A 57671-nucleotide genomic window follows, 5' to 3' on the forward strand; every position below is an offset into this window, starting at 1 on the left:
CTCGCGTTCCCTGTCGAGCTCATCACCGGCCTGCTCGACCCGGGCCGCGCGCTCACCGAGCTCGCGGTGCAGTGGGCCTTCGCCGCCGCGTCCGCCGCCGCCGCGCTCGTCGCGTGGCGCGCGGGGATCCGGCGGTTCTCGGCGTTCGGCGGGTGAGCGGCGTGCGTTACCTCCGGCTGCTCGCGACGCAGCTGCGCGTGTCGATCGCGCTCGGGATGCAGTACCGGTGGGATTTCCTGCTCGGCGCGGTGATGACCGTCGTGTGGACGGTGGTCGGGCTGGTCCCGCTCCACATCGCGCTCGCGGCCCGGCCGCCGGTGCAGGGCTGGACGTACGAGCGGGCGCTCGTCGTCGTCGGGTGGTTCACGCTGCTCAAGGGCGTCCTCGAGGGGGCCGTGAACCCGTCGCTCATCAGCGTGGTCGACCAGATCCGGAAGGGCACGCTCGACTTCACGCTGCTCAAGCCGGCCGACGCGCAGTTCCTCGTCTCCACGGCCCGGTTCGAGATCCGCAAGGTCGTGGACGCCGCGGCCGCGGTGGCGATCTTCGTCTACGCGTTCGCCCAGATGGGGCGCGCCCCCGCGCCTGCCCACGTCGCGCTCGCGCTCTGCCTGCTCGTGACGGCGACGCTGGTGCTCTACTCCATGTGCATCCTGGTCATCTCCGCCGCGTTCTGGGTCGTGCGCCTCGACAACCTGGCCTACCTCTTCAACTCCATCTTCGATTTCGCGCGCTGGCCGGTCACGATCTTCAGCGGCTTCTGGCGTATCGTCTTCACCGTGATCGTCCCGCTCGGGCTGATGACCACGTACCCGGCGGAGGCGATGCTCGGCACCATCGCACCGCGCACGGCCGCCGCCGCGGCGCTCGGCGCGCTCACATTCGGCGCCGTCGCGCGCGGCGTGTGGAAGCGGGCGATAGGCCGGTATACATCGGCGTCGAGCTGAGCCTCGCGAGGGCTTCCGGCGAGCGGCGCGGTGCGTTAACGTCACACGATTGCCCTCCGGGCGCGAGGAGGGCTAACGGACACCGGGGGGAGAGCGGGATCGGGAAGGAGACGCGGTGAAGGACGGAGGGCTGACGCTCGAGGAGTTGGGTCGGAGCATCGTCGATCTCGCGATGACCGAGGACGTGATACGCCGCCAGGTGATCGCCCTCCTCCCGGTCGGGCGCCGCGCGGAGCGGGAGCTCGATGTCCTCGGCAGGCCGTCGCGGCTCACGGTGGACTTCGAGGTCGGCGAACCGGCGGCGACGCGGAGCATGAGCGGCGCGTTCGACGTCGCGATCCCGCACGCGGTGACTGTGCGGGTCGACGCGGAGGGAGAGGCGAAGGAGCACCGGCTCGACGCGACCCTCGCGCTGCGCATCACGCCGAGGCCCTGCGCGCCGCTCGGGATCTTCCTGGACGTCGCGGAGCTGCCGGCGGAGTCGGTGAGGTTCGCCGAGTCGCGGGCCTCCGCGAAGGACTACCTGCGCGGCCGGATCGAGGAGGAGGTGCGGAAGGAGCTGCTCCGCCTCGTGCGCGCGCGGGTCGCGGAGAGCCGCGCGGAGCGCACGCTCGACCTGGAAGAGCCGCTCCTCCGCGCGCTCGGGGGCGCCTCCTGGGCGGGGCAGGAGGAGGTGGAGGAGCCGGACGGGCGGGACGCGCCGCCGCCGAGCCGGGTGCGCGGGGCCGGCGGCCCCGCGAGCGGGGCCGGGCTGCTGGACGCGCCGCTCAGCGACCTGGACGCGCAGCTCCGGTTCTTCGGGAACGCCATGCCCCTCCAGGTGTGGACCGCGCGCCCGGACGGCCAGCTGAACTTCGTGAACCGGGCGGTCCTCGACTATTTCGACCGCACGGAGGAGCAGATGATCGGCGAGGGCTGGCTCGCGGTGCTGCACCCGGACGACGTCCCGAAGACGGTGGCGGCGTGGACCCGGAGCCTCACGGCGGGCGAGCCGTACAACACGGAGTTCCGCCTGAAGCGGGCGACCGATCAGACGTACCGGGAGCACGTGGTCAGCGCGCTGCCGCAGCGCGACGCCGCGGGGAACATCTTCCGGTGGATCGGCGGCACCACCGACGTGGCCGAGCTGCGCCGCGCCGAGGCCGCCCTCCGGAGGAGCGAGGCGCGCTACCGGCTCTTCGCGGAGGCGTCGAACGAGGGCGTCTGGTTCTGGAACCTCCGCGAGGACACGGTGGAGTGGAGCGATCGCATGCTCCAGATGATCGGCGTCCGCCGCGAGGCGTGGGGCGGGACGTTCGTGAGCTTCTTCGAGCGCGTGCACCCCGACGACCAGGGGGCGGTGCAGGCCGCGCTGAGGGCTCACCTCGAGGAACGGCGGCCGTTCGAGGTGGAGTACCGGCTGCGGCGCGAGGACGGCGAGTACCGCGACGTGTTCGCCCGCGGCATGGCCGAGTGGGACGACAAGGGCGTGCCGTTCCAGATGGCGGGCGGCGCGACGGACATCACCGAGAAGAAGCGCCAGCAGGCCGTGCTGAACGAGCGGCTCGCGATCATCGAGCAGCAGCAGGAGGCGATCCGGGCGCTGTCGACGCCGATCATCGAGGTCTGGAGGGGGGTGCTGACGATGCCGGTGCTCGGCGTCCTCGACGAGGAGCGCGCCCAGCAGATGATGGAGGTGCTGCTCGAGGCCGTGGCGCGGACCCGCTGCCGCCACGCGATCATCGATCTGACCGGGGTGAGCGCCGTGGACGCGGCCACGGCCGATCACGTGCTGAGGCTCATCGACGCCGTGGCGCTGCTCGGGGCGCAGGGCATCGTCGTCGGCATCCGGCCCGAGGTGGCGCAGACGGTGGTGTCGCTGGGGCTCGATCTGTCGAACATCAAGACGCTCTCGAACCTCCGGGAGGCGCTGCTCTTCGCGATGCAGTCGAGCGGGGTGTCGGTCAAGCGGCGGCGCAAGCGCAGGGCGGGGCGCGAGCGCGCGGACGACGCGGAGGGGACGCGCGCCTCGCGCGACGGGTGAGAGGCGCCGGCGTCGCGAGCGCCCTCGACCTCCTCGTAAGGCGCAGGGGTTGAGGTAGAACCTCGCCCATGGCGAAGATCCCCTCCATCAAGTTCGGCCGCTCGAGCGGCGGCGGCGGCGGCGGCGTCGCCGGCGCGGTCCGCGGCGTCGCGCTCGGCCTCGTGCTCCTCGTGGCGATGCTGTTCGTCGCGTGCACCACGGTGACGCGGATCGACGCCGCGCACGTGGGCATCCGGGTCAAGCTCGCCGGCTCGAACCGCGGCGTGAGCGACATCCCGGTCGTGACCGGCTGGGTGTTCTACAACCCGCTCGCGGAGCAGATCGTGCAGTTTCCGACGAGCGTGCAGAACGTGGTCTGGACGGCGTCGGCGCACGAGGGCCGAATGGTCGATGAGTCGATCACGTTCTCGTCCTCCGAGGGCGTCAACGTCGGCGCGGACATCGGGATGTCGTTCCACATCGAGCCGGACAAGGCGCCCCACCTGTACCTGCGCTTCCGCGAGAACGACCTGATGCGGCTCGCCGACCGCTACGTGCGCAACGCGGTGCGCGAGGCGTTCAACTCGGTCGCGTCGAAGATGCCCGTCCAGGAGATCTACGGGTCGGGCAAGACGAAGCTCATCCACGACGTGACGAAGGAGCTCGAGCAGGTGCTCGAGAAGGACGGCATCCGGATCGATCAGCTCACGATCAACGGCGCGCTGAGGCTTCCCGAGAACGTGGCCGCGGCGATCAACCAGGCGATGGAGGCGACGCAGAAGGCGATCCAGGCCGAGAACCGGGTGCGTCAGGTGAGGGCGGAGGCCGACCAGGCGATCGCGACGGCCCGCGGCGCGGCCGAGTCGGCGCGGGAGCGGGCCCGCGGCGAGGCGGACGCGCTGCTCATCCGCGCGCGCTCCGAGGCCAAGGCGAACACGATCATCCGGCTGTCGACGACGCCGGCGGTGCTGCAATACCGGGCGCTCGAGCGGTGGAACGGGCGCCTGCCGGCGATGAACCAGGGCCCGCTGCCGATGCTGACGTTCGACATGAAGAGCGCGCTCGACAAGGACGCCGAGCAGAAGCTGGCCGAGCTGCTCGAGGAGACGGCGCCAGGGGGTGATGCGGCGCCGGCTGCTGGAGCGCCGGCTGGCGGGGCGGCGACGGGCGGGGCGACACCCGGCGCGGGCGGCGGCGAAGGCGACAAGGGCGCGAAGCCCGCGGGGAAGCCGGAAGGGCAGGCGCCGGCCGGCGCGCCCTAAGCAGCTCCGGGCAACCGGGGCGACGACGCCAGCTCCCGGCTTCTATCGCTCGATCTCAGCGCGGCGCTCGCTTCGTGGCCTCCCACCGCTCCAGCGTGACGACGAGCCGCGCCGCCCCGAGGACGCCGGCCGGGAGCACGATGAGCAGCGCGCAAGGCAAGAACGAGAGCAGCGCGAGGCCAAAGCCGAAGCCCATCACCGCGGCGAGGTTCCGGCGCACGAAATCGATCCGCTCTGCCACGGGGACGCCGCGGATCGACAGCGGGCAGTCGCAGAGGTCCCAGGCCCCCGCGAGCGCCGTCACCGCGAGCTGGAGCGGGACGACGACGACGCTCGCCGGCGCGAAGAGGAGACCCACGACGCCGAGGACGATGAGGATCGGGAGCGTGAAGGCGAGCGCCACGAGCGACGACTGCAGCGCGCGCCACATGTCCGCGAGGAAGCCGACCTCCGGCCACGGGGGCGCCCCGAGATCGACCTCGGCCCTGCGCACCATCCGCTCCAGCGCGGTCCCCGAGAGCGGCTTCGCGAGCCCGAACGAGAGGACGAGGGCGGCCACGAGCACCACCGCGAGCGAGAGGATCTGCAGCACGGCCATGAGCACGGTCCAGGGCCACCCCGTCCCCGGCTCCCTCACGATCAGCTCGACGAGCGAAGGCGCGAGCTTCACGCCGACGATGGAGAGCACGACCATGAGCACCAGCGCGATGCCCGTGGGGACGAGCGCGAGCGGCCAGAGGTCCGGCGTGCGAAAGAGGTAACCGTAGCCGCCCAGCACGGCCTTGAGGCCCGCGCCGAAGCCGGGGCGTTCGAGCGGCACGAGCCCCGCGGTCGGGCGCTGCGCGGCCGCTGTGAGAGAGCCGCGGGGAGCATCGGGGGGGATCATTCAACCACGAACGTCCCAGCGGTCGTGCATCCGGTCAACACCTTCCGCGCGCTGGCATCCGCCTCTGGACGAGCTCCCGCCGGCTTTGCAGGGAACGCGACCCCTTCGATGCGTCGATGACCTCCGAGCCTGCCTCGTCAGCCCTCGGAGGGCAGCGGATCGAGCACGCTCCCGCCCGGGGGCGAGGGCCCGAGCGCGCGGCCGAGGTGCTCGCGGATCGCGGCCGCGAGCGACTCGGTGACGCGCCTGCGCAGCTGAGTCCGCGACGTGACGAGCCCGATCTCCCGGAGCGGGATCGGCCGGGCGAGGGGCCGCACGCGGGCGCGGCGCTTCTCGGCGGGCAGCCCTTGCGCCACCAGCGCGGGTAGCACCGTCGCTCCGAGCCCGGTGTCGACAAGGCCGATCAACGTCTCGAAGCTGCCGCTCTCGAGCTGAACGCCGCGCGGGGGCCTCGCCTGACCGCTCCTGCAATACGAGAGCACCTGGCTCCGGAAGCAGTGCCCCTCCGGGAGCACCCACAGCTCGCGATCGCTGAGGTTCGCCTGCGTGACCGTCTTGCGGTCGAGCAGCGGGTCGCCCTCGGGGAGATAGGCGACCATCGCCTCGTGTCCGAGGGGCGTCTCGCTCAGCCCCGGAGCGTGGAGCGGCGTCGCGGCGAGCCCCGCATCGAGGGTGTCGGCGGCGAGCCGCTCGATGATCTCCTCGGTCTTCAGCTCCTCGATGAACAGCTCGACGCGCGGGTGTGCCTTCACGAAGGGATCGAGGAACAGGGGCAGCACGGTGGGAGCGAGGGTCGGGATGATCCCTAGCCGGTAGCGCCCCGCCGGAGCGTCGTCGCCGGCGACGATCTGACCGAGCCGCTCCGTCTCCCGGAGGATCTCGCGCATCTGAGCGATGGCGCGCGCCCCCTCCTCGGTCACCAGGACGGGCTTCTTGCTGCGGTCGAACAGCACGGTGCCCAGGAGCTCCTCGAGCTTCTGGACCTGCATGCTGAGCCCGGACTGCGAGACGTGGCAGCGCTCGGCCGCGGTGCGGAAGCTGCGGGTCTGCTCCACCGCCACGGCGTAGCGGAGCTGCGTGAGCGTCACCTGCTCGAGGTCCATGGCCGGAGGAGTATCACAAAAAGTGAACGATTCATAAAATCGTTCGATTGGCACCGCGAGCGCAGAACGACCACGTTGCCTCTCGCCGGCGCGGAGGCACGAGACGCCCCCGCCCCGAAATGAGGAAGAGAGAATGTCGCTCATCAACACCCGCATCAAACCGTTCAAGGCCACCGCGTTCCACCAGGGGAAGTTCGTGGACGTCTCGCACGAGTCGGTCCTCGGCAAGTGGTCGCTCTTCGTGTTCTACCCGGCGGACTTCACCTTCGTGTGCCCGACCGAGCTCGAGGACCTCGCGGACCTCCACGGCGAGTTCCAGAAGCTGGGCGTCGAGATCTACGGCGTCTCCACGGACACGCACTTCGCGCACAAGGCGTGGCACGACACGTCCGCGGCGATCAAGAAGGTCAAGTACCCGCTCGTCGGCGATCCGACCGCCACCCTCTCGCGCAACTTCGGCGTGCTCATCGAGGAGGAGGGCCTCGCGCTCCGCGGTTCGTTCCTCGTGAACCCCGACGGCGTCATCAAGGTCTACGAGATCCACGACCTCGGCATCGGCCGCAGCGCGGCGGAGATGCTCCGCAAGGTCAAGGCGGCCCAGTACGTCGCCACGCACCCGGGCGAGGTCTGCCCGGCGAAGTGGGACGAGGGCGCGAAGACCCTCAAGCCGTCGCTCGATCTCGTCGGCAAGATCTGAGGTGCTCGGGCGTCGCCGCGCGTGCCGCGGCGACGCCCGTCAGCGCTCGTGACCCGCTCGTACTCGCCGGAAGGAACGCAGCCATGCTCGAAGACTCCATCAAGACCCAGCTCCGCGACGTCCTCGGACGGCTGACCCGTCCCGTCGCGGTCACCGCCTTCGTCGACGACTCGCAGGGGTCGGAGGAGATGCGCGCGCTCCTGCGCGACGTCGCGAGCGCCTCGTCCCTCATCGAGCTCCACGAGCGGCGCGAGGGCGAAGGGCGCACGCCGTCGTTCGGCATCCACTCCCCCGGCGAGGAGCCGCGCGTGATCTTCGCGGGGCTCCCGCTCGGTCACGAGCTCACCTCGCTGATCCTCGCGCTCCTGCACGTCGGCGGCCATCCGCCGCGGGTGAGCGCCGAGGCGCTCGAGCAGATCGCGCGGATCGACGGCGAGCTCCGGTTCGAGACCTACTTCTCTCAATCGTGCCAGAACTGCCCCGACGTCGTGCAGGCGCTGAACCTGATGGCGGCCAAGAACCCGAGGGTTCGCCACGTCGCCGTCGATGGCGCCCTCTTCCAGGGCGAGGTCGAGCAGCGGAAGATCATGGCCGTGCCGACCGTCTTTCTGAACGGCGAGCCCTTCGGCCAGGGTCGGATGGAGATCGAGCAGATCCTCGCCAAGCTCGACGACGGCTCCGCCGTGAAGAATCGCGCCGAGGCGCTCGACCAGCGCAAGCCGTTCGACATGCTCATCGTCGGCGGCGGGCCCGCTGGCGCTTCGGCGGCCATCTACGCGGCGCGCAAGGGCCTCGACACCGGCATCGTCGCCGAGCGCTTCGGCGGGCAGGTGATGGACACCCTCGCCATCGAGAACCTCATCTCGGTCGTGGAGACCGACGGGCCCAAGCTCGCGGCGGCGCTCGAGCAGCACGTGCGCGCGTACCCCGTGGAGCTCCTCAAGCACGAGCGCGTCACGTCGATCACCCCCGGCTCACCGTTCGAGCTGCGCCTGGCGAGCGGCGCCACGCTCCGCGCGAAGAGCGTCGTCCTGGCGACGGGCGCCCGGTGGCGCGACATGAACGTCCCCGGCGAGGCCGAGTACCGGACCAAGGGCGTGACGTACTGCCCGCACTGCGACGGACCGCTGTTCAAGGGCAAGCGGGTGGCCGTCATCGGCGGCGGCAACTCCGGCGTCGAGGCGGCGATCGATCTCGCGGGCGTGGTCGGCCACGTCACCCTGCTCGAGCTCGCCCCCGCCCTCCGCGCCGACGCGGTCCTCGTCCGCAAGCTCAAGAGCATGCCCAACGTCGAGATCGTCACGCGCGCGCGCACGACCGAGGTGGTGGGCGACGGGCAGAAGGTCGTCGGGCTCCGCTGGGAGCACACAGAGACGAAGGAGCAGCACCAGATCGAGATCGCGGGCGTGTTCGTGCAGATCGGCCTGCTCCCCAACACCGGGTTCATCAAGGGGACGGTGGAGCTCAACGGCGTCGGCGAGGTCGTCGTCAACGACCGCGGGCAGACGTCGGTGCCCGGCCTCTTCGCCGCCGGCGACATGACGACAACGCCGTTCAAGCAGATCGTCGTCGCCCTCGGCGACGGCGCGAAGGCCGCCCTCGGGGCCTTCGAGCACCTCATCCGCGCCACCGCGCCGGCGGACTGAGCGCCCGCCGGCCGAGGTTCGACGCGCGAGCCCGCCTGCGATCACGAGCTCAGCCACGCCTCGGACCGGAGCCGTTCGACAAGGAAATCCACGAACGCGCGCACCCTGACCGCCGCCCGCCGGCCCTCCGGGTGGACGACATGGATGGGGACCGGCGGGGGCTCGTGCGCAGCGAGCACGATCGAGAGGCGCCCGGCGCGCAGCTCCGGGTCGATCTGATACGAGAGCACCCGCGCGAGCCCTCGCCCGGCCACGGCCGCTGCAATGGCGACGTCGGCCGTATTGGCGAGGAGCTGCGATGACGGAAAGGCCCTCTCGACCCGCGAGCCCGACCCGAACGACCATTCCACCGGGGAGCCTGTCGAAGAAAAAGCAATGGTGTCGTGACGCGCCAGATCGGCCGGCGCCTTGGGCTCGCCCCGCGCGGCGAGGTACTCCGCCGAAGCGCAGACCACCCACCGCACCGAGCCGACACGGATCGCGCTGAGCGACGAGTCCGGCAGATGGGCAATCCGGACGGCGACGTCGAGCCCCTCGTCGACCATGTCGACAATGCGGTCGACGAGCAGCGTCCACGCCGACACGCGCGGATGGAGAGCCAGGAAATCGAAGAGGGCGGGCGCGACGAACATGCGCCCGAACAGGACCGGCGCCGTGACGCCGATCTGCCCCCGGAGCGCGGCGTGGGACCCGGCCGCCGACGCCTCGGCCTCCTCGATCTCACCGAGGATCCGCTTGCAGTCCGCGAGGTACCGGGCGCCCGCCTCGGTCAGGCGGACGACGCGCGTGGTGCGGTGCAGGAGCCGCGTGCCGATGCGCTCCTCGAGCGCAGAGATGGCCCGGGTCACCGCCGGCGGCGACATGGACAGCCGCCGCGCGGCCGGCGCGAAGCCCTCCTCCTCGGCGACGGCGACGAACACGCGCATGGAGTCGAGGCGGTCCATCGGATTATTCCAGTTTCCGGAATGGTCCCTTGTCAAGGACGAGCATTACCCTTGGCCACGGGAATGAGCATCCTGGATCGGCGAGCGCGGGAGCCCCACGCGGCTGTGCCGCTCCCCGCTGACATCCACAGCCGAAAGGACACCTCGATGACCCTCCCTGCCAGCCCCATCCGCCTCTACCGCCATCCGCTCTCGGGACACGCGCACCGCGTGGAGCTGTTCCTGTCGCTGCTGAGGCTGCCGTTCGAGAGGATCGACGTCGACCTGAAGGGCGGCGCTCAGAAGACGCCCGAGTTCCTGAGCAAGAACGCGTTCGGTCAGGTGCCCGTGATCGAGGACGGCGACGTGACGCTGGCCGACAGCAACGCGATCCTCGTGTACCTGGCCGCGCGGTACGACCCGTCGGGGCGCTGGCTCCCGCGCGATCCGGTGGCGGCTGCGCACGTGCAGCGGTGGCTCTCCGTGGCCGCCGGGCAGCTCGCGGCGGGGCCCGCGGCGGCGCGCATCGCGAGCGTGTTCGGCCGCAAGCTGGATGTCGAGCAGGCCAGGGGGATCGCCGCCCAGCTCTTCGCGGTGATCGACCAGCACCTCGCGGACCAGCGGTTCCTGGCCGGCGACGAGCCGACCCTCGCGGACGTCGCGATCTACACCTACACGGCGCACGCGCCGGAGGGCGGCGTGTCGCTCGATCCGTATGCGAACCTGCGCGCGTGGCTCGCCCGGGTGGAGGCGCTGCCCGGCTTCGTGCCGATGAAGAAGGCGCTGTCGTGACCTCCCTGCCCGGGTGGACCAGGGAGGGCTCGCCCTATCACCCGGGCGAGATGGCCGTGCAGGCGCGGGCCGGGGCGCGCGAGCGCGCCGAGAAGGCCGGGCGCCGGATCATCCGGGACTTCATGCCCGACCAGCACCGCGAGCTGTTCGCGCGGCTGCCGTTCCTGCTCGTCGGGGCCCTCGACGCAGAGCGCCGGCCGTGGGCCTCGATCGTCGTGGGGCCGCCGGGGTTCATCTCGTCCCCGGATCCGCGGACGCTCGCGGTGAACGCTCGCCCGGGGGCCGGCGACGCGCTCGGCCCGCACCTCGTGGCCGGCGCGCCCGTCGGCCTCCTCGGCATCCAGCTGGAGACCCGCCGCCGAAACCGGATGAACGGGACGATCACGGCGGCGGACGAGCGAGGCTTCGTTGTCGAGGTCGGGCAGAGCTTCGGCAACTGCCCGCAGTACATCCAGGCGCGAGAGCCCGAGTTCGTGAGGGCGCCGGAGGCCGCTGCCGCGCCCCCGGCGCAGGCGGAAGGGCCGGCGCTGTCCGCCGGCGCGGCGGCGCTCATCCGCCGCGCGGACACGTTCTTCATCGCGACCGCGGCGCCGGCCGCGCGGGGAGGCGACGCGATCGAGGGCGCCGACGTGTCCCATCGGGGCGGCAAGCCGGGCTTCGTGCGCGTGACCGAGGAGGACGGCCACACCGTCCTGACCTCGCCGGATTTCACGGGTAATTTCGCGTTCAACACGCTCGGCAACCTGGCGCTCTGGCCGCGCGCCGGGGTGCTCTTCGTCGACTTCGCCTCCGGCGGGGTGCTGTCGCTGACCGGCGAGGCCGAGGTGCTCTGGGACGGGCCGGAGCTCTCGGCCTTCGCCGGCGCCCAGCGGCTCCTGCGGTTCCACGTGGCCGAGGGCGCCTGGCGAGAGGACGCGCTGCCGCTGCGCTGGTCGGCGCCGGTGCCCGCGCCGCAGCTCGCGGCGACCGGCTCGTGGGAGGACGTGGCGCGCAGGTGACGCCGCGGCCCGCGGGGGCCCGTCCAGGGGAGTTTTGCCCCATCGGGGCGATCCGGGGCGGGCCCGGGCGGGTCAACGTGCGGACGGGCACCTTGAGAACGCGTACGCGTCCTGCATCCTACCGGCGACCTCATGCGACTCGCCAGCAAGCTCACCCTCGCCCTCGTCCTCGTCATGTGCGCGGCGCTCAGCCTGTACGGCTACCTCTCCGTCCGGCGCGAGCGGGCGCTCTTCGAGGCGGACATGCGGCGCGACGAGCACCTCATCGGCATCGCGCTCCGCGCGGCGGTGGTCGAGACGTGGCGCCGGGACGGGATGGGGGAGGCGCTCGAGCTGCTCGCCGAGATGAGCGAGCGCGAGGACGGCGTGCGGTTCCGCTGGGTGTGGCTCGACGCGCCGGCCGGGGATCGCTTCGCGCCCGCGCTGCCCGCCGCCGAGATCGAGGAGCTCTCGCGGGGCACCGAGGTGTTCCGGATCGAGCGCAAGGGCGACAGGAGCGGGCGCTTCTACACGTACGCGCCCGTCGGGGTGGAGCCCGAGCGCGTCGGCGCCATCGAGATCTCCGAGTCGCTCGAGGAGGAAGAAGCGTACGTCCAGGCGAGCGTGGTCAACACCGTGGCCACCATCATCACCCTCGCGGCGCTGAGCGGGCTCCTGGCGATGACCTTCGGGCAGGTCCTCGTCGGGCGCCCGACGCGGCGGCTCGTCGACAAGGCGCGGCGGATCGGGGAGGGCGACCTCGGCGGGCCGCTGCTCCTGCCGCAGCGCGACGAGCTCGGGCGGATCGCCCACGAGATCAACGCGATGTGCGAGCACCTGGCCGAGGCGCGCGAGCGCGCGGGCCGCGAGACGACCGCGCGCATCGCGGCGCTGGAGCAGCTCCGGCACGCGGATCGGCTCACCACCGTGGGCAAGCTGGCGTCGGGGCTCGCGCACGAGCTCGGCACGCCGCTCAACGTGGTGGGCGGCCGCGCCAAGATGATCGCGCGCGGCCTGCCGCAGGAGGAGGCGGCGGAGAGCGCGCGCATCATCGCCGAGCAGGCGGACCGGATGACGAAGATCATCCGGCAGCTGCTGGACTTCGCGCGCCGCCGGGTGGCGCAGAAGGCGCCGGCCGATCTCGCGCACATCGCGCGCCAGACGCTGGCGCTGCTGGAGCCCCTCGCCCGGAAGCGCGGCGTGACGCTCCACCTCGACGAGGCGGGCGGCGGGGCGGCGCGCGCCGAGGTGGACTCGGGGCAGATGCAGCAGGTGCTCACGAACCTCATCATGAACGGCATGCAGTCGATGAAGCGAGGCGGCGAGCTCACCGTGCGGGTGGAGCGCGCCCGCGCGCGCCCGCCGGCCGACCACGGCGGCGCCGAGGGCGAGCACGTCGCCGTCCGGGTGACCGACGGCGGGGAGGGGGTCGCGCCCGAGAACATCCTCCGCATCTTCGAGCCGTTCTTCACCACGAAGGACGTCGGCGAGGGCACGGGCCTCGGGCTGAGCGTGTCCTACGGGATCGTGCGCGAGCACGGGGGCTGGATCGACGTGGAGAGCGAGCTCGGCAAGGGCTCGACGTTCACGGTGTACCTCCCCCCGAGCGGCCAGAATGACGCAGGATGACGCGAGCCCGGCGGCCGCGGGCCGAGGGCGAAGGCGCGCTCGGCGAGGCGGCCGCCGCGCCGCGGCTGGCCGCGGGCGGGGCGCTGTACTACGCGAGTTATCGAGGAGAGATGGCGGGCGAGCCATCGAGGTGACGATGGGCAGACGAGCGCTGATCATCGACGACGACGAGGCGATGTGCGCGTGGCTCTCGGCGGACCTGCAGTCGCGCGGCGTCGAGGCGACGACGCGGACCTCACCGGCGGAGGCGCTCGCGCTGCTCGAGGCGGACGAGGGCTTCGACGTCATCCTGACCGATCTGAACATGCGGGGGATGGACGGGATCGCGGTCTGCGGACGGGCTGCCGAGATCCGGCCGGACGTGCCGGTCGTGGTGATCACCGCGTTCGGCAGCATCGAGACCGCGGTGCAGGCGATCCGCGCGGGCGCGTACGACTACGTGACCAAGCCGGTCGACATCGAGGCGCTGGCGCTGGCGCTGGAGCGGGCGATCGCGCACCACGCGCTCAAGGCCGAGGTGCGGCGGCTGCGCCGCGCCGTGGCCGGGCCCGGCGGGTTCCCGGACCTCATCGGCCGGAGCGCGGCGATGCGGGGCGTGCAGGACCTGATCGAGCGCATCGCCGACGCGGACGCGACGGTGCTCATCACCGGCGAGAGCGGGACGGGCAAGGAGGTCGTCGCGAAGGCGATGCACGCGCGGAGCCGCCGCAAGGAGGGGCCGTTCGTGGCGATCAACTGCGCGGCGGTGCCGGAGTCGCTGATCGAGAGCGAGCTGTTCGGGCACGTGAAGGGGGCGTTCACCGACGCGCGCGCGGCGCGCTCCGGGCTGTTCGTCGAGGCGAACGGCGGGACGCTGCTGCTCGACGAGATCGGGGAGCTGCCGCTCGCGGTGCAGCCGAAGCTGCTCCGCGCCCTCCAGGAGCGCCGGGTGCGCCCGGTGGGCGGGAACGCGGAGGTGCCGTTCGACGCGCGCATCGTGGCCGCGACGAACCGCGACCTGGACGAGGCCGTCGAGGCGCGCCGCTTCCGGGAGGACCTGTACTACCGGATCAACGTGCTCCACGTGGAGCTGCCGCCCGTGCGGGCGCGGGGCAGCGACGTGCTGCTGCTCGCGCAGCGCTTCATCGAGGACTTCGCGACGCGCTGGGGCAAGGAGGTGATCGGCCTGTCACCGGCGGCCGCCGAGCGGCTTCTCGCGTACACGTGGCCGGGCAACGTGCGGGAGATCCAGAACTGCATGGAGCGGGCGGTGGCGCTCACGGGGTACCCGGAGATCACGGTGGAGGACCTGCCGGCGAAGATCCGGGAGCACCGGCCGTCGCACGTGCTCGTGGCGGGGGACGACCCGTCCGAGCTGGTGCCGCTCGAGGAGGTGGAGCGGCGGTACATCCTGCGGGTGCTCGAGGCGGCGGGCGGGAACAAGACGCTGGCGGCGAGGATCCTGGGGCTGGACCGGAAGACGCTGCACCGGAAGCTGGAGCGGTGGGAGCCGGGCGCCGGAGGGGCGAAGGGGAGCTGAGAGGGTGGGCGGGGTGTGGGGTCGGGCGACCTGGAGCTCGAAGCCCACGCCGAGGCGCGGAGGAATACCCCGGGCGGGGAACGACGCCCCACCCCGGATGGCCACGGGGGGTCGCCGCCAATCCCGCTGCAACCGGCCCGTCCGCCGCAACCTGGGTCGGCGCCTGCGGCCTCAACCTCGGTCGGTTCCGGCCAGCCACCCCAACCCCGGTCGGTTCCGGCCACCCCAACCCCGGTCGGTTCCAGCCACCCCAACCCCGGTCGGTTCCAGCCACCCCAACCCCGGTCGGTTCGGGGCGGCCGCCGGTGGGCGGCACGCGGCCTGCAATACAGGCCTCTCACCAAGGAGAGAGCCCGATGCCCCCCGACTCGATGCGCGGTCTTGCCTCGATCCTGAATACGCCCCCTGAGCCGGTGCCGCGCGTCCACCACGGCCCGATCCCCATCCGCGTGCTGCTCGCCGAAGACGACAGGGAGTTGCGGCTGCTCCTCGCCACCGCCCTCCGCCGCGACGGCTACGAGGTCCTGGAGGCGCATGACGCCAAGCACCTCCTCGAGCTGATGGGCGAAGCGCTCGTCTCCGGGAACGGCGCCCCGATCGATGTCGTGGTGAGCGACATCCGGATGCCAGGCGCGAGCGGGCTCGATCTGCTGGCCGGGCTGCGCCGCGACGACTGGACGACGCCGGTGGTCCTCATCACCGCGTTCGGCGACCCGGAGACGCACGCGGAGGCCTACCGCCTGGGCGCCGACGCGGTGCTCGACAAGCCGCTCGACGTGGACGATCTGCGGCTCGTGGTCCAGACCCTCGTCTCGATGCGCGGCTGACGCACCACGCCGCTGGGGAGCATCTCGCGATCACGGACATCACGAGATGGCGCGTAGGTGGGCCCTTATCGACGAGCAGCTGAGCTACACACGACCCTTGTCGGGAGCGCGCCAGTTGACCGCTGGATAGGCTTTCAACCTCGTCGTGGAGCAGATCCGTGCGATCGTGAGTCGCCCGGCGCCGCCTCACCCCGCCTCGACCGGCAGCCGGCGCGGCTCCCCCGCGCGCTGCGCCTTCAGCCGCGCCCGCCGCATCTTGTGCCACGCGAGGATCCCCGCGTCCGCGCGCACGAAGCGGCACGCGTCGAGATCCGCGTCGCGCGGCTCCGAGGACGCGAGCATCCGCTCGTCGCCCGGCTGGATCAGCCAGAACTCCGCCCGCAACCCGAGCCACGCGAGCAGCCGCCCGATCACCGGGATCGGCATGTAGTACCGCCCCACGATCGCCGTCCGCTCCGCGTCGATCGGCGCGCACCCCGCCACGCCCACCACGCGCTTCCCGAACGAGAGGCGCAGCACGCCCGGGAAGCGCACCTCCATCTCGAACCTCCACCCCCGACGGCCGTCCCAGGGCTCCCCGTCGTCGTGGCGCAGCACCGCCTCGGCGTGGATGACGTCGCCCTCCACGCGGACCTCGCAAGGGTCGAGCATCGCGCCCACGCCGGGGAACCAGGGGCGGTGCGCGAACGGCAGGTGGTGGAAGTCGAGCATGCCCTCCATCGCGCGCGCGAAGGGAACGTCCCAGTCCATCGACGCCGTGTGGGCGTGCCGCTCGTCCGGCGGCAGGCCATCGAACCAGGGCACCGGCGGCAGCTCGGCCGGCCGCTCGCCCCAGAAGAGCCACACGAAGCCCCGGTGCTCCCGCGCCTCGTACCGCGTCAGCGCGAGCGCATCCCCCGCGCCGCGCGCGCTCGCGCCGCGCCCCTCGCACGGGATCGCGATGCAGCGCCCGTCCGAAGCGAACCGGAAGCCGTGGTACGGGCACTCGATCGCCCCGTCCACGACCCGCCCCAGGCCGAGGTCCGCGCCGCGGTGCGGGCAGCGCGCCCGCGCCGCGACCAGGGCGCCGCGCTCGTCCCTGAACAGCACGAGCCGCGTCCCGAAGCGCTCGACGGCGACCGGCCGCTTGCCCACGCAGGCCGCGTCCGCGATGATGTACCAGGCGCCCTCGACGAACGCGCCGCGCCCTTCCTCGATGCCGTGCTTTCGCATGATGCTCCTCCGATCGCCCGGAAGCCTGGGGCCGGACCGGCCGGGGAGCAGTGACAGCGCGCGCCACAAGGGCTGACATGCGGCGCCAGGCCCCGCGGGCGCCCGCCCCGACGATCTGGGCCCGCACCGCCGCGCAGCTCGCGGACCACGCCGCGGAGCGCGGGGCGGATCGGCGGGCGCTGCTCGAGGCCGCGGGGCTCGCCGGCGCGGGGCTCGCCGATCCGGACGCCCGCGTGCCGCTCGCGGCGTTCTATGCGCTCATCGAGGCGGCCGTGGCGGCGACCGCCGATCCGCACCTCGGCCTCGACTTCGCGGCGCGCTTCGAGCCGGAGCACTTCGATGCGCTCGGCTTCCTGGCCATGAGCAGCCCGACGCTCGGCGAGTCGTTCCGCCGGATGCTCCGCTACCAGCAGATCTGGAACGAGGGCGAGCGCTACACGCTGGAGATCCGCGGGCGCCGCGCGCACCTCGGGTTCGTGCCCTTCGGGCCCGACCGGCCGGCCCACGGCCAGCTCGCGGAGATGTTCGCGTTCGACGCGCTCGTGAACGCCGGGCGCATGTGCGGCGCGCCGATCCAGGCGCTCGCGGTGCGATTTCGCCACGCGCCGGAGGGTGATCCGGAGCAGAAGGCGCGGCGGCTCGGCTCGCCGGTGCTGTTCGGGGCGCCGGCGACCGAGCTGGTACTGCCGGTGGAAGAGCTCGCTCGGCCGCTACCGCACGCGAACGAGGCGCTCGCCGCGTTCCTCGATCGCCACATGAGCGCCGCCGCGGCGCGCCTGCCGGGCGCGGCGCCGCCCGCGCTGTCCGACCGCGTGCGTGCGCTCCTCGACGAGCGGCTACGCGAGGGGGCCGACCTGGGCGCGCTCGCGGCGCGCCTGCGGATGAGCCCGCGCACGCTCCAGCGCCGCCTCGGCGACGAGGGGACGTCGGTCCACGCCCTGCTCGACGAGGTCCGGCGCGGCCGCGCTGCGGCGCTCCTGGACGCGGACATGGCGATCGGGGAGGTGGCGTATCTGCTCGGCTATTCCGAGCCGAGCGCGTTCCACCGGGCGTTCCGGCGCTGGACCGGCGTGACGCCGGAGGCGTTCCGCGCCCGGACCAGGGGCGCAGCGCCGCAGTGAGCGGCCTGCGCCACCGGCTGGCCTGACGGGTTCCTTCACGCGCGCCCGGCCGCGGCCTGCGCCGCTGCCGGGCCTGCGCTCACGGGCCCTGCGCTCACGGGCCGGGGGGGGCGATCTCCAGCTTCGCCATCACGCCGGCGCTGCCCGTGAGGCTCGCCTGGATGTTCTCGACCGCCTGCGTGATCGCGTTGGTGGCCGGGATGAGGCACGCCCCCGCCTTCACGCTGCCGGTGGCCGCGCCCTCGAGGTTGCCGCCCGCCTGGACCACCGCCTCGGCGCTGGCGAGGAGCAGCTCGCCGCGCGCGTGCGCGACGACGAGGAGCCTCGGCAGGTTCGCCTTGAGCGTCGCGATCGCCGCCTCGACGTCGGCCCCCCCCTCGATGTTGACCGCGGGCTCCTTGCAGCTGGCCTTCGCGCTCGCGCTCGCCTCGCAGGAGCCGCTGCACTCCGCGGACCCCCGGCACTCGGCGCTCGGCGGCTTGAGCTCGGCCCTGCACTTCGGCGCCTTGAACTGGACGTCGCACGAGCCCGAGCAATCGGCGTTGCACTGCACCTCTGCCTCGGCCGCGAACGAGCACGAGCCACGGCACTCGCCCGTGCAGGTGCCCTGGCACTCGCCGCGGCAGTCGCCGCCGGCGGTCGTCGCGGAGCAATCGCCGTCGCACGTGCCCTCGCACGTCCCCTGGCACGTCCCCTCGCAGTGGACCGCCAGGTTGGCCGAGCCCTCGCACGAGCCTGTGCACTTCCCCTCGCACCGCCCCGAGAGCTGACCGGGATCGCAGCGCGCGACGATCTCCGCCGGGGTCAGCTGGCACTCGACGTTGGCGCTGCACCTCGCCTCGCAGTTCGCCTGTACGCTCGCGTCGACCGTGCAGCTCGGCGGCTGGAAGGTGATCGACAGGTCGGCCGTCGCGTCCCCGAGCGCGTCGACGGCGAGCTCACACCATTGCTCCGCTCGTTCGTTCGGCTTCGTCGCCGTGATCGTCGCCACGTCCGCGCCGAGGTCCAGCGCGATCGCCTGACAGGCGCTCGTCACGTCCGCCACGATGGCGCCCGCGGCGCCCGTGAAGTCCGACACGGACTGCATGAAGGCACCATAATCGAGCTCTGTTTCGCCCTCGAGACCCCATTTCACCGTGGCGAGATCGGCGCCCGGCGTGAAGTCGCGACAGCAGACGTCATTCTGCAGCTCCGAGACCTTGTCACACCCCATCGCCGGGATGACGGAGAGCCCCGCCAGCGCCAGCGGGAATGCCGCGATTCGCCACGTCACACGAATATTCATCAGGAAACTCCTTCGTTCTTTGTCGGGCGTGCCGCTGGTGCGGGACTGCCACGGAGAGCGGTGAAACCCCATGAGGGAGCACGCTCGCCTCCGAGCTCGGCCTGCAGCCGCCTCCGAAGCAGGGCGACAATAGCTCATAGATCGACCCACATGACAAGGCCCATGAGGCGGAATTGTTGCTCGTCTCGACGTCACCCTAGGGCGAAGCCCGTCAGCACGGGAGCCATCCACGACGAGATCTGTTGATGTTCATGTCGACGGCAGACGTTGGAAGAACGCCCGGTCGCGGCCGTCCAGGGAGGGCTGAGGGAAAGGCTGAGGGAAGAGCTGAGGGGACGGCTGAGGGCGCGCCATGACACGGCACGTCGTGGGTTCAACCAGCCTTCATCGAATCGCCGTTGCAGAGCTCGGCCGAGCCGTAGGACAATGGCCCCGTGATGACGCTCGGCCCACGGCTCCCCCGGTTCGTGCAGCTCTCTCTCCTTCTCGCCCTGACGGCCGGTTGCGGCGCCTCGTCCGACGACGAGGGCCCGACGAGCGGCCAGGCCGCCGGCGAGCCGCCCAGGATGACCGGGATGACGGCGGCCCACAATGCCGCGCGCGCGGCCGTCGAGCCGCCCGCCGATCAGCCGGTGCCCCCTCTCGTGTGGTCGCCCGAGATCGCCGCGGTGGCTCAGGCCTATGCCGCCAAGTGCATGTTCGGCCATAGCGCGAGCGATTATGGTGAAAACATCTTCGCATCGACCGGCTCGTCACCCACACCGGAGGATGTTGTCGCCTCGTGGGTCGACGAGGCGGCCAACTACGACCTTGCGAGCAATGCCTGCAGCTCCACCTGCGGCCATTACACTCAGGTGGTATGGGCCGACTCCCTGCGGCTTGGCTGCGGGGTCGCCGATTGCACGACCGGATCGCCGTTCGGCGGTGGCACCTGGCAGATCTGGGTGTGCAACTACGATCCTCCCGGCAATTTCGCCGGAGAGCGCCCCTACTGAGCGCGCGCGCGTGGGCCGACGACGCGCGCGCGCCGTCCTCGTCTCCTCCCCGCCCCTCGCCGGCTCTGGTATCGCAGCGGTGATGGACTTCGGGTGGACCCCTTCCCAGCGCGCCGTCCACGACCGCATGCGCGCCCTCGGCGCCGAGGCCGACGCCGCGGCCCCGGACGATCGCATGCGCGTCCTCGCCCGGGGCGGCGCCCTCGGCCTGCCGATCGCCCGCGATCTCGGCGGCGAGGGCCTCGACCTCGTCACGACGGCGCTCGCCTACGAGGGCCTCGGCGCGACGCTGCGCGACGGCGGCGTCCTGCTCGCCGCGGGGGCGCACCTCTTCGGCGTGGCGCTCCTGCTCGCGCGGGTAGGCACGCCCGCGCAGCAGCGCGCGTGGCTGCCGCGGATGGCGAGCGGCGCGAGCATGGCGACGGTCGCCGCGACCGAGGCCGGCGCGGGCTCGGACGTCGCGTCGGTGCAGGCCAGGGCCGACCGCACGGACGCCGGCTACCGGCTCACCGGCGACAAGCGGTACGTGACCTGGGCCGACCGGGCCGATGTGTACCTCGCGATCGCGCGCGACGGCGGCGGCGGCGCCGGAGGGGCCCCGGCGCGCGGCCTTACCGCGCTGCTCGTCCCCCGCGCCGAGGGCGAGGGCGCGGCGCGCATCCTCCCCGGCGCGCCGCTCGCGACCGCGGGCCTCCGGGGCGCGCGGCTCGCGCCCGTCTCGTTCGCCGGCTGCGAGGTCGGCCACGACGCGCTCCTCGGCCGCGCCGGCGCCGGCCTCGCCGTCTTCCAGATCGCGATGACCTTCGAGCGCGCGCTCATCCTCGCCTTCCGCCTCGGCGCCATGGAGCGCGCCCTCGGCGAGGCCGTCCGCTTCGCCCGCGAGCGCGAGATCGGCGGCCAGGCGATCGCCCGCCACCAGGCCGTCGCGCACCGCCTCGCGCAGATGAAGCTGCGGCTGGAGACGTCGCGGATGCTCATCTACCGTGCCGCGTGGGCGCTGGATCAGGGCGAGCGCGGCCAGGCCGAGGCCGCGCTCGCGAAGTGGCACACGGCGGACTCGGCCGTGGCGTCCGCGCTCGACGACCTCCGGCTCCGCGGCGGCGCTGGCTACCTCGAGGAGAGCGGCCTCCCCTCCGCCATCGATGACGCCCTGGGCGGCAGCATCCATTCGGGGACGTCCGACGTGCTCGCCACGATCGTCGCGCGGTGGCTGGGCGTCTAGCCGCTCGCCGGCGCTTCACCTCGTCTCACCGAGCTCCTCCCTCGCCGTGACGTCAGGCCGCCGGGGAGGGTGCTCGGCCCCCTCCCATCCAGCATGGAAGAACTTGGACGACGAACTACTGGCCAACCCTCGCCGGCGCCTTTACCAAGGTAGGGCTGCGCGGGCCGGCCCAGGGTCGCCGGCCCGCGCCCGTCCGCCGGCCCTTCAAGCCCAACCAGGAACGATATGACCGAAGCGACCGACAATCCCCTGCTCACTCTCGGCTTCGAGATCCCGTTCGATCGCATCCGGAGCGAGCACGTGGAGCCCGCGGTGCGCGCGCTGCTCCAGGACGCCCGCGCCCGGCTCGACGCGCTCGTCGCGGCGCCCGGCCCCCGCACTTACGACAACACCCTCGCCGCGCTCGAGGCCGTCACCGAGCGGCTCGACCGCGCCATGAACGTCGTCTCCCACCTCGAATCGACGTCCACCACCCCCGCGCTGCGCGCCGCGTACAACGCCGTCCAGCCGGAGGTCAGCGAGTTCCTGAGCGGCATCGCCCTTAACGAGGGCGTCTACGGCGCGCTCAAGGCATACGCGGCCACGCCCGAGGCCGCGGCGCTGACGGGCCCGCGGCATCGCTTCCTGAAGAAGACCCTCGACGATTTCCGGAGGAGCGGCGCCGAGCTCGACCCGGCCGGCAAGAAGCGCCTCTCCGAGATCGACGTCGAGCTCGCCACGCTCACCCTGCGCTTCTCGCAGAACGTGCTCGACGCGACGAACGCCTTCGAGTTCGTTGTCGAGGACGCTGCCCGCCTCGCCGGCCTGCCGCCGAGCGCGGTCGAGGCGGCCCGTCAGGGCGCGAAGGACAGGGGCATCGAGGGGTACCGCTTCACGCTGCAGGCGCCGAGCTACATCCCCGTGCTCACGCACCTCGACGACGGCTCTATCCGCGAGCGCTTCTACCGCGCCTTCAACACGCGGGCGACCGAGGGCGACCACGACAACCGGCCGCTCATCCGCCGCATCCTCGAGCTCCGCGGGGAGAAGTCGAGGCTGCTCGGCTACGCGAGCTTCGCCGATCTCGTGCTCGAGGACCGGATGGCGAAGACGGGCGCCGCGGCGCGGCGCTTCGTCGACACGCTGCGGGCGCGCACCGAGCCGGTCTTCGCCCGCGAGAAGGAGGAGCTCGCCGCCTTCCGCCGCGAGATCGAGGGCCCGGACGCGCCGCCGCTCGCGCCGTGGGACGTCGCCTACTACGCCGAGAAGCTCCGCCGCGCCCGCTACGATTTCGACGACGAGGCGCTCCGCCCGTATTTCCCGCTGGATCGCGTCGTCTCCGGCCTGTTCGAGATCGCCCACCGTCTTTACGGCGTGCGCATCGCGCCCTGGCAGTCCGCCCCCACGTGGCACCCGAGCGTCCGCGCCTACCAGCTCGTCGAGCCGGACGGCGCCCAGAGCGCCGCTTTCTATCTCGACTTCGTGCCGCGCGAGCAGAAGCGCGACGGCGCCTGGATGCACGGGCTCGTGACGGGCGCGCCGAGCGAGAATGGGCGCGCGGCCGGCGAGGACGCGCGTCACCTCGAGGTCCTCGCGGGCAGCTTCACCCCGCCGGTCGGCGGCCGCCCCGCGCTGCTCAACCACCGCGAGGTCGAGACGCTGTTCCACGAGTTCGGCCACATGATGCACCACGCCTCGAGCCGGGTGCCGATCCGGAGCCTCGCCGGCACCAACGTCGCCTGGGACTTCGTAGAGCTCCCCTCGCAGATCATGGAGAACTGGTGCTGGGAGCGGGACGCGCTCGACCTCTTCGCGCGCCACCACGAGACGGGCGTGCCGGTCCCGGACGACCTGCTCCAGCGCATGCGCGCGGCCCGCACGTTCCGCGCGGGCGCCGCGACGATGCGCCAGCTCGGCTTCGCCGAGATCGACCTCGCGCTCCACGTGGACTGGACCGGAGAGCAGGGCGATGTCGTCGAGTTCGCGCGCGAGGTCCTCGGGCGTTACTCGCCTGTCCCGCTGCCCGAGGGCTACGCCATGATCGCCGGCTTCTCGCACCTCTTCTCGAGCCCGGTGGGCTACGCAGCGGGCTATTACTCGTACAAATGGGCCGAGGTGCTGGACGCCGACGCGTTCTCCCGCTTCCAGGAAGAGGGCCTGTTCAGCCGGAAGGTGGGCGACGCGTTCCGGAGCCAGATCCTCGCGCTCGGCGACACGCAGGACCCGATGGATCTCTACAGGAGCTTCCGCGGCCGCGAGCCCACCCTCGACGCCCTGCTCCAGCGCAGCGGACTCGCCTGAGCCTCCGGGGCGGCCCGGCGCCTCATCCATCACGGCGACACCCCAGACTCCCTCTCTGGCCATGTGACCGAGCGGCGCTTTCGTGAGGCGTTAAGCAGGCTCGCTCGGTCAGGCTCAGGGCGCGAAGCTTGGTTAGGGCCTACTCCCCATCGACCTCCCTGGGCGCGAGGAGGCCGTGTTCTTCGCGCGGCGCGGGGAGGGCCGATGTCTGAGCCCAAATGACAAAGCTCCTCCGGCTTCGCCGGAGGAGCTTTGTCTCAGGTGAGTCCGGCGGGGTCCCCGCTCCGCGCGAAGAACACGGTCTCCTCGCGCCGGGCCCCGTGGGATCACTGCATCTTGAAGTTGCAGGCCGACAGCGTGGCCGTTCCGATCGTCTGCGTCATCGCCCAGTTCGCGAGCGAAGCGACGCTGGCCTGCTCGGACCTGAACGCGTAGTTGCTCGCGAGCTGCACCTCGGTGCCGTTCTTCGGCCGGATGTACACCGAGTACCGCTTCGCCGCCACGTCGACCACCATCCGGACGGTATAGGTCGTCCCGCCGGTGTACGGGAACACCCGGAGCGCCTGGTACCTCGAGGCGTTCCGGACGCGGACATTGCCTTCCTCGTCGAAGATGACGATCGCGGCGAGCTGGGTCCACTGGCTCGCGGAGCCGCTCGAGAGGCCGACCACAGCGTCGATCTTCGACGCGCTCGGCGTCACGTCCCAGGTCGCCGTGAAGGTGCCCCGCTGGGTCGAAGGCAGCTGCGAATTGGACCATTGGCCAGCGTTGACGACCGAGCACACCGGCGCCGTCGGCGTGGGCGTGGTCGGCGTGGGCGTCGGCGTGGTCGGCGTGGGCGTCGGTGTCGTCGGCGTGGGCGTCGGCGTCGCGGTCGTCGTCCCGAACTCGAACGCGCCGATGTCGACCGCGCCCACGGCCGTCCGCCGCTGCGCGGAGCCGACGGCCGCGAGGGCCGCCTTCGGCGGGTGGTACAGCGGCATCGCGAGCGGCGACGGGAACGTGCGCCCCGAGATCCCCGTCGTCGAGCTGACACCCGCGTTCCGCATCGGGCTCGTCGAGAGCAGCGTCACGTCGCGGTTGCCGATGCTCGTGAAGCCGGGATCACTCACGATCAGCGTCCCCGTGAAGCCGGAAGGCACCGTCGTGCCCGTGGGCACGGCGTTGTTGACGCCCTTGATGAGCGGGCTGCCGGTCGTCCAGCTCGCGTCGTCACGGAAGACCTGAACGCTCCCGCCCCCGACGCGATAGAACATGTTGTTGTGCAGCTCGATGCTCTCGATGCCATCGAACAGGTGAATCGCCGCGCTCGACCCGGCCATCAGCAGGAACGTGTTGTTCACGAACCGATACCGCCCGTTGGTGTCACCCGTGCCGTCGCCGCCGACGCGGATCACGTACTGCGTGTGCGTCTTGCGGAAGACGTTGCCGACCACATCGGAGTCCTCCCGCGCGAGCCCCGGATCCTGCCCGTCGGGGCCGATGAGCTCGAGGTCCTTGTAGAGCCCGCCCTCGATCCAGTTGTAATAGATCTCGTTCCGCTCCGCGCGGGTCTTCACCGCGTTGCCGCCGATTGCATCGTGGACATAGCTGTGCTGCATCCGGAACACGGAGCCCGGGTAGGCGGACTCATCCGTCGCGATGTAGATCGGGTGCTTCTGCGTACCGCTACCGCATTTATAGACCTCCACGTATTCCACCGTCAGCGAACCCGAATCGCTGTCGGCGCCCAGGATCCCGTGCGCTGGGCAATCGTGGATCACGGAGTCACGGATCGTGACATCGTGCCCGTGCTGGAAGATGCACCTCGAGGTGCCGCCCGTCACATCGAACCCCTCGAAGACGATGTGGTTCGCGTTGATCTCGATCGTGTTGGTGCCGCCCTTCAGGACGGGGCGCTTCCCGCCGACGCGCACGCCGCGGATCGTGATCTTCGAGGTGGGCGTGCCCCATTTCGTGAGCCTGATGTCGCCCGAATACGTGGCGTTGCCGTCGACCTCCACCACGTCGCCCGCCTGCAGTCTGCTGGCTACCTCACCGATGGTCTTGTAGGTGCGCGTGGGACCGACTTGATAGGTCGTGCCGGCCGCCTGCTCCTCCGCGTCCAGCTCCTCTGCAGTCACGTCCTCGTCGAGCGGCGCGCAGCCGAAGCCGACGATCGACATCGCCACGAGCGAGGCGATGAACTTACCGGCGGCAAACGACCGCGACCCAAAGCCTTGAGAAATCGAATGCATGGCTTTTTCTCCCCCGGCGTCGTCGAACCCCTGTGGTGAACAGGACCGTAACGGGCGAAAGCATCAGGGGGCAGAAGAGGAGCCTCCCGCTGCGTGCCTTCGCGCCGCGAACCATCGGTGCAGACCATTCAGCACCAGAGGGGCGGATACCGGCGCTCTCGTGAAACAACTTATTCCCGGATTAACACGACGGGTCAAGACGAAATGCTTTCGAAAACGAAACGAACACCCAATTAGGTCGCACACCTCGGCCGCTTTTCACATCACTGTTGCAAATTTTCGATGCAGAACTGCAATGCGCAGTCCGTCCGCTGATGTAAGGAAGGTATAGAGAAGTGGTCGTTCGCTCGCTTGAATGCAGACGAAATCCCCCGAAAATGTGGGTGAACCCCCAATGCGACAGGGTTCTCCATGTCGGCCAACGACCTTCACCTACCTTACCCCCGCATTCGCTATCTCGGCCGCGGCGCCTGTGACCCGAGGGAGGTCGCGCGCTTCCTCGGCGACACCGCTGCACCGCAAGCAAGAAAACAGCTCGCGGCCCTGCTCGATCGCCTGGCGGGGAGGATCCGCTATGCGCGTCGCGGCTGGCCTGCCGCGGTCGACGCGGTCGACGCACGACACGGGCTCGCGGGAGATCGTGGAGAAGGACGACGGGCCGGCGTTCGACGGGGAGATCGGCGGCGTCCGCGCGGCATCGCGCTGCTCGCCGCGCGGGGGAGATCGGCGGGAATCGGCGGGTGCGCGGGCGGGCGAGCGGTCAGCGCCTCCCCTTGAAGCCCATCATCTGCTGCACCACCGCCTCGCTCTCCTCGGCGATCGCGCCCTCCTGCGCCGCGCGGTCGGCGCAGTCCTCACAGACCTTCTTCTTCTTGCTTCCGACCTTGATCGTCTTGAGCTCGTCGACCTCGTTATCGCACTCCCGGCACGTGGGCATCGCCACACCTTCCTTTCGCCGGGCCAGCATATCGCACCGATCCCGCGCGCGCCGAGATCGCGCCCCGGCGCCGCGAGCGGACCGCGCCGAGATCGCGCCCCGGCGCCGCGAGCGGACCGCGCGGCTCGCCCGCCCGATGTTTGGCCCGGACGAGCCCCGCGACCTAGGCTCGCCGCGTCACGAGGACACCAAGGAGGCTCGCATGGATCGGAGGCAGGGCGCGCGCGCGCAGGTCGACTTCCCCGTCTCGGCGCTCGTCGATGGCCACCGGCACCGGTGTCGCGCGATCGATCTCTCCCCCACGGGGATGGTCGTCGAGCGCGCGCCCGCGCTGGCAGGCCGGGCGCTGCCCGCCGTGACCCCGTTCGAGCTCGACCTCGGGGTCGGGCGCCCCATCCGGCTGCGCGCCCGCCCGGTCTGGGACCGCGACAACCTGCTCGCCGTCCGCTTCGTGGTCATGAGCGACGCCGACCGGCTCACCATCGCCGAGCACCTCGACCAGCGCGCCCACCGCCGCGAACCCCTCCATTAGAGCGACGGGCTCCCGCTTCGGATACGGGCCCACCTCGACGTTTTCGGTGCTCAGCGCACCGGAGTGCGCTTGCGCGCCGAAAACGCCGATCTGGGCCCGTCTCCTGTGCGGGAGACCGCCGCTCTGCTGCGGCTGGGCAGAGGGGGGCGGAAACCGGTGGAGATGGGGCAGACGACCGGGGGTGAACGCCTCGAGAGGGACCGGGAGGACGCCCCCGACACGATGCTCGGCTGCAAGGATGAAATCGCAGGATTGCAACGCGGGGAGGATGTGCCCGGGACATCTATGTGAATTTTATATCTATTTCCGTCTTCTCGCGGTGGCATGTGAACTGCTAATTCACGGACGAGCGTTGCTGGTGCGGCCTCTCCCCCCCTAGGCCCCGGCGACGCTTTTTTTTGTCGCTCGCTGGAGCGACGAGCGGTGGGCCACGCGCTACGTGCGGGGCTCTCGTCGCCGGCGCGCAGCGGAGATCGACGCCCGCGGAATGCTGGCGGCAGAGCGGCGAAGCTCGTCGAGCGCGTGCTCGGGTAGGCGCGGCGCGCGCGGCTCGGCGGCGCTTGGCTCGGGAGGGGCGGGCGCGCGGGCGCCCAGGTACGGCCAGAGACTCTCGCGGATGGGCGCCGGCAGGACGTTCTCCAGGTACTCGAGCGCAGTCCCGCGGAGGTGGGCGTCGTCGGCGTGGAGCGCCCTGTAGGCGATCTCGAGCGGCTCGCGCTCCAGGCAGAGCGAGAGGACGCGGAACACGTGCTCCAGGCTGCGGCTCGTCCGCTCGACGAGCAATCGCTCGGCCAGCGGCGCCTCGACCGGAGGCGCGACGTTGGGGGGCTGGGCGTCCCACACCCGGCGACCGATCGCGATCTCCCGCATCGCCGCCTCGATCACGTCGTCGTGCCGCAGGTGGATCGGCGCGCGCTGCTGGAGGAGCCGCGCGAGCGCGACGCCGCACTGAAAACGCACCTCGAAGCGCTCGTCGGCAAGGCCCAGGATCAGGCCGTCGGCGGCGCGCTGGGTGGGACAGGCCTGGAGCACCCGCGGGATGCGGCGCCGGAGGGCGACGCTCACGGACGGATCGAGGAGCGCGTCGGTGAGCTGGCCGGTCGCGCGGGGGGCGACGGCGCGGAGCGCCCGGATCGCCTCGGAGGTGAGCCCCTCGCGCTCGAGGAGCGGGAGGAGGTGCGGCACGAGCGCAGGGTCCGGCTCCCGGACGAGCGCCCGGCGGATCCGCTCGGGATCGCCGGAGCGCAGGTCGGCCGTGACGGCAAGCACCGGATCGGACGCCAGCGCGGCCGACGCGGCGCGCGCGGACAGCGGCCCGTCGGCGCCCCTGCGATCACCCGCCGGAGGCCGCGGCGAGTCCCCAGGGGCAGGGGCGGAGAGCGGTGAACGGCCGGAGAGCGGCGGGCCGGGGTGCGACGTGCGCTCGCCGTCGGCCGAGGCGCGCCCGGCGTGGTGCCGCGCCGCCGCGGCGTTCCGGAGCGCGGCGAGCTCGGCGCGGACCCTGTCGCGGCTGAGCGCGTCGACGGTGCCGCTCAGGGTGCGGCGGGTGGTCGCGTCGACGACGTTCGTCGGGTCGAGCGAGACGGCGCCGGAGCGCAGGCTGCCCTCGAGCGCGGCGACGTAGCCCCGGTGCAGCCGAGGCGTGAAGAGCAACGTGACGCCCGCGGCCGCCGCGCCGAGGCCGAGCAGCAGCGGGAGCGACCCGCCCGGGGCGAGCACGAGCAGGGCCATCGCGAGGCCGCTGCCCGCCGCGGTGCCGATGCGGTCGAAGCCGACGTCGATGAGCGTCTTGATCGACCGCTTCTGGTCCGGAGGCAGGGGCGTATAGAGCAGCTCGTAGCCCGACCGGAACAGCGAGTTCCGGAGCACCGCCTCGGTCGCGCGGACGATGGAGGCGGCCCAGAGCCGCGGCGCGACCACGAGGGAGAGGGTGCTCGCGACGACCGCGGCCGGGAGGATGCCAATGGTGGCGGCAAGCCCGAGCCGGTCGAGCGAGAAGGTGGCGGCGAGCGTCTGCACGAGGAACGAGAGCACGCTCACCGAGAGGTGGAAGAGCGCGAAGAACGAGAGCAGCGCGTTGCGGTCGGTCATCGCGGCGGCCGCCTCGGCGCTGAGAGCCACGTCGAACAGCGCGCCGCTCACGGCGCCGAGCCCGACGAGCAGGCCGAGGTCGCGCAGGTGGCTGTTGTCGCGCAGCGCCGCGAGCCCCGACCCGCCGGCGCCAACCTGGGTGCGTGCCGCCTCAACCTCGGTGCGTGCCGCCTCAACCTCGGTGCGCCCTGCCTCAACCTCGGTGCGCCCCACCTCAACCTCGGTGCGCCCTGCCTCAACCTCGGTGCGCCCCGCCCCGCCGGTGGCGCCGGCCGCGCGCGCGAGGCCGGCGCCCAGGTGGTGGGTGGCCCAGGCGGTGAGCGCGCTCACCGCGGAGAGGGCGAGGAGCATCGTCGGGGCGTCGATGAGGCGGCTGGCGCGCCAGGCGAACAGGCCGCCGATCACGCCGCCGACGGTCCCGCCGCCCGCGATGCGCCCGATGGAGTGGCGGGCGGTGTGGGGGTCGAAGCGCTCGTTGACGAGCGACCAGAAGGCGGAGATGAGCGTCGCGCCGAAGACGGCGATGTGCAGGTAGAAGACGAGGGCGGCGGCGCCGGGTGCGCGCCGGGCGAGGGCCCACTCCAGGGCGAGCAGCACGGAGCTCGCAGCGAACGTGGCCGGGACGACGCGCGCGGGGGAGAGCTGGAGGAGCGCGCGCGAGAGCAGGACGACGGCGGCGAACGACAGGGCCGCGCCGGCGGCCATGACCTTGGGGACGTCGGCCGCGCCGAAGCTGGCGAGGAAGAGGGCGTCCCGGGTCGCCCGGCCGGCGACCTGCTGGGCGATCATCGCGCCCGAGGCGATGGCCGCGAGGAGGACGGGCCTGTCGCTCGCGCTGTCCTCTCCCACCTGCGCCCTGGGCATCCTAGGCGGGTTCGGCGGCGAGCACGCGGGCGTCGGTGACGATGGTCCCGAGCGGGACGTCGCCCGGGGTCGCCGGCACCTCGACGACGAGCTGGAAGTCGAACACGACGCCCACCGCATGCGCCGGGGGGCAGAAGCGCGGCAGGGTGCTGTCGTAGTAGCCGGCGCCATAGCCGATCCGGTGCCCTCGCGGGTCGATCTGCAGGGCCGGCACGACGATGACGTCGAGCGCGGCGGCCTCCTCGTCGGTCGCGTCGGGCTCGCGGAAGCCGAGGCCGCGCTCCTCCATGGCCTCGGGGTCCTCGACGAAGCGGAAGGTCATGGCGCGCGACTCGGGGTCGATGGAGGGGTACGCGACCCGGGCGCCGCGGGCGCGCAGCAGCGGATCGAGCTCCCGGAGGTCGACCTCGTTGCGCCCCTCGATCGGGTAGAAGAGCGCGACCCGCCGGGCCGCGGCGAGGGCCGGCAGCTCCGCGAGCGCGCGCTGGATCCGGCGCGATCGCTCGAGGATGGCGTCGAGGGGGATGGAGCTGCGGACGGCCCGAGCACGCTTCCGCAGCTCGGCTTTGGCGCGGTAGCGCAGGGCGGCCTCGGCGTCGGGGTCCATGGCTCGGTGTTCCTCCGGCGCGCATCCTAGAGAGCCGCCCCGGGCCGGGGAACCGCCATGTGCGAAATCGGTGTGAGGTGGCGCAGTTGGCCCCAGGTGTGGCGCCCTTGCACGGAGGGCGGGCAGCGGCCGCGCTGCGAGCGCGGGAGAGCGGGACGGGCGGGAGGGACCGCGCCGAGGCCGCAGCTGCGAGCGGCTAGCCAGGGTGAGCCCACGGACGAGCCCGGTGGCACCGTTCGTGCTGCTGCCGGCGGCCGCGCGGATGGCGGCGGCGCCGCCGCGCGGTCCGCACAGGCAGCTGGTAGCATCCTGATCGCGGAGAGACGATACCGGAGCGGTGCGATCGCGGGGGCAGGAGCCCCCGGCGCCGGAGGAAGCGATGTTCTGGGAGGATTTCAAGAAGTTCGCGATTCGTGGCAATGTCGTCGACATGGCCGTGGGCGTCGTGATCGGCGCGGCGTTCGGCAACATCGTCAAGACGCTGGTGGATCACCTGATCATGCCGCCGATAGGCCTCCTGACGGGCGGCATCGATTTCAGCCGGCACTACATCGTCCTGAAGTCGCCGAGCGGGCCCGGTCCGTACGCGACCCCCGAGGAGATGGTGAAGGGCGGCGCGGTGCTCCTCCAGTACGGGGTCGTCATCAACAGCCTGGTGAGCTTCGTCATCGTCGCGCTCTGCGTCTTCCTCCTGGTGCGGCTCATGGGGAAGCTTCAGAGGCAGCACGCGGAGGAGGTGACGACGAAGGAGTGCCCCGAGTGCGCGATGAGCATCCCCATCAAGGCGGTGCGCTGCGGGCACTGCACGGCGGCGCTGAAGGGCGCGTAACGCGAAACGGAGAGGTCACCGCGTGGGCGGCGCAGCTGGCGCCGCTCGCCGGCGAGCGGGCGCCCCGTCGAGGCAGCGCGCGTCGACGCCGGGTTCGCTCGGAGGGGCGCGCGGCCGCGGATGGCCGCGCTCTGCCTCAATGGTTCTCGACGGGCACGCCGGCCTCGAGCACGGCCTTCTTCAGCGTCAGAATTTCCTGCTGAGCGTCGGTGAGCTCCATCGAGTGAAAGCCGGACGGGGCGGTCGAGCCCATGTGGATCGGGGCGACCGCGGTCTCCAGGATCGGGATCCCATCGAGCCTGCGCTGGTCGGTGCGTGGCCTCGGCTCGCTGAGCAAGGAGAGCAGGCTCGGAGACGCGGTGACCCGAGGGCTCAGCGCGTTCACGCGATCGGGCGCGAACAGCTCGAGCGCGGTGCGCGCGATGCACGTATGGTCGAGTGTACCGTGGAACGGCACGCCGCGCGGAGCCCACGGCGAGACGACGAGGGCCGGCACGCGAACGCCGAGCGTATCGAACGGCGCCGCCTCGTTCGCGGGCGACGGCGGCGGGCGCACGTGGTCGTAGAACCCGCCATGCTCGTCGTAGGTCACGACCAGCGCCACGTGCGGCCAGGACGGGCTCGCGATCAGGTGGTTGTAGATGCGCGCGATCAGGTTCTGACCGCGCGCCACGTCGGCCGGGGGATGGTCGTCATTCGCCCAGTTCAGCAGCGCGTCCACGTCGACCAGCGTGAAGTTCGGGTCGATCCACGAGACGCTGGGCAGCGTGCCTTCACGGCAGGCCCTGTAGAACGAGGAGATCTTCGCGATCGGCAGCCCGCGGTGGCCCTTGTATTTCTCGACGGTACGCAAGAACGCGATGTCGTGCGAGTAGTAGCGCCACGAGTCGACCGGCAACAAGTCGAAGAACGTCGCGTGGTCGATCCATTGCAGGTTGCCCGTGCGCCCGCCGCTGGTCCCGCAGAGCGCGAAGAACCGGTTCGGCCACGTCGGGCCCGCGAACGAAGCGAACCACCGGTCGCAAACGACGTACTGTCGCGCCAGGCTATCGTACGTCAGCAGATCGCGCTGGTCGTACCAGCCCATGATCTCGGCGACGTGGCTGTTCGTGCTGTAGCCTTTCACGAAGCCGTCCATCGCGCCGCCGTTGATCTGCCCCACGACCTCCTTCCGGTGGTGATGCGGGCGGATCCGGACTCTCGTGCTCTCGAGATGATATCCAGTGATCGGCGTGCCGTTATCGTCCGAGTTCGTCGCGCCGATCACCCCATCGACGTCCATGCCCGTGCCGCCCAGGTAACCCAGCATGTGATCGAAGGAGCGGTTCTCGAGCATCACGATGACCAGATGACGAATGTCTGCCATGTTCCACCGCTCGCTTTCCCATGCGGCTCAGCGCTGTGCCGGCGGACGCGGCCGCGCAGGGCCAGTTTCACTATCGTGAATTCATCTACCGAAATCTGCCAGCGGAGAAGGAGATCCAAGGTCTCCGAAGACGTCAAGCCCCAGCTGCGGGCGCCTGACCCGGGTTGACTGAATATTTTCCATGCGCTCCGACGTCCCCTGAAAAGGGGTGCCAATTCAACAACTTGTCCATGCGCCGGAGGGGCCGCGTTCACGCCGCAGGCCGCGGGAGGCATCTTCGGAGCACGGGTACGTTGCTCCTCTGCTTCCGGTTGGCGCTCCAGGGCGCCTGTGCGACAGGTGCCGCATGACCTTGCGCCCGCTCCGCGCACTCGCGCTCCTGCTCGTCGCCGCGTGCACCGTCAGAGCGCCGCCGCCCGCCGCGCCGGCTCCCCTTCCCTCGCGGATGGAGATCGAGCGGCACCTCGCCACCAACGCCCGCGTGCGGGAGGGACTCGGTGAGCTCTTCCGGAAATACGGCATCAGCGGCCACGAAGAACCGCTGGCCGCGCTGAATCGTCAGCTCGAGGCGTACGACGCGGCGCTGCGCAAGGACGTGCTCCCGAAGGCGCGGACCGACTTCGCGCTGCCGCCGCCGCTCTACGCGTACATGCTCGAGCTGCATGGCGTCGACAGCCCGCCCGCCGAGCTCGCCCAGCTGGCCCACGCCGCCTTCGACGATCTGAAGGCGCAGATGCAGAAGCTCTCGCTGCCCATCGCGAAGGCGCGCAACTTGCCGAGCGCGGACTACCGGGACGTGATCCGCGCCCTGAAGAAAGAGCAGCTCGTGGGCGAGGCGATCTTGCCGCATTACAAGGAGCGCCTCGCCAGATCGAAGAGATCATCCGGAAGGAGCGCCTCGTCACGCTGCCGGAGCGGCCGGCGCGCATCCGGCTCGGCACCGCCGCCGAGAGCGCCGAGATGCCGGCGCCGCGCATGCGGCCGCCGCGGCTGCTCGACAACCAGGGAGAAGCGGGGGAGTTCGTGCTGCCGCTCAGCCTGCCTGGGCCCTCCGACGAGCTGCGGAGGATCGACGATTTCACCTTTGCCGCGGCGTCGTGGACGCTCACCGCCCACGAGGCGCGCCCCGGGCACGAGCTCCAGTTCGCCTCGCTCGTCGAGCGGGGCGTCTCGCTCGCCCGGGCCGTCTTCGCGGAGAACAGCGCCAACATGGAGGGGTGGGCCCTTTACTCGGAGGCCATCCTGCTCCCGTTCATGCCGCCCGAGGGCCAGCTCGTCTCCCTGCAACACCGCCTGGTCCGTGCCGCCCGCGGCTTCCTGGACCCGGAGCTCCAGGCGGGCAAGAGCACGCCGGCCGCCGCGCGGACCTTCCTGGAGAAAGAGGTGGTCCTCTCGCCGCCCCTCGCGCAATCCGAGGTGGAGCGTTACACCTTCCGCGCACCGGGACAGGCGACCTCGTACTTCTACGGGTTCACCCGGCTGATGGAGCTGCGGCGAGAGACGGAGTCCATGATGGGCCCGCGCTTCGACGCGCAGCGATTCCACGACTTCGTGCTCGCCCAGGGCATCCTGCCGCCGAAGCTGCTTCGCAAGGCGGTCATCGAGCGCTTCGTGCCGGCACAGCCGGCGCCCTGAGCGGCGGAGGGCGCGCGGCGCGCTCGTCATACCGCATCTCCCGCGGCCACGGCATCGACTCCGCCACGAGGTGCTCCTCGATGCGTTTCGGCGCGTGCGGCTGCGGGCCCGGGTACCGGTACTCCGACCGGTACGTCTGCTCCCGGATTGCATGATCCTCGCGCCATCCGTCGCCCCCAGCCGGAACCGGCGTGGGGCACGCCTGCGGCACGTACCGGTAGCTCGCCTGGTCCTTCGTCAGGATGTTGCCAATCTCGTCGTACGAGAACGACAGCCGGTACCGGTACTGCCAGTCTCTCCGGTCCTGGTACGTCCCGCGCGCCGAGAGCAGCTGGTACAGATCGTCGTACCCGTACTCCTGCGTCGTCGGCCCCACCAGCACCGAGCCCGGCATGTCCTGCTCGTACGGCACCTCGTTCCTCACGCGCTCCAGGTTGCCCGCCGGGTCGTACGCATACCGCATCCGCTGGAACGCCCTCGCCGGCCGCCCGCGCTCCACGAGGTACCTGTCGCGGTGGTCCGCGTTGATCTCCTGAAGCCGCCGCGACTTCTCGTAATACCGATACGACGTCGCGATCCCGTTGCCGTGCACCACCCTCACCCGCTGCTCGAGCTCGTCGTACCCGATGTGCTGCAGGTACTGCGTCACCGCAGGCTCGTCCGGGTGCTGCGGGTTGATCTGCGTATTCGTTCCCACCGCCGACCGGACCAGGGCGCGCTGCGGACTGAGCGCTGCGAAGTTCGACCGACGCGAAAGGTACAAGCCGAAGCAGCCATACTGGTGGCGCTGGAGGCTGCGCGCTGACCAGCCATCAGCAGCCCTCGCCGTCGTCTTTGACCGAAGTACCGCGCTTTTTGGCGGTCCACGCGGTGACGGACGCATCGGCCGTCGTGCCGGAGCCGATCGAGATCGCGCTGCCCAACGGGCGGGCAGTGCGGGTCCGGCCGGGCTTCGACCCGGCCACGCTCAAGCGGGACCTGGCGTTCGCCACCGAGGAGACGTGATGCTGACGCTGCTGCCACCCGAGCCATACCCGTCTTCACCTCGGTCCCGCCAGCAAGTGAACTTCGCCCCAAGCCCGACCCATACGAAATGCATAAGATGTCCCGAAACGCCCCCTCTCAACACACATCGTCACGATATCGATCTTCTCCTCATCCCCCTGGGACATAGGTGACCCAGTTTAAAACAGGAGCTCTCAGCGGGATCCCTGCGGACATGAGCGCCTCACTGCTCAGTTCTCGAATGCGCTCCCATTCTTGGCTCTCCTGGAGCGCACTCAGTGAATAGAACTCAGGTCGCCCCATCATAATTTCGAAGATTTTCCTTATTTTGTCGACAAGCATTGCCCCAGCATTTCCAAGCCCACGCTTCAGCTCGTCATCGTCGAGTGCGTCGCACTGCTCACCAAATAGAAGAGTCAACTCATCAGAAGCATCCACGAATGGAGGCAGCGCGGAAATTTGTCCCTCAGGACTCATTGCCAACAGCATGAGCACCTCAATCAGCTGCGACGTTTTCACACAAACATCGGACTCCACGCATCGCCTCCATTTAGAATTGAGGTCCCACTCGAACCGGACTGTGACCAGCATTAACCTTCCAATATGGCTGTGGTCCATGATGACCACCACCGGGGTGCCACTGAATCATTCGACCGGTCGGTTTCCCGCCTGAGTTGTACTGACGCAACATAAATCCCTGCCCCGCGTGCTTTCCGTGCGCCAACTTCTCTACTCGCCAGTTTCCAGGTGGCTTTCCCCCGAGCCGAAGCATGAGATCCTGGGGTTTCATACCGTCCAACAGGTTAGGGTTGGCCATCACATCATCAACAGTATCAAGCACCTCGCCGACCCGACGCATGGAAGCCGCTGCTCGTTTTGCGGACGACGACGAACCCGCTCCTCCTCCTTTACTACTGGTAGCAGACGGCTGCGCGGGCGGCACCGCCTGTGACGGCTTCGCCGCCTCCGCCCCCTGGGGCGGCTTCGCCGCCGGCGCCGGCTGCGCCGCTTTCGCCGGCGGTGCGGCCTGCGGCGGTTGCGCCGGCGCGGCTGCTGGCTGCGCCGGCGGCCGAGCAGCCTGCTGCTGCATGACCGCCCTGAACAGCACCCGGCGCATGGTGTCGCCGATACCGCGCGAGGTACGACCAGCTGCCGCCGCAGCGGATCCAGCGTTCATCCGCTGCAGCATCTGCTCCTGGTGGAACTTGCCGCCCTCCGGCCCGTTGAAGCAGCTCGGGTGCCTGCACCCATTGGCCCCAGGCGGGAAGTTCCGGTGTCCCCCTTGCGCCTGCCGCCCATCTGGGTCGACCAGGTTCACCGGGTTGTTCAGCGTGTAGCTGTACAGCCCCAGGTTCCCCGGGTTGAACACTCCCCCGCTCGTCCCCCCCTCCATGTACTCGTCCAGGATCGGATCCGGGCTCAGCCACACATTGCTCCTCGGATCGTAGTACCGCGCCCCGAAGTAGTAGAGCCCCGTCGCCTGGTCGAGCTCCTTCCCCGTGAACACGTACGCTCGCCTCAGCTCGTACCGCGAGTCCGACGCGTCGATCCACAGCTCACCGCTCGGGAAGTACTCGTCCCGCTGCGTCAGCGTCTGCTCGTTGTTCGACGCGAAGCTCGTGCTGCCCAGGTGGTCCGGGTGGTAGTACAGCGTCGGCGGGTCACGGAACCAGTCCGGATCCATCTTGCTCGCGACCCGCGTCTGCCCCGCATAGATGTGCTTCGTGACAAACCGCCCGTCCCGCAGCGTCAGGTGCTGGTCGTGGTACGCCGTCTCCTCCTCACCGCTCACGTGGTGCAGGTGCACCCGCCGCTCCCCGTCGCCGTCGTACAGCATCCGCGACAGCACCTGGCCGTTCTGCGTCACCCGGCTGACGCGGTTCTCCTCGTTCCACTCCGTCGCACGCGTGTCCGAGCCACGGTACGTCCAGCCGGTCTGGTTGCCGCTCGCGTCATACCGCATCTCCCGCGGCCACGGCATCGACTCCGCCACGAGGTGCTCCTCGATGCGTTTCGGCGCGTGCGGCTGCGGGCCCGTGTACTGGTACTCCGACCGGTACGTCTGCTCCCGGATCGCATGATCCTCGCGCCATCCATCGCACCCAGCCGGAACCGGCGTCGGGCACACCTGCGGCACGTACCGGTAGCTCGCCTGGTCCTTCGTCAGGATGTTGCCAATCTCGTCGTACGCGAACGACAGCCGGTACCGGTACTGCCAGTCTCTCCGGTCCTGGTACGTCCCGCGCGCCGAGAGCAGCTGGTACAGATCGTCGTACCCGTACTCCTGCGTCGTCGGCCCCACCAGCACCGACCCCGGCATGTCCTGCTCGTACGGCACCTCGTTCCGCACGCGCTCCAGGTTGCCCGCTGCGTCGTAAGCATACCGCATCCGCTGGAACGCCCTCGCCGGCCGCCTGCGCTCCACGAGGTACCTGTCGCGGTGGTCCGCGTTGATCTCCTGAAGCCGCCGCGACTTCTCGTAATACCTGTACGACGTCGCGATCCCGTTGCCGTGCACCACCCTCACCCGCTGCTCGAGCTCGTCGTACCCGATGTGCTGCAGGTACTGCGTCACCGGCGGCTCGTCCGGGTGCTGCGGGTTGATCTGCGTGTTCGTTCCCACCGCCGACCGGACCAGGCCCCCTCGGTCGTAGCCGTACGTCACCACCTCCGCCCCGGAGCCAGGGAACTTCAGCGACAGCAGCCGCCCGAACGCGTCGAAGTCGTACTCCATCGTCGCCTGGTACGGCCCCCGGTGCGGCTCCCGCAGCCGGGGGAACTCCGTCGACAGCTTCGCCACGTTCCCCTGCCGATCATACCAGAACGTCCTCTTGCCCGCCTCGCTCTGCTCCTCCACAAGCCGCCCGGCCCGGTTGCCATGCTCGTCGCCTGCCTCGCCCGGCGCGCCGTACACATACGTCACGTCCGTCGAGTCCGGGTAGTTCACCCGCCTGAGCCGGTTGAAGTCGTACTCGTACCGGATCAGCTTGCCCGCGCCCTCCGCCAAGAGCTTCGCCGTCTGCCGCGCCCCGACGTTGCCCGACCGGTCGTAACGCCACTCCGTGCGCCCCATGTCCGGGCTCGTCAGCGTCACCATCCGCCCCAGCGTGTCGTACGCCGCCGTCGTCACGTTCCCGCGCGTGTCCGTCACCCGCACCAGCTCGTCGACCGCGCTGTACCCGTACCGCGTCATCAGCGTCGTCCACGCCTCCGAACCGCGCAGCCGATTGCGCTCCTCGACCGCCACGATCGCGTTGTCCACGTCCTGGTACGCCTTGCGCACCTTCCCCTTCGGGTCGACCTCTGTCGCCACGAACATCGCCACGCCATCGAGCTCGTCGATATCATAGCTCGTCGTCGTCACCGCCTCGCCGCCCTCGGCCTCGTCGTCCGGCTCCCTCCGCTCGACGACGCGCGAGAGCACGTCGTACTCGAACGTCGTCGGGTGCTTCAGCGCCACGTCCACGAACGCCGTCGCCCCGCCCGTCGCGAACACCGGCTGCCCCTGCTGCCAGACGCGCCCCCGCTCGTCCAGCACCACCCGGCCACTCACGCTCATACCCACGGTCGGGGCGGCCCCCGTCCCTGGATCCTTCTCCAGGTCCTTCTTCGTCTGGATCACCCGGTCCAGCCCGTCGATGAACGTCACCGTGTCGATCGGATCCCCCGGGTGCTGCACGTCCTTGTGCACGCTCTCCGGCGAGAACGCGTTTCCGCTCGACCGATCCGGGAGCGAGTTCAGCCAGACGCCGTTGCTGCCCACGAAATCCGGGAGCCCGTCGCCGTTGATGTCCGTGAACGCGACGTCCTCGTTGTCCGCCCCGAACGAGACGGATACCCCCACCCCGACGTGCGGATCACACACCGTCGGCCCCGCGCCGACGAACGCGCTGAGCCCCCCTTCGACCGAGCTCGTGGCCCCGAGGCCATCGCGCCCTTCCGCGGAGCGGCTCCACTCCGTCGGCGCCGAGAACACCTGGAGCTCGCCGTCCTGTTGCTCGAGGCCGAAGTACTCGAAGTTGTGCTCGTAGAGCGGCTCCTCACCGCCGCTTCCGTGGACAGCGATGCGCTTCAGCACGGGTCCGATCCATTCTCCGCCCTCTCACCACAGATTTTCAGGTGGAGCCTGTCTCAGCCGGCGTTGGCACAGAGAGCCGATGTGGGCTTGTCGATGGGCTTCGCCATAGCGTCACGATCACAGCCCGCGATCGAAATGTCGATCCCCCGGATGGCCACGGTAAACCGATCGATTTTATTGGCAGAATCGACCGCCCCGCTAACCGTACGCCCACATAGGACCACCAATGCCGTCATGCGACTACTCACCCTTCGACTTCCGAAGCTTCTCCATCTGCTGCTGCAAACCGTCTGCCCATTCAACAAACCAATAGTGACTAGCCAACTTCCCGCAGCAAATTTTGGACACACGAAGAAAGTCGCCCGCAAGACCCACCAGCTCCTTGAGCACCAACTCACACGACACCGAAATGGTGTCCGTATGCGATGTTGGTTTCACGATCAGATCATTGCACTGAATCAAAAATTCTCCACCATGGGGAGTAAGCAAAACCACCCGCTCGACCCCCTGCTCGTAGAATTCCAATTTACCCACCTGCCCCTGAGCCAAGAGCTCGAGCGCGTCTCCGAGTTGCTCGATCACCACCAACAGATCGGTCCTAACCGTGACAGGCCAATACTCATCAGAACAGACACGCACATGAAAGCCCACCCCTGCGGCCTCTAGCGCCTCACATATATCCCGAAGCACGGACCCCAGATCATCGAGCTCTGGATCATATTCCAATTGACCGCTCTCGCTTCGTGGCAGAACACTGGGCACAGTCAGCCTCACTTCAAACATAGATGCTTACTCCACAGGGTATGCGGTTCGGTATCCACCGTTCGGCAGTGGAACGAGTGTGGCCTTCGTTGCCGGAACAATCGAACCATCCGGTCGAATTACCTGACCCATTTTTTCCGGCAGGGCAACTGTCGTGGGCTCGGTAATTCCCGCTCTTTGCTCTGCAAGCCACTTCGCAGCAGATTTATTATCGGTCCATTGCCCTTGAGGGCCGCCCTTGGGACCTCTTGCGCGTCCGAGGAGTGCATTGGTGTTCTTTGCTCCTGCCCCATGAGTGTCAAAGGTGTGACCGTAGGTTGGTTTGCTCGCGGAATTTCCCCATTTCAGGTCCCCCTTTGCGTCTCCTTTCGGTGGTGCTGCCTGCGTCGCAGGCGCCTTCCCCGCTTCTGCCGCCTGCGGCGGCTTCGCCGCCGGAGCTGGCTGCGGGCCTTTCGCCGGCTGCGCGGCCGGCGGCGGTTGTGCCGGCGCGGCCGCAGGCTGCGCCGGCGGCCGAGCAGCCTGCTGCTGCATCACGAACCTGAACAGCAGCCGGCGCATGCCGTCCCCGATACCGCGAGACGTGCGACCCGCCGCCGCAGCGCCAGCGTTCATCCGCTGCAGCATCTGCTCCTGATGGAACTTTTGCCCCGCCGGCCCGTTGAAGCAGCTCGGGTGCCGGCAACCATTGGCCCCAGGCGGGAAGTTCCGGTGCGCCCCTTGCGCGCTCCTCCCATCCGGGTCGACCAGGTTCACCGGGTTGTTCAGCGTGTAGCTGTACAGCCCGAGGTTCCCCGGGTTGAACACCCCTCCGCTCGGCCCTCCGTCCATGTACTCGTCCAGGATCGGATCCGGGCTCAGCCACACACTGCTCCTCGGGTCGTAGTACCGCGCCCCGAAGTAGTAGAGCCCCGTCGCCTGGTCGAGCTCCTTCCCGGTGAACACGTACGCTCGCCTCAGCTCGTACCGCGAGTCCGACGCGTCGATCCACAGCTCTCCGCTCGGGAAGTACTCGTCCCGCTGCGTCAGCGTCTGCTCGTTGTTCGACGCGAAGCTCGTGCTGCCCAGGTGGTCCGGGTGGTAGTACAGCGTCGGCGGGTCACGGAACCAGTCCGGATCCATCTTGCTCGCTATCCGCGTCTGCCCCGCATAGATGTGCTTGGTGACGAACCGCCCGTCCCGCAGCGTCAGGTGCTGGTCGTGGTACGCCGTCTCCTCCTCGCCGCTCACGTGGTGCAGGTGCACCCGCCGCTCCCCGTCGCCGTCGTACAGCATCCGCGACTTCAACTGCTGGTTCTGGCTCACCCGGCTGACGCGGTTCTCCTCGTTCCACTCCGTCACCCAGGTGACCGGCTTCGAGTATGTCTCCAATCCAGGCAGAACGCCTCTCGCTGGCAACTGAGCGAAACAATTCAGCGCCAACCGTCAGAATCTTATTTTCATCCGCAGAACCATCCAATCCTGACACTGCCCTCATCAATCTGCCACTCTACGACGTCACCCATCTGGCCAACACCTCAGTCCGACGGCCCCTGGATAGCCAGTACACCCAGAGCCTTCTGTGCCTCGGCACAAAGCCGCCTCCACGCATCTGTCTGCGTGAATTCTTCCAGCGGAGGAAGCACCTGAGGGGTCTCTTCGGCGATGGCATCGATGATCTTCGAGAACTCTCCGAGCGCACGAATCTCATCAACAGTGAACAGAGCACCAAATTGTGGATTATCTGGCCTGTACCAATCATCCCATTGATTAAACAGCTCTTCTGCCACGTTCACAGCAGGAGCCCGCGTTTGGTATGCACGCTGCAGCTGCAAGCTCGACAGCAGCACCAATACCTCCCGAACACGCTCCCGCACATACTTTCCGTCACTCATTGACACCACCGATCAAGGTGCATTCCAGCTTTTCCACTTCAACCAGTCCGACAGTGGAATATGAGCGTTAGGATGCTCGCTCAAAGGACCAGGAATTGATTTCCCGTCGGGCCCAACAATCCGCCCATTCGAATTAACAACGACATGATCCACCTGCTGCAGCGATTGGCTATTGTTCGGGTTACCGCGATCGATCCGGACTCCGTTCCCCTGGTTCTTCGGATCTTGCCATCTCACGCCTACCCCCTTCTTTGTCGGATTCCCCGCCCCCCACGAGCTTGGGATCTTAGCTGAGGCCTCGGCCGGCGGAGCCCATCCTCCCCCCTTTGGTGCCGCCTGTGGCGGTTTCGCCGCCTCCGCCCCCTGGGGCGGCTTCGCCGCCGGCGCAGGCTGCGCCGCTTTCGCCGGCTGTGCGGCCGGCGGCGGTTGCGCGGGCGCTGCTGCTGGCTGCGCCGGCGGCCGAGCAGCCTGCTGCTGCTGCATCACGAACCTGAACAGCAGCCGGCGCATGCCGTCCCCGATACCGCGAGACGTGCGACCCGCCGCCGCAGCGCCAGCGTTCATCCGCTGCAGCATCTGCTCCTGGTGGTACTTTTGCCCCGCCGGCCCGTTGAAGCAGCTCGGGTGCCTGCACCCATTGGCCCCCGGAGGGAAGTTCCGATGCGCCCCCTGCGCGCTCCGCCCATCCGGGTCGACCAGGTTCACCGGGTTGTTCAGCGTGTAGCTGTACAGCCCGAGGTTCCCCGGGTTGAACACCCCTCCGCTCGGCCCTCCGCCCATGTACTCGTCCAGGATCGGATCCGGGCTCAGCCATACGCTGCTCCGTGGGTCGTAGTACCGCGCCCCGAAGTAGTACAGCCCCGTCGCCTGGTCGAGCTCCTTCCCCGTGAACACGTACGCCCGCCTCAGCTCGTACCGTGAATCCGACGCGTCGATCCACAGCTCCCCGCTCGGGAAGTACTCGTCCCGCTGCGTCAGCGTCTGTTCGTTGTTCGACGCGAAGCTCGTGCTGCCCAGGTGGTCCGGGTGGTAGTACAGCGTCGGCGGGTCACGGAACCAGTCCGGATCCATCTTGCTCGCTATCCGCGTCTGCCCCGCATAGATGTGCTTCGTCACGAACCGCCCGTCCCGCAGCGTCAGGTGCTGGTCGTGGTACGCCGTCTCCTCCTCGCCGCTCACGTGGTGCAGGTGCACCCGCCGCTCCCCGTCGCCGTCGTACAGCATTCGCGACAGCACCTGACCGTTCTGCGTCACCCGCGTGACGCGGTTCTCCTCGTTCCAGTCCGTCGTCCGCGTGTCCGAGCCACGGTACGTCCAGCCGGTCTGGTTGCCGCTCGCGTCATACCGCATCTCCCGCGGCCACGGCATCGACTCCGCCACCAGGTGCTCCTCGATGCGCTTCGGCGCGTGCGGCTGCGGGCCCGGGTACTGGTACTCCGACCGGTACGTCTGCTCCCGGATCGCATGATCCTCGCGCCATCCGTCGCACCCAGCCGGAACCGGCGTGGGACACGCCTGCGGCACGTACCGGTAGCTCGCCTGGTCCTTCGTCAGGAGGTTGCCAATCTCGTCGTACGAGAACGACAGCCGGTACCGGAACTGCCAGTCTCTCCGGTCCTGGTACGTCCCCCTCGCCGAGATCAGCTGGTACAGATCGTCGTACCCGTAGTCCTGCGTCGTCGGCCCCACCAGCACCGAGCCCGGCATGTCCTGCTCGTACGGCACCTCGTTCCTCACGCGCTCCAGGTTGCCCGCTGCGTCGTACTCGTACCGCATCCGCTGGAACGCCCTCGCCGGCTGCCCGCGCTCCACGAGGTACCTGTCGCGGTGGTCCGCGTTGATCTCCTGAAGCCGCCGCGACTTCTCGTAATACCGATACGACGTCGCGATCCCGTTGCCGTGCACCACCCTCACCCGCTGCTCGAACTCGTCGTACCCGATGTGCTGCAGGTACTGCGTCACCGGCGGCTCGTCCGGGTGCTGCGGGTTGATCTGCGTATTCGTTCCCACCGCCGACCGGACCAGGCCCCCTCGGTCGTAGCCGTACGTCACCACCTCCGCCCCGGAGCCAGGGAACTTCAGCGACAGCAGCCGCCCGAACGCGTCGAAGTCGTACTCCATCGTCGCCTGGTACGGCCCCCGGTGCGGCTCCCGCAGCCGGGGGAACTCCGTCGCCAGCTTCGCCACGTTCCCCTGCCGATCATACCAGAACGTCCTCTTGCCCGCCTCGCTCTGCTCCTCCACAAGCCGCCCGGCCCGGTTGCCATGCTCGTCGCCTGCCTCGCCCGGCGCGCCGTACACATACGTCACGTCCGTCGAGTCCGGGTAGTTCACCCGCCTGAGCCGGTTGAAGTCGTACTCGTACCGGATCAGCTTGCCCGCGCCCTCCGCCAAGAGCTTCGCCGTCTGCCGCGCCCCGACGTTGCCCGACCGGTCGTAGCGCCACTCCGTGCGCCCCATGTCCGGGCTCGTCAGCGTCACCATCCGTCCCAGCGTGTCGTACGCGGCCGTCGTCACGTTCCCGCGCGTGTCCGTCACCCGCACGAGCTCGTCGACCGCGCTGTACCCGTACCGCGTCATCAGCGTCGTCCACGCCTCCGACCCGCGCAGCCGATTGCGCTCCTCGACCGCCACGATCGCGTTGTCCACGTCCTGGTACGCCTTGCGCACCTTCCCCTTCGGGTCGACCTCTGTCGCCACGAACATCGCCACGCCATCGAGCTCGTCGATATCGTAGCTCGTCGTGGTCACCGCCTCGCCGGCCTCGGCCTCCTCGTCCGGCTCCCTCCGCTCGACGATGCGCGAGAGCACGTCGTACTCGAACGTCGTCGGGTGCTTCAGCGCCACGTCCACGAACGCCGTCGCCTCTCCCGTCGCGAACACCGGCTGCCCCTGCTGCCAGACGCGCCCCCGCTCGTCCAGCACCACCCGGCCGCTCACGCTCATCCCCACGACCGGCGCGGCCCCCGTCCCTGGATCCTTCTCCAGGTCCTTCTTCGTCTGGATCACCCGGTCCAGCCCGTCGATGAACGTCACCGTGTCGATCGGATCCCCCGGGTGCTGCACGTCCTTGTGCCGCGTCCGCGCCCACGCCGGCAGGGCGACGCTCTCCCCCGGCTGGAGCGCATACTCGAACGCGATCGTCGCCTCCGCCGCCGTCGGCGGGTCGTCCGGACCGAACACCGCCCGCAGCCGCCCGAACGCGTCGAAGTCGTAATGGACCTCATGGCCGTTGACGTCCCGCACCGCGCTCACCGCGCCGTAGCGGTAGTCCGACCACGTCTCCGAGAAGTAACCGAACGAGTCGTCCACCCGGGAGAGGTACGTCTCCGCCACATCGTCGTACTCGTACGTCAGCGTGAAGCGCCGCGGCTCGATCGCCTGCTCCAGGTTGCCGTACACGTCGTGGGTGAACTCCCATGTTGGATTCGTCGACGCGTCTCCCGTGTACGGCGCGCCCGTCGCCGGATCCTTGCCGCCGATCACCGTGCTCGTGATCCACTCGACCGCTCCGGTCACCTCGTTGTACCCCGCGGTGCGCCCGCGCAGCAGCGTCCCCGCGCTGTCGCGCACCTCGACGCTGTCCGCCCGCACGATGTGCGGCCCGTCGTACGTCACGTGATGGATCGTGGTCGTGACGTCGTCCTCCAGCGTGCCTGGCTCGCCGTGCTCGATCACCCCGATGAGGTTGCCGCGGTCGTCCCAGTCCCGCTCCTCGCTCGTCTGCTTGCCGGGCGCGCTCGGGTCCGTCGTCTTGCCCTCATACCACGACATCGTCCGCAGCTCTTCCGCCGGGAAGAACGAGCCCGTCAGCGTCGCCTGCGCCCCGGGCGCCCGGTACACCACCTCTTGCCGGCTGAACAGCCGCCCCTCGGCGTCCTGCTCGATCACCTCGGCCACGAGCCCGCGACGGTAATAGTCCTGGTTGTGGTAACGCGTCACGATCTGCGAGCCGTCCTCGCGCTCCGCCGTCACCTGCGCGAAGCCGTAGTCCTCGCGCTCCGCCCGGTCGTAGAACCCGCTCTGGTGGTAATCGAACGTGTGCACGTAGGCGGGCGTGCCCATGCCGTCGTCCACCTCCACCCGCGACAGCACCCACTTGCTGCCAGGCATGTCCACGCTCAGCTCGTCCGGGCTGCTCGCATACGCCACCTTGTTGCCCTCACGCGCATAGTCCAGCCGGATGCTGCCGCCAAGCGGACGCACCACGCGCGACAGCCGGTTGGTCTTGCCCGTCAGGTTCAGCCGCGCCCGCAGCGCCGGGTCGCTCTCGCGCAGCATCCCCTCGCTCAGCTTCAGCACGTGATCCGCCGTCCCGTCGCCGTCCACGTCCTCCCATCCCAGCTCGCTCCGCCCGTCGCTCAACCCGAGCTGCGCCGCGATCTCGAGCACGATGCACACGTACGGCGTCGGGATCTTGATCGGCACGCCATACCCCGCGTTGAACGCCGTCGTCTCCGAGAACGACAGCGCGTCGTTGCTGCCGTTGATCTCCCTCGTGTACTCCTTCTCCAGCGCGACCCCCCACGGCAGCGCGCCGCTCACCGCCGGCGCGCTCCACCTCTCCTCGGGCCCGAAGCGGTCACCGAGGTTGAGCCGGACCCGGTAGTAGCCCTGTCCAGGCTGCTTGATCACCCGGTCGGGCAGCCTGTCACCGTTCAGGTCCACGAAGTCGACGAGCGTCCGGCTCACCGTGTGCGCGATGCCGCCGCCGATCCCCGCATAACCCACCTGCAGGCTGTTCGTCGTGTTGTCCTGCACCCGCACCGACTCGAGCTTCTCCGGGGACCAGACCCGGCTCAGCGCGGTCAGCGGATCCCCGTCGACCTCCGGCAGCGGCTCGAACGGATCGCCGCTCGGATCGATCGCCGCCCAGGCGCGCTCCTCCCTGAAGCGGTGGCCGAGGTTCAGCGCCACACGGAGCACGCCGCCCGCGCTCCTCACCTTGTCCGGAAGCCCGTCGCCGTTCACGTCGAGCAGGTCGTTCGTCGTCTGCGACGTGCCCCAGCTCTTGCCGAGAGAGGGCAGCACGCTGAGCACCTCCTTGGTCTCGGCGCTCGCCTCGATCTTCTCGGCGACCACCGACGCCGCGGATCCGAAGCCGAACCCGAACCGCGCGCTCATGGTCTCGATGACCCGGATGTCCCCCAGCCCACCGACGGTCGGGGCGTCATAATGCCCCGGCTGCTGGCCGTCGCACCGGCCGCCGCTGCCGCACGTCTGGATGCGCACGCCGCCCTGCGTGACGGCATCGGGCCGCCCATCGCCGTTGACGTCGACGAGCTCCAGCTTCGACTCGGTGGTCCCGGTCGTCACCTGGAACGACCCGATGAGCGCGAGCTCCCCCGAGGACGAGCCGTTGTGGCTCTTCCTCAGCCCGGGGACGTTGGCCACGTCCTCCGGCCGGACGCCGCCGACGCGCGACGGCTTGAGCTCCCCGGCCCGGATGTACATGTCCGCGCCCGAGCCCCGGAACACAGGGCCGCTGACGCTGCCCACGAGAGGAAACCCGGCCTCGCCCGGCGACCAGCCCGCGTGGTACCCCTCCCAGTGCGGCTCGACGCGCGTGAAATAAGGCGGCCTGTTCTCCTCCGGCCTCCGGCGGAGCTGGTTCTCGTCGAACGGGTACTCCGTCGTCCACTCGCCATAGCTGAAGCCGCGGAAGCCGCCCACCATGCGGGCTTCCAGCTTCCCATCCGGGATCGCTCGAGCGTTCACGGCGGGCACGTCCAGCACCGTCCCCGTCTCGTTGAAGACGAGCTGCGGGAGCCACGACACCGACGCTCCGGGATCCGACAGCGATGTGTCCATGTCCGCTGCGCTCTCGAAGAACTTCGTGAAGGCGAGCTCCTCGCCCTCCGTCACCGGGAACACCACCGGATCGCTCGGGCCAGGCACGCTCCTGGCCGGCGAGATCGCCTCCGCTCCGAGCAGCTCCCGGAACAGCCGCTCGCTCTCGCGATCCACCCGCAGGGTCACCGGCCCCTCCGTCGCTTGCTTCGAGGCGGAGCCGAGCAGGCTGACCGTCCCGCTCTCGGGCATGGCCAGCCGGGACAGCGAAAGCGCCGTCCCGCCGGTCGTGCTGTCGCTCAGCTGCACGGGCGCCACGATCGACTCCTCGGGCACCGAGATCGGCCCGCCGTCGCCGGGCAACGCTTCGAGCCCGCACACCCTCTTACCGGACGGAGCACCGGACCTGGGCGCGCACTCCCCTACCGCGCGGCAGCTCCCCGGATCCGCGTCGTGGCCGCACACCTCGGTGTACCGGGCAAACCCCTGGTACTGCACGCGCGACGGGTGGACCACGTTCTCGCCGAGCTCGGCGTACAGGAACAGGAGGTCGCCCTGGAGCACGGACACCGGCCTCGCGATCTCGGTGCTGAGCTGCGCGCCCGACACCCTGGTCCGATCGAGCTCGACGCTCTGCCCCGAGTCGACGTCCTGGCGCACGAGCCGCACCCAGAACGCATCGTTCGCGTTGGTCCGGACGAAGCTCGCCTGCACCGTGACTTGCCCGTCTGCCCCCGCGACCCAGCCCGGCACGCTCCGGTCGAGCACGGAGAAGTCGGCCGCGAAGGTATAGGTATACATCGGACGCCCGAGCGCGTCGGGGCGCCTCATTTCGCGCGGCAGCATCGGCAAGCAGGAGTCCGACACGCAGAGCTCCGTATAGCGAATGCGCGGGTTCCAGCGCGTGATGTCGCCCTCGATGTCCTCCTTCGGGTCCACGCGGAAAAAGAGCGCATCCGTCGGACGGACGCGGACGCGGACGCCGCTCCCGCACCCCCCGTCGCCCTCGGGGACACACGCAGCGTCGCTCGGCCCGATGTCCCTCTGCCAGAGCAGCTGGTGGTCGCGGTGGAACTTGTCATTCGACCGCGGCACCGGCGTCGTCTTCGTGATCGACGCCATCACCCCGTCTCCCGCGCCGCCCCCGGCCAGCGACACGCCGCCGTCGATGACGACGATACCGTCGATCGGCGGCGTCCATTTCACCAGCGCGCTGGTCCGGTAGAACGCGTTGCGAAGCGCCTCGACCTGCTCGCCATCGCTGAAATCCTCGTCGATCGTGAACCCGGCGCCGCGGGCGCCCGGCCCCAGCCGCGCGTTGTTCGGGTTCAGCGTCGCCCCGCTCCCATCGAGCAGCTCCGGGAAGCCATCCCCGTTGATGTCGAGCAGCAGGCTCTGCGCGGTCGCGGTGCTCCAGGCGCGGTTGAGACCATACCCTCCGAGCTCCTGGAACAGGTGCATCGCCCCCTGCAGGCCCGCCGTGATCTGGTGCGTGCTGCCCACGCTCTCCGGCGAGAACGCGTTTCCGCTCGACCGATCCGGGAGCGAGTTCAGCCAGACGCCGTTGCTGCCCACGAAATCCGGGAGCCCGTCGCCGTTGATGTCCGTGAACGCGACGTCCTCGTCGTCCGCCCCGAACGAGACGGAGACCCCCACCCCGGCGTGCGGATCACACACCGTCGGCCCCACGCCGACGAACGCGCTGAGCCCCCCTTCGACCGAGCTCGTGGCCCCGAGGCCATCGCGCCCTTCCGCGGGGCGGCTCCACTCCGTCGGCGCCGAGAACACCTGGAGCTCGCCGTCCTGTTGCTCGAGGCCGAAGTACTCGAAGCTGTGCTCGTAGAGCGGCTCCTCACGGCCGTTTCCGTGGACAGCGATGCTCTTCAGCAACGACTTGTGATGGTGCCGCGGGTCCGGCGTGTCGTACGCGAAATGATAGCTCCGGATGATCTCCTCGGCGCCGGGCACCTGGCCCATGGTCACGTCGACGCGCGTGAGCCTCCGCGTCGTCCGCACCTCGAAGCCAGCGCGCGCCGAGCTCACGATGTCTCTCCGCTGCGCTCCGTCGTCCACGGAGAAGACCACGTGATAGTGCGCTCCAGGGAAGCCGCTCTCGTGCTCCGTGTAATCGATCCGTTGCGGATAGAGCTGCACCCAGTCCTCGCCCTCGGGCGCATCCTTGAAGTACGAGATCCGCATGCGGTTGCCGAACGTGTCTTCCACCAGCTCCAGGTTCCAGCGGAAGATCCCGACCTCGCCGGACCGGTCCGTCAGGCGCGCGCCCGCGCTCTGCCCGTAGGTATACCGGGTGCCGTCCTTGTCGGTGACCACCCAGTGAAAGCTCTTGGGATCGGCCCCGAGGCGCTCGATGCGATCGAAGGCGCCCTCGACGCGCCGCTCGTACCTGCCCGGCTGACCGGGGATGGCCCGCAGCATCTGGCCGTCGAGCGTGTAGAGCTCGTCGCCCGTGTACCGCCACACGCCGAACCGCGTGTCGATCTCGATCGCCGAGACGCGCAGATCCCACCCCACGCCGAGCCAGCCATTGCCCAGCTCGCTCTCGTACGTGACCGCCAGATCCGGCGCGATGCCGTGCCGGCCCGGCGGCACCTCGATCGGGAACGACAGCTGCGCCGTGCCCCGGCCGTTCGCCTCCGGCGGCTCGATGAACGACACGCCCGCAGACGGGCTCGCGAGCTGGATCCCCTTCATCGCGTTGGGATCGAACGACTGCGCGCCCGGCTGATCCGGCATGGAGATCGCCGCGTTGACGAAATCGGTGAAGTGATCCGTCAAGCTCGTGAGCTCCCGGCCCCCGCCCTCCTCGACGCGCCCGAGCTTCGTCCATCGCTGGACCGTCTCGTCGAAGTAGAAACCGAAGATCTCCCTGGCCCTGGCGCCGCTCGGGATCGCCGCGGCGTCGACAGGCAACGTCAGCTTCACCGGCTTCTTGAACTTGAGCCCGTGCGGCCCGAAGCGGAACGCGCGCCCCTCGGGCGTCACATTGCGCATCGCGCGCCCCATCGGCTGCACCTGGACAGGCATCAGCGGGCGGATCGTGATGCGCGTCGTCTCTTCCAGCGCGTCAGGCGGGATATCGAGCGTGGCGCCCGCGAACGAGAGCACCGCGCCCTTGTCCGGGCTCACCACCGCGCCATAGGGCGCGCCGTGGTCCACGACGAGCCCGCTCGGGGCGGCGCCCGCGGCGCACGGACCGAGCTCGAGCTCGCGACCGAGGCGCGTGCCGTCCTCGAGCCGCGCCTCGAGGCGCGCCGTCCACGTCCGGTGACTGGCCCCCTCGGGCTCAGGGAGCGTGAGCTCGAAGCTGCCGTCGTCGCCCAGCGCCACCGGCTCCGGGCCGGCGAACAGCCGTGCTCGCGACGCGTCTTCGCCGGCCAGATCGAGGAACCCGCGCACATGGGCTCTTCCCTCGGCGCACTCGCCATGCAGCGGCGTGCTCAGCGCGATCCTCCGCGCGCGGGAGGGGACGGGGCTCGCCACCACGGCGACGTCCGAAACCTCGGCGCGGCTCCCCTTCGCCCGCGCGATCTGCACGGAGGCCGCCCCCGGCCATGTCGCTGACTCCGGGAGATCGAACCGGTGCCAGCCCGGCGGCAGGTCCTTCAGGTCGAAGCGCAGCCCCTCGGCGCCTTCGCTGGGCGCGATCCGGAGCTCCCCGGCGCCCGCGCTGCTCAGCTGGAAGAGGAGCGCGTGCGGCGCCACGCGCGCGCCGAAATCGAGGCTCAGCGCCTCCGTGCGAGGCGCGCGCTCGCCGCCGGCCGGCCGGGCGCGCGCCTCGGCAGCGGGACGCGCCTCGACCACACCGGCGTGCGGGATCCCGACCACCCGCAGCGCGCTCACGGTGAATCCGTGCTCCTGCTCCGCGGAGGGCCGGAACCGCACCACGTTATCGCCGCGCCTCAGCCACACGGGCGCGATCTCCTCGACTTGCAGGCCTCCGGTCGCGGGCGCTGCCGCCAGGGAGCCGCCGCGCGGCGCTGTGCCGTTGATCTGCCGGTTCACGCCCGACCAGTGCCCGCGGCCCTCCAGCTGGTAGACGAGGAACGCGCGCGCGAGCGCCCGTGGATCGGTGTCCACGTGGAGCGACAGCGATTGCTCGCCGCCCGTGCGCGTCACGGTGGCCCGCTCGGACGTCGCAGCGAACTGGTAAGCCCCGGTGAGCCGCCCCGCGAGCACGCGATCGGCGAGCTCCACCTCCGAGAGACCGCGCGTGGGCGCGCCGGCGCTCCAGAACAGGATCTCCTGCGGCCCGCGCTCGCCCGAAGGAAGCCACTCGATGACGACGTGCTGGGCCGTGACCGCCATGGGAAGGCGCGTCCAGCGCTCGCCCGTGTCGTGGAGCGGCACGTCGACGAGGCCGGAGATGGCCTGAAGCTCGGCGCCGTCCTCCGCACGGACCGTGAGCGCGCCCTCGCTGCGCCCGTACAGCGCGAGCGCCTCGAGCGCGGTGGGCTGCGGAAACGAGACCCGGATCCGCACCTTCTCCCCGGTCTCGCTGCGAAGCCCCGTATCATCGCGGCCGTCGAACAGGACCCACGGGTCCGCCCCCGGGCCGGCGCCATCGGCGCGAACGTCCGCTGGCAAGGCCACCATCGGGACGACGGCGAGGCCGTCGGGGCCGCCGGCGGGGTCTGCCGCGCTCGCGAGCGCGGCGGCGTCCCCGGCGAGCGCCGCCGCGAGCTCGGCGCCGCCGCGAGCTCCGGTGAGCCGCGCGCGCAAGGGATCGCCTATCCGGCGCAACGTCAACGCTTGAGCCCACGCGCCGAGGGGCGCGCTCACCACCATGAGCAAGAGAACGCAACCCGCGCACCGCCGCCACACCTGTCTCATCCACCCGGACGTCATCGCTTGCCTCCGCGGCCGCGAAGGGAGCAAACGGCATCGTAAATAGCAATTACAAGCGATAACAGACGGGGCGTTCTCGCCTCGAAAGGCGCCAGACTCGACCGGTTCCCAGCAAGATTTCAGCGCCCCCGAAGGCGCTGCGCCTCCGAGTTATCGAATTCGGCCTACCGGATGCGGAGAAGTTCATTATCCTGCAACGCTCAAGCAACAATCCTTGGCTCGCCCTCTCGGCCGCCCGTGCGGCCGTGGGGGTGGCCGATCACGCCGTTCACGGAGGTGACCTTGCGCAATCTCACGATCGGGGACCTGAAGCTCGCGCTGCGCGATCTCTTGACCGACAAGGCCGATGAGCTGCGCCTGTCGGCGACAGGCAAGCTGTATGAGCCGCGGCTCAGGGCGAAGCAGAAGGAGATCGACGCGATCCCCGACGCCGCGGGCACGCAGGCGCCGCTCGCCAGGGAGCTCGCCGAGGCGGACGCCCGGCATGACGGCCTCGGGGCGGCGGTCTTCTTCCTGTGCAAGGCCGTCGAGGCGCACCCCGCCTTGCCGGCGGCGCTCAAGGAAGCGGCGGCGAAGGCGCAGCAGGCGTTCGTCCCGAAGCTCGACGTGCTCCGCGCCCCCTACGCGGACGAGGCGTCGGCGGCGCTCGACAACCGGCCCGAGCTGACCCGGCTCAAGGCGGAGCTGAAGGCCGCCGCGACTCCCGGCGGGGGGACCCTGCACGACTGGGTGAAGGCGTTCGTCGCCGCCGGAGACGACATCGATGGCCTGCTGCGCAGGCGCGCCACGCTCCTCGCGACGGGCGAGAACGCCGCGGCCACCGGCCCGCTCCGCGGCGCCGCCGTCGGGCTGCTCGGGCGGTTCCGGGAGGCGCTCCGGGACGAGATCCAGGAAGAGGGCAGCAAGCTGCCGGCCGACCACGAGGCGCGGCTGTTCGCCTACGTCGACAAGCTCAACAGCGACCGCGAGCGGGTCGGGCGCGCGCGCGCGGCGCCCGAGCAGGCCCCGCCCACGCCCCCCAGCCCGCCGACGGTGCCCACCGCGTCAGCTCCGGCCGCGCCCGTGGTAAGCGCCGATCCCGAGCTGTAGCCGGACCGCTCGCGGCGACATGCCGGGGGCGTGAGCGGCGAGGCCCCCGTCCATGTCCGACATACCCGGCAGCCTGCTCGGCGAGGCCCCCGCCCATGTCGCGACATCCCGGGAGCCGTGACGGAGCAGGCGCCCGCCCATGTCGGACCTCCCCGGGCGCATCAGCCAGCAGGCACTTCCCCATGTCGGACCTCCCCGGGCGCATCGGCCAGCAGGCACTTCTCCATGTCCGACATACCGCCGGAAGGCCCAGCAGCGCCCGCGCCGCCTCGCTCACCCCCCGCCAACAGCCGCGCGCGCGCAGCACGTTCACAGATGTGCTGACGCGCACCGCTACGTTCATCACCAATGCCCGCTACATCTTGGCCGTCTACACCGAGGCCCTTCTGGTCTCCTTCAAGGAGCGCTCGAACTTCGACGTCAGGTCGACATGTCGACGCGCTGTCCACCAGAAGCCGACTTTGCTTTGATGAGGGCCTTCATGTTCCGCCTCAGCACCGTTCGCGCCAAGCTCACCGTCCTCGTCGCGCTCTCGTCGCTCGCGACCCTCACGGCCCTCCCCGTGCTCTCCTGGGTGATGCACCGGCAGCTCCTCGCGCAGATCAGCGAGCGCGTCCCGCAGGCGATCCGCAACTTCCGGCTGGAGCTCAGGCAGCAGCAGCGCGCCATCTCGGCGAGCTCACGACAGGCGTCTCGTACGCGCGAGCTGGTCGAGGGGCTCCGGCTGCGGAACGAGACGGCCGCGGGGACGGCGCTCGAGGCCGTCATCGACGCCCATCCCAACGTCGCCATCGTCGCCTTCGACGAGCTCGGCAATCGGGTCGCGGCGAGGGGGCTCGATGCGCCGCCGCCGAGCACAGACGAGGTCCCCGGGCTCACCGAGGGCCTCTCGGGCCTCGCCGAGATGGACGACCTGCGGGACGTGCTCGTCCATGGGTGCGATGGACAGCCAGGCTCGCCGCCCGCGTACATGATCGCCCAGCATGCGAGGAGCGACGCCGGGTCGCTGCTCGCCTGCATCCCCATCGATCACACCTACTTCGACGAAGCGGCGACGAGGCTCGGCGTGGAGATCGCGCTCGTCGATCCGTCGGGCAAGAGGATCACGGGCACGGCGCGCTTCCCGACCGAGCTGCTCCAGGGCGCCGTCATCGGCGACGAGACCCACCCCACGATCGTCGAGCACGCGAGCTCGCTGTGGGCCCTCTCCCGCTTCGCGCCCCGATCGCTCCGGGGCAAGGCCGGCGATTTTTCGATCGTCATGGCGCTCGACGTGAGCGATGTCCGGAACATCGTGCGCCAGAACCTGATGTTCGCGGCCGGCGTGCTCACCGTGGCGGCGCTCTTCTCGCTGGTCCTCGGCGCGCGCCTCGCAAGCACGATGTCGCGCGCGCTCTCCCGCGTGAACGTCGCCCTCAAGCACCTCGAGCAACAGCAGTACGTCCATGTGGAGGCGGTGAAGACCGGCGACGAGCTGGAGGATCTCGCGACCGGCTTCAACTCGATGGTGGACGGCCTCAAGGAGCGCGACAAGCTCCGCAGCACCTTCGGCAAGTACATGACCGAATCCGTGCTCGAGCACCTGCTCGCCGGCAAGGTGCAGCTCGGCGGCGAGACGCTCACCGTCTCGATCCTCTTCTGCGATATCCGGAGCTTCACGACCATCAGCGAGCGGATGAACGCCCATGAGCTCGTGGGGCTCCTCAACGAGTATTTCACCGAGATGGTGGCCATCATCCTCGACGAGGGCGGGGTCGTCGACAAGTACATCGGCGACGCGATCATGGCCGTGTTCGGCGCGCCCGTCCCCAGGCCGAACGACGCCGTGCGCGCCGTGCGCGCTGCCGTCCGCATGCGCGCCGCGCTCGAGCGCTTCAACGAGCGACTCGCCAGACGGGGGATCCCGGCGCTGAAGACCGGTGTCGGGATCCACACCGGCGAGGTCGTCGCGGGCAACATCGGCAGTGAAGCGCGGATGGAGTACACCGTCATCGGCGACGCCGTGAACCTCGCCTCGCGCCTGGAGAGCGCGACCAAGGAGCTCGGCGTGAGCGTGCTCCTCAGCGAGGACACGCACCTCCTCGTGAAGGACGTCTTCAACACACGTCCGGTCAGCGAGATCACGGTCAAAGGCCGAGTGCAGCCGGTGATGACCTACGCGGTGGCGGATCTGTGACGAGCGCCTGGGGCGATAGCGCATCAAGGCGCTCGGCGCGGCGGGGGTGCGCGTGACCGCGGGCTAGCACCAAACGCATCCGAGCCCTTCGGAGCGTTCAGCGACGACTTTCGTCTCAATGCATGTTGGGCGGAGAGGAAGAAGGAAAGATTCACAGGGAGGCGGGGAGGCGAGAGATGGGGATCAGTCGTTCGAACCGTCAGGCTCGACGCCGACTGCTTCGGGCGGCATCGATGCGGGGCGGCCGGTGGTGCCGGGGTGGCCGTCTTCGGTGCGACATCGGGAGAACTGGACAGCCTCCGCACCGCGGCGTACCAGGCGTCGGATCCGGCGGCGGAGCACCGGCGTGCTGAAGTTGACGAGCAATCCGACGTCACCTCTCGCCTCTCCACCTTGGTCTGTATATCTCTCTCTCCTCCCCGTCTCCCCGTCTCCCTGTGAACTCTCTCTTTCCCTGTCTCCCGCCCAACGAACCGCTGGTGCCGACCGCGCTTCGCGCGGTGCCTCGTCGACCATCCACGACGCACTCAGCCCGAGGTGGTCGCGTTCATCGAGCGCGAGTTCGGTCCGGCGGTGGCTCAGGCACATTCGGCCAGGCACGGCCCATCTCCCGATATGCCCGCCCGCTCCCGCGCCGCGCTCGTCAGCCCCCCGCGAGCAGCCGCGCGATCTCCCCGCGCTGGCGCCGCGCCGAGCGCGCCAGGGAGAGCTGACCCGCCGCCCGGTACAGGTTGTGCGCGACCCGCGTCGGGAAGCGCGACGGGTCCCAGCCGAAGTACCGGTCCTCGAACGCATCCCGGCAGAACCTCGCCGCGAGCTCCAGCGCGATCCGCTCCGCCGCGTCCACGAGCGCCTCCCGCTCCTCCGCCCCGAACGGCCTCGCCTCGCGGTAGCCCGCCACCGCGGCGGCGAAGACCTCGAGATCGAAGCGCGTCTCGGTCGAGTCCTCCCCGACCGGGTTGCACCACGACCGCCACGCGTCGCCGAGCTCCACGTCGATCGACTGCAGCGCCAGCGTGTCGAGATCGAGCAGGCAGATCCCCTCCCCCGCCTCGGAGAAGCGCAGGTTCGAGATCTTGAGGTCGCCGTGGCAGTGCCGGACCGGCAGGTCGAGCCGCCCCCGCCACGTGCGAAACGCGTCGAGGACGGCGTCCGCCAGCCGCCGCCCCTCCCCCCCGGTGGCCGCGCCGTCCAGCCGCTCCATGTGGAGCGCCGTGTCGTGCGCGCCCACGCGGACGTGGCGGTACACATGCTCGAGATCGTCCACCGCCCGGTGAAACCGGGCCGCGAGCTCCCCGGCGGCGCGCGCCAGCACAGGAGAGCCGACCCGGTGGTGCGTCCGGCCAGGGACGAAGTCCATCACCCGCCATACCGCGCCCTCCGCGTCGCGCGCGCACAGGGCGCCGTCACCGGCGCGCAGCAACCGCGGCGTCGCGAGGCCGCGGGCTGCCAGGTGAGCCGTCACCGCCTCGATGTCGTCGTGGACCTCCGGGGCGAAGATGGGGCTCACCCGCTGGACCACGTACCGCGGAGGGTCGCCGGCCAGCCAGGTGCCGTTGATGAGGCCCTCGTCCTCGCAGCGGCGCACGGAGAGGCCGCTCAGGGGCGCCC

Annotated in this window: 41 protein-coding genes and 1 pseudogene (2 of these 42 cut by a window edge); 24 read left to right on the forward strand and 18 right to left on the reverse strand. The window is 70.3% G+C overall.

Going from position 1 to position 57671, the window contains the following annotated elements; translation table 11 throughout:
* The 4 genes from WMF46_RS36910 to WMF46_RS36925 all read left to right on the forward strand — a co-directional run.
* Window positions 1-156, forward strand: the 3' end of a protein-coding gene (locus WMF46_RS36910; RefSeq protein WP_437981504.1) for an ABC transporter permease. 651 nt of this gene lie to the left of the window's left edge; only the last 156 of its 807 coding nucleotides appear in the window; its start codon lies beyond the left edge, outside the window; it ends in the stop codon at window positions 154-156.
* Between the two features lie 5 nt (window positions 157-161).
* Window positions 162-947, forward strand: coding sequence for an ABC transporter permease (locus WMF46_RS36915; RefSeq protein WP_437987979.1), 786 nt, complete (start codon window positions 162-164; stop codon window positions 945-947).
* A gap of 115 nt (window positions 948-1062) precedes the next feature.
* Window positions 1063-2970: a PAS domain-containing protein gene (locus tag WMF46_RS36920; protein ID WP_437981505.1), complete on the forward strand. Its 1908-nt coding sequence runs from the start codon at window positions 1063-1065 to the stop codon at window positions 2968-2970.
* 68 nt (window positions 2971-3038) lie between these two features.
* The gene (locus tag WMF46_RS36925; protein WP_437981506.1) at window positions 3039-4211 is read left to right on the forward strand and encodes a prohibitin family protein; all 1173 of its coding nucleotides are present in this window, start codon (window positions 3039-3041) and stop codon (window positions 4209-4211) included.
* A 55-nt stretch (window positions 4212-4266) separates the two neighbouring features.
* On the opposite strand, the gene WMF46_RS36930 is transcribed toward WMF46_RS36925, so the two are convergent.
* Window positions 4267-5097, reverse strand: coding sequence for an EI24 domain-containing protein (locus WMF46_RS36930; RefSeq protein WP_437981507.1), 831 nt, complete (start codon window positions 5095-5097; stop codon window positions 4267-4269).
* Between the two features lie 137 nt (window positions 5098-5234).
* Complete coding sequence (locus tag WMF46_RS36935) at window positions 5235-6200, reverse strand: hydrogen peroxide-inducible genes activator (RefSeq protein ID WP_437981508.1); 966 nt, start codon at window positions 6198-6200, stop codon at window positions 5235-5237.
* A gap of 133 nt (window positions 6201-6333) precedes the next feature.
* Here WMF46_RS36935 and ahpC point away from each other — a divergent pair, with 133 nt between their 5' ends.
* Together ahpC and ahpF are read left to right on the forward strand one after the other, a co-directional pair.
* The gene (gene ahpC / locus WMF46_RS36940; protein ID WP_012239567.1) at window positions 6334-6897 is read left to right on the forward strand and encodes an alkyl hydroperoxide reductase subunit C; all 564 of its coding nucleotides are present in this window, start codon (window positions 6334-6336) and stop codon (window positions 6895-6897) included.
* An 83-nt stretch (window positions 6898-6980) separates the two neighbouring features.
* Window positions 6981-8543: an alkyl hydroperoxide reductase subunit F gene (ahpF, locus tag WMF46_RS36945; protein ID WP_437981509.1), complete on the forward strand. Its 1563-nt coding sequence runs from the start codon at window positions 6981-6983 to the stop codon at window positions 8541-8543.
* 41 nt (window positions 8544-8584) lie between these two features.
* Here ahpF and WMF46_RS36950 read toward each other — a convergent pair whose 3' ends face one another.
* A complete protein-coding gene (locus WMF46_RS36950) occupies window positions 8585-9487 on the reverse strand; it encodes a LysR family transcriptional regulator (RefSeq protein WP_437981510.1) in 903 nt (300 codons plus the stop codon).
* Between the two features lie 147 nt (window positions 9488-9634).
* Between WMF46_RS36950 and WMF46_RS36955 the strand changes: the two genes are divergently transcribed.
* From WMF46_RS36955 to WMF46_RS36980, 6 genes are all read left to right on the forward strand, one after another.
* Window positions 9635-10258 (forward strand): glutathione S-transferase family protein, encoded by a 624-nt coding sequence (locus WMF46_RS36955; protein ID WP_437974377.1) that lies wholly within the window; start codon window positions 9635-9637, stop codon window positions 10256-10258.
* Complete coding sequence (locus tag WMF46_RS36960) at window positions 10255-11256, forward strand: flavin-nucleotide-binding protein (protein WP_437981511.1); 1002 nt, start codon at window positions 10255-10257, stop codon at window positions 11254-11256. Before WMF46_RS36955 ends, WMF46_RS36960 begins: the two co-directional genes overlap by 4 nt.
* 132 nt (window positions 11257-11388) lie before the next feature.
* On the forward strand, window positions 11389-12864 hold the full coding sequence (locus tag WMF46_RS36965) for an ATP-binding protein (protein ID WP_437981512.1): 1476 nt from the start codon (window positions 11389-11391) through the stop codon (window positions 12862-12864).
* Entirely contained in the window at window positions 12861-12998 is a 138-nt protein-coding gene (locus tag WMF46_RS36970; protein WP_437981513.1) for a hypothetical protein, read from the forward strand. The genes WMF46_RS36965 and WMF46_RS36970 overlap by 4 nt, the downstream gene beginning before the upstream one ends.
* Before the next feature lie 2 nt (window positions 12999-13000).
* The gene (locus WMF46_RS36975) at window positions 13001-14383 is read left to right on the forward strand and encodes a sigma-54-dependent transcriptional regulator (protein WP_437981514.1); all 1383 of its coding nucleotides are present in this window, start codon (window positions 13001-13003) and stop codon (window positions 14381-14383) included.
* 356 nt (window positions 14384-14739) lie between these two features.
* Window positions 14740-15210 carry a response regulator gene (locus WMF46_RS36980; RefSeq protein WP_437981515.1) on the forward strand — a complete coding sequence of 157 codons (471 nt, stop codon included), beginning with the start codon at window positions 14740-14742 and terminating at the stop codon, window positions 15208-15210.
* Between the two features lie 186 nt (window positions 15211-15396).
* On the opposite strand, the gene WMF46_RS36985 is transcribed toward WMF46_RS36980, so the two are convergent.
* Window positions 15397-16422 carry a Rieske 2Fe-2S domain-containing protein gene (locus WMF46_RS36985; protein ID WP_437981516.1) on the reverse strand — a complete coding sequence of 342 codons (1026 nt, stop codon included), beginning with the start codon at window positions 16420-16422 and terminating at the stop codon, window positions 15397-15399.
* A gap of 77 nt (window positions 16423-16499) precedes the next feature.
* Here WMF46_RS36985 and WMF46_RS36990 point away from each other — a divergent pair, with 77 nt between their 5' ends.
* On the forward strand, window positions 16500-17543 hold the full coding sequence (locus tag WMF46_RS36990) for an AraC family transcriptional regulator (RefSeq protein WP_437981517.1): 1044 nt from the start codon (window positions 16500-16502) through the stop codon (window positions 17541-17543).
* 94 nt (window positions 17544-17637) lie between these two features.
* Here the strand turns inward: WMF46_RS36990 and WMF46_RS36995 are convergent, their stop codons facing one another.
* Window positions 17638-18828, reverse strand: a complete 1191-nt coding sequence (locus tag WMF46_RS36995) for a hypothetical protein (protein ID WP_437981518.1) — start codon at window positions 18826-18828, stop codon at window positions 17638-17640.
* Between the two features lie 437 nt (window positions 18829-19265).
* On the opposite strand from WMF46_RS36995, the gene WMF46_RS37000 reads away from it, so the two are divergent.
* The 3 genes from WMF46_RS37000 to WMF46_RS37010 all read left to right on the forward strand — a co-directional run bounded on the left by WMF46_RS37000 (window position 19266) and on the right by WMF46_RS37010 (window position 23325).
* A complete protein-coding gene (locus tag WMF46_RS37000; RefSeq protein WP_437981519.1) occupies window positions 19266-19823 on the forward strand; it encodes a CAP domain-containing protein in 558 nt (185 codons plus the stop codon).
* A gap of 10 nt (window positions 19824-19833) precedes the next feature.
* Window positions 19834-21045 (forward strand): acyl-CoA dehydrogenase family protein, encoded by a 1212-nt coding sequence (locus tag WMF46_RS37005; protein WP_437981520.1) that lies wholly within the window; start codon window positions 19834-19836, stop codon window positions 21043-21045.
* A 225-nt stretch (window positions 21046-21270) separates the two neighbouring features.
* Entirely contained in the window at window positions 21271-23325 is a 2055-nt protein-coding gene (locus WMF46_RS37010; RefSeq protein WP_437981521.1) for a M3 family metallopeptidase, read from the forward strand.
* 326 nt (window positions 23326-23651) lie between these two features.
* Here WMF46_RS37010 and WMF46_RS37015 read toward each other — a convergent pair whose 3' ends face one another.
* Together WMF46_RS37015 and WMF46_RS37020 are read right to left on the reverse strand one after the other, a co-directional pair.
* A complete protein-coding gene (locus tag WMF46_RS37015) occupies window positions 23652-25562 on the reverse strand; it encodes a hypothetical protein (RefSeq protein WP_437981522.1) in 1911 nt (636 codons plus the stop codon).
* 760 nt (window positions 25563-26322) lie between these two features.
* On the reverse strand, window positions 26323-26499 hold the full coding sequence (locus WMF46_RS37020) for a hypothetical protein (RefSeq protein WP_157907138.1): 177 nt from the start codon (window positions 26497-26499) through the stop codon (window positions 26323-26325).
* A 202-nt stretch (window positions 26500-26701) separates the two neighbouring features.
* Between WMF46_RS37020 and WMF46_RS37025 the strand changes: the two genes are divergently transcribed.
* A complete protein-coding gene (locus WMF46_RS37025) occupies window positions 26702-27031 on the forward strand; it encodes a PilZ domain-containing protein (protein ID WP_272104316.1) in 330 nt (109 codons plus the stop codon).
* 435 nt (window positions 27032-27466) lie between these two features.
* On the opposite strand, the gene WMF46_RS37030 is transcribed toward WMF46_RS37025, so the two are convergent.
* On the reverse strand, window positions 27467-29971 hold the full coding sequence (locus WMF46_RS37030) for a hypothetical protein (protein ID WP_437981523.1): 2505 nt from the start codon (window positions 29969-29971) through the stop codon (window positions 27467-27469).
* Window positions 29972-29987: 16 nt separating this feature from the next.
* Window positions 29988-30593 (reverse strand): 5-formyltetrahydrofolate cyclo-ligase, encoded by a 606-nt coding sequence (locus tag WMF46_RS37035; RefSeq protein WP_437981524.1) that lies wholly within the window; start codon window positions 30591-30593, stop codon window positions 29988-29990.
* A 379-nt stretch (window positions 30594-30972) separates the two neighbouring features.
* On the opposite strand from WMF46_RS37035, the gene mscL reads away from it, so the two are divergent.
* Window positions 30973-31422 carry a large conductance mechanosensitive channel protein MscL gene (gene mscL, locus WMF46_RS37040; protein ID WP_437987980.1) on the forward strand — a complete coding sequence of 150 codons (450 nt, stop codon included), beginning with the start codon at window positions 30973-30975 and terminating at the stop codon, window positions 31420-31422.
* Window positions 31423-31558: 136 nt separating this feature from the next.
* Here the strand turns inward: mscL and WMF46_RS37045 are convergent, their stop codons facing one another.
* Window positions 31559-32788, reverse strand: a complete 1230-nt coding sequence (locus WMF46_RS37045) for a phospholipase C (protein ID WP_437981525.1) — start codon at window positions 32786-32788, stop codon at window positions 31559-31561.
* Window positions 32789-33233: 445 nt separating this feature from the next.
* Between WMF46_RS37045 and WMF46_RS37050 the strand changes: the two are divergent.
* Both WMF46_RS37050 and WMF46_RS37055 read left to right on the forward strand, forming a co-directional pair.
* A pseudogene (locus WMF46_RS37050) lies at window positions 33234-33569 on the forward strand (DUF885 domain-containing protein); the annotation flags it as partial.
* Window positions 33570-33694: 125 nt separating this feature from the next.
* Window positions 33695-34423 carry a DUF885 family protein gene (locus WMF46_RS37055; protein ID WP_437987981.1) on the forward strand — a complete coding sequence of 243 codons (729 nt, stop codon included), beginning with the start codon at window positions 33695-33697 and terminating at the stop codon, window positions 34421-34423.
* On the opposite strand, the gene WMF46_RS37060 is transcribed toward WMF46_RS37055, so the two are convergent.
* Window positions 34386-35120, reverse strand: coding sequence for a hypothetical protein (locus WMF46_RS37060; protein ID WP_437981526.1), 735 nt, complete (start codon window positions 35118-35120; stop codon window positions 34386-34388). The genes WMF46_RS37055 and WMF46_RS37060 overlap by 38 nt on opposite strands.
* Window positions 35121-35293: 173 nt before the next feature.
* Between WMF46_RS37060 and WMF46_RS37065 the strand changes: the two genes are divergently transcribed.
* A complete protein-coding gene (locus tag WMF46_RS37065) occupies window positions 35294-35428 on the forward strand; it encodes a hypothetical protein (protein WP_437981527.1) in 135 nt (44 codons plus the stop codon).
* Window positions 35429-35578: 150 nt separating this feature from the next.
* On the opposite strand, the gene WMF46_RS37070 is transcribed toward WMF46_RS37065, so the two are convergent.
* The 6 genes from WMF46_RS37070 to WMF46_RS37095 all read right to left on the reverse strand — a co-directional run bounded on the left by WMF46_RS37070 (window position 35579) and on the right by WMF46_RS37095 (window position 52669).
* Entirely contained in the window at window positions 35579-35965 is a 387-nt protein-coding gene (locus WMF46_RS37070; RefSeq protein ID WP_437981528.1) for a hypothetical protein, read from the reverse strand.
* A gap of 13 nt (window positions 35966-35978) precedes the next feature.
* Window positions 35979-39506 (reverse strand): RHS repeat domain-containing protein, encoded by a 3528-nt coding sequence (locus WMF46_RS37075; RefSeq protein ID WP_437981529.1) that lies wholly within the window; start codon window positions 39504-39506, stop codon window positions 35979-35981.
* Window positions 39507-39746: 240 nt separating this feature from the next.
* Window positions 39747-40289 (reverse strand): hypothetical protein, encoded by a 543-nt coding sequence (locus WMF46_RS37080; RefSeq protein WP_437981530.1) that lies wholly within the window; start codon window positions 40287-40289, stop codon window positions 39747-39749.
* 6 nt (window positions 40290-40295) lie between these two features.
* The gene (locus tag WMF46_RS37085; protein WP_437981531.1) at window positions 40296-41636 is read right to left on the reverse strand and encodes an RHS repeat-associated core domain-containing protein; all 1341 of its coding nucleotides are present in this window, start codon (window positions 41634-41636) and stop codon (window positions 40296-40298) included.
* A 146-nt stretch (window positions 41637-41782) separates the two neighbouring features.
* Complete coding sequence (locus WMF46_RS37090; RefSeq protein ID WP_437544801.1) at window positions 41783-42139, reverse strand: hypothetical protein; 357 nt, start codon at window positions 42137-42139, stop codon at window positions 41783-41785.
* 12 nt (window positions 42140-42151) lie between these two features.
* A complete protein-coding gene (locus WMF46_RS37095) occupies window positions 42152-52669 on the reverse strand; it encodes a SpvB/TcaC N-terminal domain-containing protein (protein ID WP_437981532.1) in 10518 nt (3505 codons plus the stop codon).
* Between the two features lie 402 nt (window positions 52670-53071).
* Here WMF46_RS37095 and WMF46_RS37100 point away from each other — a divergent pair, with 402 nt between their 5' ends.
* The 3 genes from WMF46_RS37100 to WMF46_RS37110 all read left to right on the forward strand — a co-directional run bounded on the left by WMF46_RS37100 (window position 53072) and on the right by WMF46_RS37110 (window position 56060).
* A complete protein-coding gene (locus tag WMF46_RS37100; RefSeq protein WP_437981533.1) occupies window positions 53072-53884 on the forward strand; it encodes a hypothetical protein in 813 nt (270 codons plus the stop codon).
* 182 nt (window positions 53885-54066) lie between these two features.
* On the forward strand, window positions 54067-54354 hold the full coding sequence (locus WMF46_RS37105) for a hypothetical protein (RefSeq protein WP_437981534.1): 288 nt from the start codon (window positions 54067-54069) through the stop codon (window positions 54352-54354).
* Between the two features lie 11 nt (window positions 54355-54365).
* Window positions 54366-56060 carry an adenylate/guanylate cyclase domain-containing protein gene (locus WMF46_RS37110; protein ID WP_437981535.1) on the forward strand — a complete coding sequence of 565 codons (1695 nt, stop codon included), beginning with the start codon at window positions 54366-54368 and terminating at the stop codon, window positions 56058-56060.
* A gap of 643 nt (window positions 56061-56703) precedes the next feature.
* Here the strand turns inward: WMF46_RS37110 and WMF46_RS37115 are convergent.
* Window positions 56704-57671, reverse strand: the 3' portion of a protein-coding gene (locus WMF46_RS37115) for a phosphotransferase enzyme family protein (protein ID WP_437981536.1). The gene runs 4 nt beyond the window's last position; the window shows 968 of its 972 coding nt (coding positions 5-972); the start codon falls outside the window, past its right edge; its stop codon occupies window positions 56704-56706.

This window comes from Sorangium sp. So ce117 (genome assembly GCF_051524395.1).
GTDB classification, from domain to species: domain Bacteria; phylum Myxococcota_A; class Polyangia; order Polyangiales; family Polyangiaceae; genus Sorangium; species Sorangium cellulosum_B.

Bases quoted from the DNA above. Each gene is read 5' to 3' on its own strand.
- WMF46_RS36925 (WP_437981506.1), top strand. From the start codon at position 3,039: ATGGCGAAGATCCCCTCCATCAAGTTCGGCCGCTCGAGCGGCGGCGGC.
- WMF46_RS36930 (WP_437981507.1), bottom strand. From the start codon at position 5,097: ATGATCCCCCCCGATGCTCCCCGCGGCTCTCTCACAGCGGCCGCGCAG.
- WMF46_RS36935 (WP_437981508.1), bottom strand. From the start codon at position 6,200: ATGGACCTCGAGCAGGTGACGCTCACGCAGCTCCGCTACGCCGTGGCG.
- ahpC (WP_012239567.1), top strand. From the start codon at position 6,334: ATGTCGCTCATCAACACCCGCATCAAACCGTTCAAGGCCACCGCGTTC.
- ahpF (WP_437981509.1), top strand. From the start codon at position 6,981: ATGCTCGAAGACTCCATCAAGACCCAGCTCCGCGACGTCCTCGGACGG.
- WMF46_RS36950 (WP_437981510.1), bottom strand. From the start codon at position 9,487: ATGGACCGCCTCGACTCCATGCGCGTGTTCGTCGCCGTCGCCGAGGAG.
- WMF46_RS36955 (WP_437974377.1), top strand. From the start codon at position 9,635: ATGACCCTCCCTGCCAGCCCCATCCGCCTCTACCGCCATCCGCTCTCG.
- WMF46_RS36965 (WP_437981512.1), top strand. From the start codon at position 11,389: ATGCGACTCGCCAGCAAGCTCACCCTCGCCCTCGTCCTCGTCATGTGC.
- WMF46_RS36970 (WP_437981513.1), top strand. From the start codon at position 12,861: ATGACGCGAGCCCGGCGGCCGCGGGCCGAGGGCGAAGGCGCGCTCGGC.
- WMF46_RS36975 (WP_437981514.1), top strand. From the start codon at position 13,001: ATGGGCAGACGAGCGCTGATCATCGACGACGACGAGGCGATGTGCGCG.
- WMF46_RS36980 (WP_437981515.1), top strand. From the start codon at position 14,740: ATGCCCCCCGACTCGATGCGCGGTCTTGCCTCGATCCTGAATACGCCC.
- WMF46_RS36985 (WP_437981516.1), bottom strand. From the start codon at position 16,422: ATGCGAAAGCACGGCATCGAGGAAGGGCGCGGCGCGTTCGTCGAGGGC.
- WMF46_RS36990 (WP_437981517.1), top strand. From the start codon at position 16,500: ATGCGGCGCCAGGCCCCGCGGGCGCCCGCCCCGACGATCTGGGCCCGC.
- WMF46_RS36995 (WP_437981518.1), bottom strand. From the start codon at position 18,828: ATGAATATTCGTGTGACGTGGCGAATCGCGGCATTCCCGCTGGCGCTG.
- WMF46_RS37000 (WP_437981519.1), top strand. From the start codon at position 19,266: ATGACGCTCGGCCCACGGCTCCCCCGGTTCGTGCAGCTCTCTCTCCTT.
- WMF46_RS37010 (WP_437981521.1), top strand. From the start codon at position 21,271: ATGACCGAAGCGACCGACAATCCCCTGCTCACTCTCGGCTTCGAGATC.
- WMF46_RS37015 (WP_437981522.1), bottom strand. From the start codon at position 25,562: ATGCATTCGATTTCTCAAGGCTTTGGGTCGCGGTCGTTTGCCGCCGGT.
- WMF46_RS37020 (WP_157907138.1), bottom strand. From the start codon at position 26,499: ATGCCCACGTGCCGGGAGTGCGATAACGAGGTCGACGAGCTCAAGACG.
- WMF46_RS37025 (WP_272104316.1), top strand. From the start codon at position 26,702: ATGGATCGGAGGCAGGGCGCGCGCGCGCAGGTCGACTTCCCCGTCTCG.
- WMF46_RS37035 (WP_437981524.1), bottom strand. From the start codon at position 30,593: ATGGACCCCGACGCCGAGGCCGCCCTGCGCTACCGCGCCAAAGCCGAG.
- mscL (WP_437987980.1), top strand. From the start codon at position 30,973: ATGTTCTGGGAGGATTTCAAGAAGTTCGCGATTCGTGGCAATGTCGTC.
- WMF46_RS37045 (WP_437981525.1), bottom strand. From the start codon at position 32,788: ATGGCAGACATTCGTCATCTGGTCATCGTGATGCTCGAGAACCGCTCC.
- WMF46_RS37080 (WP_437981530.1), bottom strand. From the start codon at position 40,289: ATGTTTGAAGTGAGGCTGACTGTGCCCAGTGTTCTGCCACGAAGCGAG.
- WMF46_RS37090 (WP_437544801.1), bottom strand. From the start codon at position 42,139: ATGAGTGACGGAAAGTATGTGCGGGAGCGTGTTCGGGAGGTATTGGTG.
- WMF46_RS37105 (WP_437981534.1), top strand. From the start codon at position 54,067: ATGTCGGACCTCCCCGGGCGCATCGGCCAGCAGGCACTTCTCCATGTC.
- WMF46_RS37110 (WP_437981535.1), top strand. From the start codon at position 54,366: ATGTTCCGCCTCAGCACCGTTCGCGCCAAGCTCACCGTCCTCGTCGCG.